Raw genomic sequence first — 57,671 nt, forward strand, 5'->3', positions numbered from 1 at the left:
TCCCAACACATACCCCACCAACCCCATTAAACTGCCCCAAAAGAAGCGACGCCGCTGCCGAAAACTGCCCGATAGCGTTAACCCGATCGCAGTTCCCGCACCCGCCAGGGCAAACAGCAAAAAGCCTGACCCAATTTCTAACGGCGCATCGGGCGCTAGCTCCGCCCAATATTGCGATAGGTGAGTAGTAATACGACCGCCAAAGGGCAACGAATAGGCCAGGATAAAGCCAATGGTGGCACCCACCCCACCTCCAATTCCAGCCAGGACAGTGCCCCAGGCAGTGTCGATCGCCGCTTTGACCGTCCAAACCACTATCCGAGCCACGATCGTTGTCAGCGCTGCGGCACCTTGTCTAAAACGAGCCACTTCCTGCTTAAACGCATCCATGAGCTGACGCTGAGCCAGCCTGAGTTGGGTTGCAACTCGCTGGGTCGGGCTGAGCGCCGCCGGGAGCGGGGCAAACTGTTGCAGGCGCGATCGCACTTCTGCCGCCGTTGCAGGGCGCTTAGCCAGGTCTGCTCGCGTTAAGTCATCTAACAAATCAGCCAGAGCCGGATTCACAGAGACCACCGATCGCCATTTCAACTCGCCCGTCAACGGATCTTCTAAATCGGCTGGATATCGCCCGGTGAGCAAATGAATCATCGTGCGCCCCAGCGCATAAAAATCGGAAGCGGGTTGAACCGCACTGCCCGACCGTTGCTCTGGGGGGCTATAACCGGGAGAGACCAAACGAGTGGAACTGGCGCTAGGCGATCGCTGAGGCTGCATTTGTTTCGCGCCGCCAAAGTCAATCATCACCAATTGCCCTAACCCCTGCCGCTGCATTAAGTTAGCAGGCTTCAGGTCGCGGTGAACAATCTGTCGCTGATGCAGGGTTTGTAAAATCTCAACCGATTGATACAGCCAATTAACAACATCGGCTTCGGGGCACCCTTGCGGGTGTTTCTCCAAAACATCTTCTAGCGTTTCCCCATCAATTTTTTCCATCACCAGGCAGGGCAATGTCTGCTTCACCGGATTTCCCACCGGCACGCGGAAAAAGCTGTGCGGTTCTACGGTTGGCACACCCGGATGATTGAGGCTGGCTAGCACCTGCGCCTCTTGCTCAAATAGCTCCACCGCTTTGGGCGCTTGATCGACCAACACCTTCAACACACGCTCGATGTTGGACTGCACATCATACACGGTGTAGGTCACAGCAAACCCACCCGAACCAATGCGTCTCAGCGGCAGGTAGCGTTTTTGCAGCAGTAAAGGCGACCCACAACTTTGGCAGAACTTGTTGCCCCAACTCTGTGGATATGGGTCGGAACACTCCGGGTTAATGCAGTGAACTGCGGGATGGGTTACCACAGCACGAGTAGGGGACGAAAGAATGATGATGACCTGAGGACTGTTCAGATCTTAGCAGCGGCATCCTGAGCGTGGGCGATCGCGTGTTCGTTCGATCGCTAAATACAAATAGTGGCAACCGATCGGTTGACAACGGTATCAAAACAGGAGTCAAACTCAACCCAATCACTCAATCAATCTCTCAACCCAATAGTGAGACGCTAGCCATTGTTCAGAAAAGTCACTCATGCAACCGCTCTTTTAGCTCAATCATCCGTTCAAATAAACCCTGGAGGCATCAACCGCCAGCGCGTCACATTTATTAATATCGTTGGCGGCAGTTTTTGCAAAGTGATGAAACACAATTACTGGCGAGAACGAACCAGGTTTCTATCACAAAAAAATCGAGTAGCTGAACTCGCTTCAGGCCAGAAGCAGCAAACTAAGGCAAATTGAGACGATTGTTGCCGCTTTTCCACACCTTCAAGTGTGCCTACTCCAATTTCTAAGTTTTTATATATTAAAGTGCGAATTAAATCAACAGAATCGTAATACATCACATAAAGCGTTACATTTTGTTGAAAAGATAAACCCTAGTTATAGAGACGCTAAGAACTTTGAAAGTTGTACTTATAGAAATCCTGATAATATTTTGTGTGAACCCATCGATCAGGGCAGACGCTTCAAAAATGAAATCGAATTTTGCCTAAAACATTGTTCAATTTAGTCATGCCCTGATAGCGATCGATATTCGTCGTTAGCATGAGTTGCCTCTAAAGCAAGTTTCTAGCCGCCTAGCCCATAGATTGGGTTGAGCAGGGCAGGGTTCTATCATCGTTCGGCTCTAGTGATTCACAGGAAGGGAAAACATGTCTTACTCGCAAACGAGAACCCAGAGCAAATCTGGGTATGAAGCTGGGGTTAAAGAGTACAAGTTAACGTATTACACCCCGGACTATACACCCAAAGACACCGACATTCTGGCCGCGTTTCGGGTGACGCCTCAGCCTGGTGTTCCTTTTGAAGAGGCAGGAGCTGCCGTAGCCGCAGAATCATCTACCGGAACCTGGACGACCGTCTGGACAGACCTGTTAACCGACCTGGATCGTTACAAAGGTCGCTGCTATGATATCGAGCCAGTTCGGGGTGAAGATAACCAATTCATTGCCTACATTGCTTATCCGCTCGATCTGTTCGAGGAAGGCTCTGTTACCAACATGTTCACCTCTATTGTGGGGAACGTATTTGGATTCAAGGCTCTAAAGGCGTTGCGTCTGGAAGATTTGCGGATTCCAGTGGCTTACCTGAAAACCTTCCAGGGGCCGCCCCACGGAATTCAGGTTGAGCGTGACAAAATCAACAAATATGGTCGTCCCCTGCTGGGTTGCACCATTAAGCCGAAGCTCGGCCTATCTGCGAAGAACTATGGTCGTGCGGTGTATGAGTGTCTGCGCGGCGGTCTAGACTTCACCAAAGACGATGAAAACATCAACTCTGCACCGTTCCAGCGTTGGCGCGATCGCTTCACCTTTGTGGCCGAAGCAATCTACAAAGCTCAGGCTGAAACGGGTGAAATTAAAGGCCACTACCTCAACGTGACGGCTCCGACCTGTGAGGAAATGCTGAAGCGGGCAGAGTATGCCAAAGAGCTGGGCATGCCCATCGTTATGCATGACTATCTCACGGCAGGCTTCACCGCCAACACCACTCTGGCTCACTGGTGCCGCGATAACGGAGTACTGCTCCACATTCACCGCGCTATGCACGCTGTAATCGATCGCCAAAAGAACCACGGAATTCACTTCCGCGTGTTGGCAAAAGCGCTGCGGATGTCCGGTGGTGACCACATTCACACAGGAACCGTTGTGGGTAAGTTGGAAGGAGACAAAGCCATTACGATGGGATTTGTTGACCTTCTGCGCGAAAACTACGTCGAGAAGGACATGTCTCGCGGTATCTACTTCACCCAGGATTGGGCATCCATGCCCGGCGTAATGGCCGTAGCCTCTGGTGGTATTCACGTATGGCACATGCCAGCGCTGGTTGAAATCTTTGGCGATGACTCTGTGCTTCAGTTTGGTGGTGGTACCTTGGGTCACCCCTGGGGGAATGCGCCGGGTGCAACCGCTAATCGTGTTGCGCTAGAAGCGTGCGTTCAAGCTCGTAACGAAGGCCGTGACATGATGCGTGAAGGTGGCGACATCATCCGCGAAGCATGTAAGTGGTCTCCTGAACTGGCAGCCGCTTGCGAGCTATGGAAAGAAATCAAGTTTGAATTTGAAGCCGTCGATACCATCTGATCACTCTAAATGTTGGGATTTTGGGTTTTGGATTTTGGATCACTCTAAAATCCAAAATCTGAAATCTAAAATCCTCTCAGGCTGGTGTCGGAATGGATCTGAAGAAAATTGCAAAAGACACAGCCAATACGCTGGTTAGCTACCTAACGTATCAAGCTGTGCGGGTAGTTTTGGGTCAGCTTAGCGAAACCGATCCGCCCAAGGCATTCTGGCTGAACCGCTTTTCTAGCACTGGCAAAATCCAGAACGGAGAGGCTTACATTCAAGAACTGCTGCGGGAAAATCAGGAATTAGCGTTTCGCATTATGACGGTGAGGGCGCATCTGGCGGAGGAGGTTACGGATTTTCTGCCCGAAATGGTTCGCACTGGAATTCAGCAAGCGAACATGGAGTACCGCCGCCAGTATCTAGAGCGCATTACCCAACTCAACCCGGCGAATCCGCCAGCAACCGTTGAGCCATCCCCCGCAACCGAGCCAGAACCGGATTCAGATAGCCTCCCTGGCTAACGTTCAATCATTCAACCTCAACAAAGACCAAGCGATTAGGACATTATGCAGACTCTACGCAAAGAACGTCGTTACGAAACTCTTTCTTATTTGCCACCGTTGAGCGATCAGCAAATTGCTCGCCAAATTCAGTACATCATCGACCAGGGCTACATTCCTGCCGTTGAGTTTAACGAAAACTCGGAGCCAACCACCTACTACTGGACGCTGTGGAAGCTGCCTTTGTTTGGTGCAAAGAACGTTCAAGAAGTACTGGCTGAAATCAACGAGTGCCGCAACGAGTACCGCGATTGCTTCGTTCGGGTTGTCGGCTTTGACAACATCAAGCAGTGCCAGGTACTCAGCTTTATCGTGCACAAGCCCGGTAGCAGCGGCAGTTCTTACCGCTATTAATCTGGGGCTGGGTTCACCATCGGCTGAACTCATGCTGGTTTAGGTCGGTTTAGCGATCGCGGGAGGGGTGGGTGATCCTGCCTCTCCTGCTGTCGTAAGGAATTGGTTCATGTCACATCCTGACATCCGAATATGCTTTGTTGGCGATTCGTTCGTCAATGGTACGGGTGATCCAGACTGTTTGGGCTGGACGGGGCGAGTGTGTGCCGTTGCCGCAGGTGGTAGCGATCGCGCCGTATCCCAAGCCAGGGATCTCACGTATTACAATTTAGGCGTGCGTCGTGAGACCACTGCCGACATTAGCCGTCGCTGGCAATCAGAAGTTGCTTGCCGTTTGCCCAAAGGGTGTGATGGGCGGGTTGCCTTTTCGTTTGGTGTAAACGATACAACGGCGGAAGAGAATAAAACACGAATTGCGCTTTCAGATTCGATTCGAAATGCCGATGCCATTTTATCGGTGGCGCAGCGACACTACAATGTGTTGATGGTTGGGCCATTGCCGATCGCCGATGCAGAGCAAAATCGTCGAACGTCTGAGTTATCAGACCGCTTTGCATCGTTGTGTAATGCTCTAAAGATTCCTTATCTCAATGTTTTTACCCCCTTAAGCCACTCCGAACAGTGGATGCAACAGGTACAGGCCAGAGATGGTGCCCATCCAGGTGCGGCTGGATACGCCGAACTTGCTGATTTGGTGCAGGGTTGGGATGCCTGGTTGCGCTGGTTCGATCATTAGAAACATCGTTTGCTGCTTGCTTTGAGTTTTAGGACAGGTCATGAGCTATTACATTGCGCCTCAATTTTTAGACAAACTCTCGATTCATATCACCAAAAACTACCTGGATTTGCCGGGAGTCCGCGTCCCGTTGATTTTGGGAATTCACGGGCGCAAAGGGGAAGGAAAGTCGTTTCAATGTGACCTGGCATTCCAGCGGATGGGTGTGGAGGCCGTACACATGTCTGCGGGCGAGATGGAAAGCCCGGATGCAGGCGACCCAGCGCGGTTGATTCGTCTGCGCTATCGAGAAGCGGCTGAACTGTGCCGGGTGCGTGGTCGAATGACGGTGCTGATGATCAATGACCTCGATGCTGGAGCGGGGCGGGTGGATCAGTTCACCCAATACACGGTGAACACGCAGTTGGTAAACGGCACGTTGATGAATATTGCCGATAACCCTACCAATGTGCAGCTTCCCGGGAGTTACGAAATTGAACCGATTCAGCGGGTTCCGATTGTGGTAACGGGAAACGACTTCTCCACGCTGTACGCTCCCCTGATTCGAGACGGACGGATGGAGAAGTTTTTCTGGGAACCGAATCGGGATGACCGCATTGGTATTGTGGGCGGCATATTTGAACAGGATGCGATCGCCCGCGATGACATTACGAAACTGGTAGACACGTTTCCCAATCAGGCGATCGACTTTTACAGTGCGCTGCGTTCCAGGCTGTATGACGAGCTGGTGCGTCAGTTCATTGCCGATGTGGGAATTGAAAAGGTGTCGGCGCGAGTGGTGAACAGTCCCGATCGCCTGCCAGACTTCCGCAAACCCGATTTTGGCCTGTCCCACCTGATTGAGCTGGGTAAAAAGATGGTGGCCGAGCAAGATCGGGTACGGGAAATGCGGTTGTCGCAGGAATATAACGAAGTGCTGCACCGCAGCAACAGACGTTTGGGAGAGGTGAATTTAGCGGCGCAGCAAATGGCTCGTGAGGAATCGGCTCCTGCTAATCCTGCGGTGGCAGGGAATGGGCAAACTCGCCATGCCACCCAGGAGAATCGCCCCTATTCCACTCAACCAGCAAACGACGAGCGCAACCGCAACGGGCAACCAACGGACTTGAACCAGGAGACTGCAAAAACGTTGAAAGACCTGCTCAATCAGGGCTATCGAGTGGGGCTAGAGTACGTCAACGAGCGGCGGTTCCGCACCAACTCGTGGCAAAGTTATGCGGTGGTGCAGGGCAATCCGCGTGAGGCGATCGCCACCTTGGAGGCGTGCTTGGCCGACCATGACAATGATTATGTTCGTTTGGTGGGAATTGAACCCAATGCCAGACGGCGTGTGGTTGAGACGATCGTTCACCGTCCCACCGTGAAGCGCTAACCAAGATTGAACACGGCTCACGGCTACCTGTAGTATTTGTAGTATATGCCTGGTAGCTGATAACCATGCCCATCACCCGCCGTAAATAACCTTTGCATCATAACCAATCAACTCTCAACGGTCGGTGTGCATGGGCATGTTAGCGTGCGTCGCTAATTTCAACTAAAGCTTCACCAGATTGTAAAAGCTCTAGTGCCTGTGGCAAAGTAGCACGCAAAATTTCTCGCAACTGAACATTTGAGGTATTACCGCAAGTCAACCAGATAATCTGCGGTGGCGAACCAAGACGATCAACTAGATCAACAAAGTCACTGTCTTTAGTCATGAATATAACGCCTTGAGCCTTTGCTGCCTCAAAAATCTCAGGATCTTCAGCGTCTCTCAAACCAACATCTCGTAAAGCTAATGCTGTCACTTCAAAAGTGCTGCTAATCCAAGTTGCGATCGCAGGAGTCAACTGTGCATCAATCCAAATTGTCATGCCACCAATATTGGATGGTTGAGCTTACGCGATGCGTATACAAGTGCCGCCGTCAGATCATCTGCCTCAAGATCGGGCATCTCTTCCAAAATCTCTTCCGCACTCAGTCCAGCCGCAAACAAATCTAAAACATCTGACACCCGAATTCTCATACCTCGAATGCAGGGACGACCGCCACACTGTTTAGGGTTAATCGTGATTCTTTCGAGTAGTTCTGTCATAATGCTGCACTTCTGAGCAAACCTACAACTTAATGTAGCAATTACATAGCCGTTTCTAGCAGGCTACTACTAATCAAACGAGGCCGCTATCTGGATTAGAGGTTTCATTTCTTGAAAGGGAAACAACATTGGCATCCAAGTGATAAATATTCAATCGCCCATGTGTTGAATTTCCAGGCTTATCCTACGCAGACTATTGAGCACGCCAACAAACGTTAGCAGCTACTTTTGCTGCTATTGGGTCAGCGTTGAGACGATGATCTCAGTATCATTGTCTTTTACCTTGGCTTGTAACCGTGAATCAGGCGCAGAAAAATATTGGTTTGCTCGCCGCATGTCAGGCGCTAGCAATGACGGGCAGTATTGTTTTGTTTACAACAGCGGCGTTAATCGGGGCGACGTTAGCGGCAGATCCATCGTTGGCGACGTTGCCGCTAGCCGTGCAGCAGTTGGCGACGATGCTAGCCACCATTCCAGCGGCGTTAATTTTGAGACGGTTGGGACGGAAGCTAGGCTTTATCAGCGGTGCGTTAATTGGGCTGGCTGGCGCTAGTTTGGGAGCGATCGCCGTCTTAAACAGCAATTTCGTTTTGTTTTGCATCGCGACGCTGCTGTATGGCACGTTCAACGGTTTTGTGGGCTATTACCGCTTTGCCGCTGCCGATGTCGCCAGTGAGTCGTTTCGCAGTCGAGCCATTTCTTTTGTTGTAGCGGGTGGAATTGTAGCGGCCATTGTGGGGCCAGGGTTAGCCATCTGGACAAAGGACTGGTTAAGCGTTGCGTTTGCGGGTGGCTTGCTGGCGATCGCCGGGTTGCAACTGCTGGCGATCGCGCTATTAACAATGGTGCAAATGCCATCGCTAACTCACCACACCCAGTCAGACTCTGGGCGACGATTAACGGCGATCGCCCAACAGCCCGTCTTCATCGTTGCGGTATTGGGCAGCATGATTGGCTATGGCGTGATGGCGCTGTTGATGACGGCAACGCCGCTGGCGATGGTAACAGTCCACCATTCCTTTGGCACAGCAGCCTCTGTGATTCAGTGGCATGTGTTGGGAATGTTTGTCCCGTCTCTATTTACTGGATTTTTGATTGCCCGGTTTGGGGTCTTGACCATTATTCTGGTCGGTATTGGGCTGAATGGAGCCTGCATTGCGGTGAACTTAGCTGGCACCGACGCGACGAATTTTTACGTGGCGTTGCTGCTGCTTGGGGTGGGCTGGAACTTTATGTTCATTGGGTCTACCACTCTACTCACGGAAGCCTACGCTCCAGTAGAGCGGGCAAAAACGCAGGCAACGCACGACTTTTTGATGTTTAGCTTTGTGGCATTTGCAACATTTCTTTCTGGACAGGTATTAACCAGCCTGGGGTGGAAAGCGGTTAACTATACCGGGTTGGGCATGATTAGCGTGGTGTTGGTGGCAGTGCTTTGGTTGAGACAACAGCGGTCGCCTGTTCGGCTCAAGAGCGCAGACAGATAAACGAATTGCACTCTACAGGATCAATCCGCTTATGTTCGAGTCAACACGGGTCAAGATGCATGGGTCAACGAATCCGGTCTTGCCTGAAATCCGGCCTTCACCAGGGCATCAACCGCCGACAGTTGATTTAACACACGAAATTGTGCCCCCAGTCTCACGATCTGCCGCTGCTGCTGGTTGGAAATCACTGCAATCACTGGCACTTTGCCCGACTCTTCATCGCCCCGCTGCTCTAGCAACACGGTTCTAAGATGGTGCTGCTGAGTAATATCGCTGGCAATGTGGGGGTCGAGTTCGACCATCACCATCCGCACGTCCTCAATGGGTTCGGCATCTTCAATGATTAGCTGGTTGCGATCGTCCCGTTTATCTACCTTGCCCCACACCATCAGCCGCGCATCTACTTGAATATAGTGACCAAACCGTTCAAACGCCTTGGGAAACACCACCGCCTCTGCATGTCCGGTGAGGTCTTCGATCTGCAATATTGCCATGCGATCGCCCTTTTTAGTCGTCACAGGTTTAACCGTACTCAACATCACAATTGCGCTCAGCGTCACGTTGTCGGGCTTGTCGGCCAGGTCAGATAAATTAATGGGGGCGAGTAACTGCGCCGCCTGCTGCACCGATTTCAGCGGATGGTCGGAAATGTAGAACCCCAACAGTTCTTTTTCCAGTTTGAGCTTTTCTTGCGGCGGATAATCATCCACCGGAGAGGATTTGGGCGCACTCTCAAACCCAGTGGTGCTGGCTGCTCCAGCGGTGGCACTGCCGCCCAATATATCAAACAGATTGCCCTGACCGATCGCCCGATCTTTGGCACGAGACTGTGCCCACTCCAGCACCGGATCGAGATCCTGCATTAGCTGATTGCGGTTAGGGTTAATGCAGTCCAGGGCACCGCACTGAATCAACGCTTCCATTGCACGACGGTTGAGGGTGCGGGGATCGACGCGATCGCACAAATCGGGTAACGAGGTAAAATTGCCGCCTTCTTCACGGGCTTGCAGCAGATGCTCGATCGCACCTAGCCCCACATGGCGCACTGCCGACAGCCCAAACAGAATGCTTTTTTCGAGCGGCGTAAAGTCTACCCTGGAGCGGTTGATGTCGGGCGGTTCAACCTGAATGCCCATGCTAATGCAAGTGGCAAGGTATTTCTGAACTTTGTCCTGGTCGCCGCTGTTAGCCGTTAACAGCGCCGCCATGTATTCAACTGGATAATTGGCCTTGAGATAGGCCGTCTGATACGTCACATACCCATAGGCCGTTGAGTGAGACTTGTTGAAGCAATACTCGGCAAACATCACCATTTGTTCAAACAGAGCCGCTGCCACCTGGGGCTTCACCTTATTCTTTTCAGCCCCTTTAACAAACAGCTCTTGATGCTTCTCCATCTCCGACTTTTTCTTTTTACCCATTGCCCGCCGCAACAGGTCGGCTTGCCCCAGCGAATAGCCTGCCATGTCCTGAGCAATCTTCATGATTTGCTCCTGGTAGACCATAATGCCGTAGGTTTCGTTAAGAATGGGTTCTAAGATTTCATGTTCATATTCAATTTTTTCCCGCCCATGCTTGCGGTTAATAAACCTGGGAATGAGTCCGGCATCCAGCGGCCCCGGTCGATAGAGCGCCAGCACCGACGAGATATCTTCTAAACCAGACGGCTTGAGGTCGCGCACGATTTGCCGCATTCCAGACGATTCCACCTGGAAGATGCCCTCCAACTCGCCTCTGGCGAGCAGTTTGTACGTTTCAGGGTCATCCAGGGTGAGATTGTCCAGATCCAGCGTTACCTGACGGGTTTGCTGCACCAGATCCACGGTTTTCTGGATCATCGTCAGGTTTTTCAGCCCCAGGAAGTCCATCTTCAGCAATCCGAGCGATTCAATATCTTCCATGAAGTACTGAGTAAACACCGCTCCGTCGGCATTTCGCTGAAGCGGCACCACTTCATCCAGCGGTTGTGCCGAAATCACTACTCCTGCGGCGTGAATGCCAATGCTTTTGTTGGTGCCTTCAATTCGCAGCGCCATATCTAACCAATGGCGCACCTTGGGATCATTCTCGTATTTCTCTTTAAATTCGGGGGCGGGTGTGTCATCCGAAATCATCACCTTCAGCTTGGTTGGCTTGCCGCGCACCACCGGAATCATTTTCGCCATCCGATCGGCATCACCATACGGAATATCTAACACACGGGCGACATCTTTTAGCACGGCCTTGGAGGTCATGCGGTTGTAGGTAATAATTTGCGCCACCCGTTCGGTGCCGTATTTGTGGGTAACGTATTGAATCACCTCGTCTCGTCGTTCAATGCAGAAGTCGGTATCAATATCCGGCATCGACTTCCGTTCTGGATTGAGAAATCGCTCGAATAGCAGCCCGTGGTGCACCGGATCAATGTTGGTGATACCCAGGGCGTAGGCCACCAGGGAACCAGCGGCAGACCCGCGCCCTGGCCCCACCGGGATGTTGTTGTCTCGCGCAAATTTAATGTAGTCCCAGACGACGAGGAAGTAGCCGTCGAACCCCATTGTGTGCATCATCTGAAGTTCGTACTCCAGACGTTCTTGATAATGGGGTTCAACTTCGCCATAGGACTGGCATTTGCGGCGATCGGCCAACCCCTGCCGCGTCACTTCTTCTAGATAGGTAGACCCGGTATAGCCTTCGGGAACGGGATAGTCTGGGATGCGCGGTTCGCCGAGAATACCGTAGTCGTCTGTGATTTTTTCAGCTACTTCTAGCGTATTGGCGATCGCCTCTTCAATCACATCAGTGGGCAGATGATCGCGGAACAGCAAGCGCATCTCGTCGGCAGATTTCAAATATTCTGTGCCGCTGTAGCGCAGCCGTTTTTCTTCGGTAATCAGCTTGCCCGTTTGAATGCAGAGCAGGGCATCGTGCGCTTCAACGTCGTAGCAGGAAATATAGTGAGAATCGTTCGTAGCAATGAGTTTAATATCTAACTCACGGGCAATTTTGACCACCTCAACATTCACGATTCGATCTTCTTGCGATCCGTGATCTTGAAGCTCTAAATAATAGTCTTCGCCAAACAAATCTTTATACCACTGCGCCACGCGGCGAGCAATTTCGGGTCTGCCCTGCAAAATAGCCTGGGGCACTTCTCCACCCAAACAGGCACTGGTAACAATTAACCCCTCTTTGTACTGCTCCAGTAGCTCTTTGTTGATGCAGGGACGCGAGAAAATGCCTTTGCCCTGCACGCCCTGAAGCTGAGATAGCGTGGTTAGCTTCACCAGGTTTTTATAGCCCTGCCTGGTTTTGGCTAACACTACCTGGTGGTAGCGGGGGCGACGCTCTTGTTTGGTGATGTCGCCGTTGATCAAATACATCTCGTTGCCGATGATTGGCTTGATGCCGCCTTTGTTTTTGCAGACTTTGATTAGCTCGATCGCCCCATACATCACCCCATGATCAGTAAGGGCGATCGCTGGCATTCCTAAATCGACGGCACGATCGATCAGTTCGGGCAACTGACTGGCACCATCTAGCAGGCTATAGTCGCTGTGGATGTGTAGACCAACAAAGGACATAATGGCTCAAACCACAATTAGGGCTGAAGATAGCGTAGCGGATTGCGATCGCTATATCTAGACCTCAAGTATATTCTTTTTTTTATTTGACTCTATCTATAGCGTTGAGTATTCAATTGTGCTGGCACGGTTATCCCTGGCTCAGCCCGGTCAGGCGAGCCGTTGCCATCGATTTAGTACTAATGTATCAACTAAGAGGATAATTTAAACGTCTAATTTTGTAGGCCGATACATGTGTGCAGGAGCGTAGCATCCGAGCCATACATCTGAGTCTATCTTCAAGCGCTATTTGCCCAGTGCTACGCTCCAAGAGGTATTTACAGCAGTTCTCAATCGAGTCAGCCACAGTCTCGCCAGGATGGCTGTGGGGTGTAGGGTTTGAGGCGTGGTGAATGAAAATGGCTGTAAACCCATTCAACACATAGCCGCTTGGCCGATGGCTGAGTTGGACGAATACCATGGAAAAGCCGTGTTCTATTTTCCTGGTCGCAATGCCTAACAAAACATTGAATTTAGACGATCGCCTTTACCAGTATTTTCTTTCAGTTTCCCTGCGGGAGCCGCAGATCTTGCAACAATTACGGCAAGAGACAGCATCCCATCCCAGCAGTGGAATGCAGATCGCGCCAGAGCAAGGGCAGTTTATGGCACTCCTGATTCAGCTACTTGGAGCCAGGAAAACGCTGGAAGTTGGAGTGTTTACAGGATACAGTTCGCTCTCGGTCGCGCTGGCACTGCCGCCCGATGGCAAAATTGTGGCCTGTGATGTGAGCGAAGAGTACACGGCGATCGCCCGTCGCTACTGGCAGCAAGCAGGCGTTGCCGACAAAGTGGAGCTGCACGTTGCGCCAGCCTTAACCACGCTCGATCGCCTTCTGGCAGCAGGCCAGGCCAACACCTTTGATTTTGCCTTCATTGATGCCGACAAAGGAAACTATTGGAACTATTACGAACGCGCTCTGCAACTCGTCCGTTCGGGTGGGCTAATTGTGGTGGATAACGTGCTGTGGTCGGGGCAGGTGGCCGACCCGCAAGTGCAGGACAGCACAACGATCGCCATTCGCACCTTTAACGAGAAGTTGCATCAGGACGATCGCGTGACGCTGAGCATGGTGGCGATCGCCGATGGGTTAACCCTGGCATTGAAGCGGTAACACACGAATGTTGTCTCAACGCAGTTCTGCTTTGCCAACCTGCGTGGCGGCAGGGGTAATTGTTCGTCGCGTAATCGGTGAAGACAGCACAATTAGCGTCGTCACCTGGCTATGGTCAAACTGATCAATTAATAATTCCAGGTGCCCCACCGACGACACCGCGACCTTAACAATATAGTCATCACTGCCAGTGACTCGATGGCACTCCAGCACTTCTGGAAATTTGAGAAACGAAGTGCTAATGCTGGCGCATTGCCCTGGCGGTGAGGCCACCCGCATAAAGGCCATAATGGGTAGACCTAACTTCTCAAGATTGACCTCTGCCCGATAGCCCACAATAATTCCGGCTTCTTCCATGCGGCGAACCCGCTCCACTACGGCTGGAGACGATAGCCCAACTCGTCGCCCCAACTCACTGTAAGACAAACGAGCATCTTCCTGTAGCGCTTGTAAAATCTGCCAACTGATACCGTCTACTTCCACTTGCGATTCTAAAGCCATATCCGTTTTTTAACTTTTACATTAAAGGCAACAAACCCAATATAGCTTTAAAAGGCTCTTCCCAAAGGCGATAAATACCTTTAATATAAAAAGTATAGAAAAGCGGTTTCTAGATCAGCTCATTCCCGCTTCTATCTCGATCGCCATTTCCGATGTGCGATCGCCACTCCGAGTTGAAGGTTAAGAACCCAAAGACCTTGATTCTGAATTGAGCGTTAGAGCCACACGGGTCGTGTTGCTCTAAATTACCTTGAGTTCTTTTAGTTCTACATGGAGGGGTGCTACGATGAAAGCCCTTAATCTTTCTATACAGCTCATGCACGCCTATGAGACTGTATTTCTTCCCAGGCGAGAAGCCAGCCCATCGCAACGGCCTAACCGCTGGATGCCGCTCTGGCATCGATTCATTGCTGGCATGAGCGGCACTGCTGAGCCGCATGTTTGGCAAGAAACCGATCGGTATGGGCAACTGCTATGGCGAGCGTATGACCCTCGCAACGGTCGTTCATTTACATCCGATAACGAGTCTGAAATGCGAAGCTGGATCGAGCAACGCTATTACGCTTAGGAGCATGTTACGCTCAGGAGTCATTGATGGCGCTATCAATGAAGGGATCGTGTGAGAGGTGCGATCGCCCACTGTTGCTAAACAGTATGGCTTACATTTGTTCGTATGAGTGTACATTTTGTGACCACTGCACCACCGCAATGAATGCCATCTGTCCAAACTGTTCGGGTGAGCTGGTGCGTCGCCCACGTCGCCAGCCATCCGGCGAGTAATGGTGGTAGAGGTTAGCACCGTTACTCGGTGCTAACCCCGTCCTTCTCAGTTGAAACCAGCCCATGACCACCTACACCCTTGGACTCGATCGCCATCTCAATCACTATCTCCAATCCGTTTCCCTACGAGAGCCAGCGTGTCTGGCTCTGTTGCGGCATGAGACGGCACATCATCCCCAGTGTCGAATGCAAATTGCGCCAGAGCAAGGGCAGTTGATGGCGTTGCTGGTGCAATTGATTGGGGCAACGAAAACCCTGGACGTGGGCGTGTTTACCGGGTACAGCGCCTTGGCGATCGCCCTGGCTCTTCCGGCTGATGGCAGGGTGGTAGCCTGTGATATCAATGAAACCGATACGGCGATCGCCCGTCATCATTGGCAGTTGGCAGGCGTTGCCCACAAAATTGAATTACGCATTGCGCCAGCGCTGGATACCTTAGATCAATTGCTGGCGGCAGGGGAAGCCGAGACATTTGATTTTGCCTTCATTGATGCAGACAAGCGCAACTATGATGGCTATTACGAACAGGCACTACAACTCGTTCGTCCGGGTGGATTAATCGCCATTGACAATGTGCTGTGGTCGGGGCGAGTGGCCGACCCGCAGGTGCAAGATCGCCGCACGCAACGAATGCGATTGTTTAACCAAAAACTGCATCACGATCGGCGGATTGCATTAAGCTTAGTTCCTGTGGCAGACGGGCTAACGCTGGCAATGAAGCAGCGGTAGCAACCAGAGCTAACTTCAACTCGCTTGTAGTGATTTGTAGTAACGGTGAGCGCTTTGGCCAGCGTTGCCCAAATTCCACAAAAATTATCTTGACTTCATTGCCATTCCCCCTTACAAGGAGAAGCAATCTAGAAATTGCATCCTCACTCGAAAGAGTGGGGAACACTCGTTTTGCTGGCATCGCATCTAACCTCATCGGGTGAGTGCGGGGCACTGCTGGTGAATGATGCAACTCCTCTGCGGACTGGAATAATTAGCATGTTCAAGTGGCAAGATAAATCGTTCAAAACCGGAGCGCAATGGCTGGTTTTGTCAGGAGTTTTAACGGTCATTAGCATTGGCAGCAGCTTGGTTTACATGCAGATGCGTCATCGAGCAGCAGCGCCAGTTACAGTGCCAACATTAACGGTTGAACGAGGGACGGTTGAAACCACCATCAATGTTAGCGGTACGTTACAACTGGGTGGACAGCAAACATTGCGATCGCCTGCGGAAGGAGCGGTCGATCAAGTCCTGGTAGAACCGGGCGATCGGGTTGACTCAGGGCAAGTGGTCGTTGTGCTACGCAATCCCGAACGCCAAACCGCGCTAGCGAATCAGCAGGTCAAAATTGAGCAACAGGCGGTGCTGTTAGCCCGACGACGGCAGGAAATTGCGATCGCCAGCCAGCAGCTAAGCGATGAACGAGCCTTTTTGCAAAACCTGGCAACGCTGGCTGCCGATGGCGCGGTGGCGCGTACTGCCGTGCGCGATCAAGAGGAGCGGGTGCGAACCGTTGAGGCCACCATGCTCACGGCAGCAGCAGAAGCGCAAACGGTTTTGCTGGAACTAGAAGGGCTGAAGTTAGAGCAACAGCGCATTCAGCAACAGTTGCAAGACTCGGTGGTGACGGCTCCGGTGAGCGGCATTGTGTTGGGAGTGGAGGTCAAAGACGGGGATGGCATCGATCGCCGTACGGAACTACTGACGTTGGGTAATCCTTCGCAAGAGCTGGTTCAGCTTCAGCTATCAACCCTGGATGCGGCTCAGGTGCGGCTGAATCACCAGGCTCGTGTTAGCGTCATTGGGCCGAGCGCTCAAGTCTTTGCAGGACGGGTACGCCAGATCTATCCACAAGCGGTGAGCAGCAGTTCAGAAGCCGATCGCTCATCCGGGCGATCAGAATCGGCAGGTCAACCGACGGTGCCAACAACGGTGAGTCTTGATCAACCTACCCGTACCTTAATTCCGGGAAGCCCGGTCAATGTTGAAATTGTGTTAGAGCAGCGATCGAATGTGATTGCACTGGATATTGAAGCGGTGCAGCAAACCGGGGCTGAACCGTTTGTGTGGCGGCTGGATGAAGCTGGCAAAGCTCAATCTCAACCCATTGCTTTGGGCTTAGAGGGGTTAACCACCGTTGAAGTAACATCGGGATTGCGGGCGGGCGATCGCGTCCTGCTTCCCTCACCCGATATCACCCTGCAACCGGGAACGACCGTTATACCGCAAGCCGATATCCCATCGGTTGAGTTGCCATGAGCCTTACCCTGGTTGACTTGTTCAAACTCACCTGCCATTCGTTAAACAGCAACCGCCTGCGGTCTGCACTCACCACACTGGGGGTATTCATGGGTGTAACGGCGGTCAGCGCTACGCTTCAGGTGGGCAGCATTAGCCGAGCGGTGATCGAGCAACGGCTGGCCGAACGGGAGGCACCACACGTTACCCTGTTTCCCATGTGGGTATCAGATAGGAGCCGTCAGATCCAATTTCAATTAGACGATCTAGAGTATTTGCAGCGACGGTTACCAGGATTACAGGCCAGCAGCGCCTCGGCGTGGGCAGGGTTTTCGCAGGTGGTGTATCAAACTCGTAAAGCCGATTCTCAACAGGTCGCTGTTTCCGAAGACTTTTTGCTAACCACTGGACAACGATTAGTCTCAGGCCGTTTCTTTACAGTGGGTGATTTTGCCAGCTATCGACCCGTTGTGGTGATCGATCAACTGCTGGCGACTCAACTGTTTCAAGAGGATGACCCCATAGGACAAAGACTCTATGCCGATCGCCAGCCCTATGTGGTGGTAGGAGTCATCCCCACGTTGCCCAATGAGTTTTCGCCTCCAGAAGGACAAATGCTGGTGCCGATCTCGTTTTACAATGCCTTGCAGGGCACTAAGGAAATTGGTGCAATTAACTTGCGCCCCACTAGTCTGGATGAATTAGAGGCGTTGGGCGATCGCGCCAAACAGTTGCTCCAACAACGGTTTCCGGGGGCAGATTTTTACTCGTGGAACAATGTTGAAGATATTTTGGAACAGCGCAAAATCCTGACATTGGCTTCAAATGCGCTGGCGGCAGTCGGTGCCATTTCCTTACTGGTGGGCGGCATTGGTATTGCTAACATTATGATTGCCTCTGTAACCGAACGAACGTCAGAGATTGGCTTGCGGCGAGCGATCGGGGCAACTCGTCCTGAAATTATGGGTCAATTCATTTTAGAAGCGACTGTATTAAGTGTGGTGGGAGGACTGGTGGCGATCGCCACAGTACACGGCATCACGGTAATTGTCGCGGATCGGTTTGCCTTACCCTACGAGTTTGAAATGAATACAGCCGCGTTTGCGCTGGGGGCAGCGCTGGCTGTGGGAATTGGGGCGAGTTTACCCCCTGCTATTCGTGCCAGTCGGCTCGATCCGGTGAAAGCGCTACGGTCAGATTGATGGCAAGGGATGGATGAGTTGTAGTTGATATGCGATCGCCCCTCACGGATCTTCATCGATCGCCTCATCTGGGACATATTCAATCAAATCAGATGGCGTACACTCCAGAAACTTGCAGAGTGCATCAAGGGTTTCTGCTCCAATACGCGGCATGATGTCTTGATTTTTGAGATGTGAAACCGCATTGGGGTGAACGCCCATTTGTTCGGCCAAACGCTTATTGGTCATGCGTTGCCGAGCCATAATCTCTCTCAATCGCCAACGAACCGTCAAATTAATCCCTTATCAATACATCTAGTAGGCTCAGGCAGAAATCCACTGCGATCGCCTTGATAAAAATGCGATCGCCCCTCACGGCTCTTCATCGATCGCCTTGTCTGGGACATATTCAATCAAATCAGATGGCGTACACTCCAGAAACTTGCAGAGGGTATTCAGGGTTTCTCCACCAATTTGCGGTAGAGTATCTTGATTCTTGATCCGAGAAATTGCATTGGGATGAACGCCCATCAAGTCGGCCAAACGCTTATTGGTCATGCGTTGCCGAGCCATAATCTCTCTCAATCGCCAACGAATCGTCAAATCAATCCCTTAAAGTGTTGAAACAAACACCCGGAGTGTGCGATATTATTCACACAGGTACAAGCCAGTGCGTCCCCTGCGAAGTTCTGCACTGGCTCAAGCTCCCTTTGTTTATTTAGGAGACAATCTATTATGACGTACGGTGATCGCCTGCGAAAGCGATGGGCTGTCGTTCGCCTATTGCCCAACATGCAACGAGTGGATGTGGGATGGTTTTACCAATACTCGGATGCAGACGGATACGCCAAAACGCTGCGCCGATTAGACCCAGAATTTCAGTTTGAGGTGGTGTTTGATGTCGGGCTAGTCGAGAGGCAAGGCTTACAGATTTAGGGATTGAGTGGGCGATTGATGAACAAAGCAGACTTACAGCAGTTCTCAATCGAGTCAGCCACAGTCTCGCCAGGATGGGGGTGGAGTGTTTGGTGTGTGGTGAATGCAAATGAGAATGGCTGTAAAGCTGCACCAGTCGCAGTGCTGGTTGAAGCCCCTCGACTCTCAATTCGACCCAAAGGTCAAAGACATCTGTTCCGCTAAATCCATTTGGTTGATCTTCACCTCCCTTCTTGCTGGATGGTCAGGCACCTGACACTAACACTTTGGAAAGATAGCAGAACATTAGCAAATCGTTAATGTAGAAATACAAGTAGTTATCTAATTCAACAGTAGATAACTAGGATGCGTTAAATTAACTCTTCCAAATCAATATCTGGGTTAGCCTTCAACGGCGTTTTACTGGATCAAAAAAGGTTTGAGAGGATGTTTTAGAAGTAGCAAATGTACTGCATGTGCCCCCTAAATCCCCCAAGGTTGGGGGACTTCCGCGCCAGTTCTATTTCAAAGTCCCCGTTCGGCTGAGCGCTCACGTCGAAGCCAGAATTGGAGGATTTAGGAGGCGGTTCGGGCGACACTCAGCACCTTTAAAACATTCTCCAAGTCCTGGTTCTGGAGGCAATTTAATTGCTTTAGTTAGGTCGCATTGCTGAGCGGTTGTCTGAAAAATAGAAACTGTTCTGCAAGCCCCCTGAATCCTCCAACGTTGGAGGACTTCTGAACCTTTCTCCGTTTAAGTTTCTCCAGAGTTGGGGACTCAGCACTTGCAGCAAGCAAGAAAAGCGGGCGGCTTGAACTGCGATTAGCACTTCCAAGACATCCTCTGAGGAAGGGCGATCGCAGAGCCATACAAGGTTTGGTCACACTGGTTGCAGTCTGTAGAGCTATTAACCCGGCCATAAAAGATTTGGCATAAGGGATTGGGGTTCGACTCCGCTCACCCCACACGGGAGCGAGTGCTGAGCGGAGTCCAAACACGGTTTGCCCTAAGAACAATGGCTGCCAGGTTAATAAACAAATCGGCTTTTAACGTATCCCTTGATTCTTCGATAAGAGGAACAACCACAGGAGGAAAGTGTATGCATTGGTTCTATTTTTTGGTGGCCTGGTCATTTGTTGCACTCATTGCTTGGAACATTTGGGCAATGATTCGGGACAGCTTGAGATCTGCCAGGAAACTGCATCAAGTTCCCTGCGCTAAGTGCCAATTTTTTACAGGGAGTCATTATCTCAAGTGTCCAATCCATCCTTCGAGCGCACTAACCGAAGATGCCATCGGTTGCTCTGACTTTTGGCCGTATAATCAGTAGCTTCTAGCCATTGAAGACGATCGCCCCAAAATTACTCTACCCGGCGTAAAAGACCTCGAAGCGCTACAACACCGAGGCCAAGAGTTTTATAGCCCACCTTTTCAAACAGCACTACAATTTTGTCGCCTTCATATCGCATCACTGTCCCTTTTCCCCAGGATCTGTGAACCACCTGGCTATTGATTGGGAACGGTTGGCGATCGGTTTCTTCAACGGTGACTCCAGCCTTGCAGTTGTCGCAGAAGCCGCACGGTTCATCTTGCTCTTCTCCGAAGTAGTTGAGTAAATACTCACGGCGGCAATCTTTAACTTCGGCATAGCCTCGCATCATTTCCAGACGCGATCGCTCGAACTGCGCCCATTGTTCCTGAGCATCCAGAGCGGCAGCAGTGACCGTTTCAGGATCGTTGAGTGTCTCTTTAGCAGTGATTTCTCCGGTTGGTAATGTCTCAATCGCCTCGATCTCCGCTAGCCAGTTCAACGCTGTCTTCAATTTTGCTTTAGAAAAATCAATTTCATCCTCTAACTGTTTAGGATCAACAGCGTCCGGCTGTTTCTGTAGGGCTTTAGCAATGTGTTCAATATGCTCTGCATCAATTTGCCCACCGCTCGCAAAAAAGCGCCGCAGGTTTAAATCCTTTGGGTTATAAAACAGGATAGCTTCAGCCCGTTCCCCATCCCGCCCCGCACGCCCAATTTCCTGATAATAGGAATCGACAGAATCGCTGATATCAGCATGGAACACAAAACGAACATTGGGTTTATCGACTCCCATACCAAATGCAGTCGTTGCCACTAAAACCTCAATTTCATCAGCCATAAAAGCCGCTTCAACGGCTTCTCGATCGCCCTTTTTCATACCTGCATGATAGAAACTTGCAGTCAGATTTTCCCCTTTTAGCAATTGAGCTAACTCTTCAGTGCGTTTGCGTGTAGCCGCGTAAACGATACCTGGTTTTTCAGCTCGCACGACCTGCTTTAACAAAGCGCTTTGTTTTTCCACCTCATCTTCAAAGCGCTCAACGGCTAGCCAGATATTAGGGCGATCGAACCCGCGTACAATCGTGGACGCTTTCTGCATTCCCAAACGTTCTACAATCTCTTTTCGGACAGGCGGTGCCGCCGTTGCCGTCAGTGCCAAAATCCTGGGATGATTGAGTGCGTCAACAACGGATTTCAATTGCAAATAATCGGGTCGAAAGTCGTGCCCCCACGAACTAATGCAATGAGCTTCGTCAACTACAAATAAACTCGGTTTAGCCGATTTAAGATGATTCAATGTTTCAGGATTTTTGAATTGTTCAGGTGCTAAAAATAGAAACTCTACTTCTCCTTCTTCTAAGTCTTCAAATGCCTCATCTCGCTCCGATTTAAGGATTGCTGAATTAACAACTGCTGCCTCTCCTACCTCTTGTTGAGCGATCGCCTGCGCTTGATCTCGCTGAAGCGCAATTAACGGAGAAACAACTACTGTAGGCCCCGGAATCAAGAATGCCGCCATTTGATAAATGGCCGATTTTCCGCCACCTGTCGGCATTACCACAAGCGTATCGCGTTCCCCAAGAATAGATTTTAGTGCTAGCAACTGTCCTGGATGAAGTTCTTCAAATCCAAAGCGTTCCCGAGCAGTTTTTTGTAATTTCTTATCCTGCGCCTTCATATTTAATCTCTACTGGGAACTAATCTTTTGATTATTTTTTAAGAGGATGTCTTAAAAGTGTTAAGCTCCAACTCGAACCGCCCCCTAATCCCCCAAAATTGGGGGACTTCCGAATCAATTCTGTTTCAAAGTCCCCCAATTTTGGGGGATTTAGGGGGCTGATTTAGAATGTTGAGCCATTCTCAGATACCCTCTAACGTTGTAATCACGAGGATAGCGAATTGAAAAACTGGTTAGATCTTCAAATAGATGGAGAAAAACTAGCTGATGTGTCTCAAAATTTTTCTCTGGCAATCGATACTTCAATCATGATTAATTAACTCAATTAAAAGAATTAAGAGAGATTAATAAGCATCAATTTCTGGTGTAGATGTTGGAGCAGCCTCTGTTTACGGGGCTACATGAGGAAGAAATCTCATTGACTGACAAACGCACTCGAACCTTCATCCTGCTGTAGATATCGGTCTTAGCCAGGTGTGAACTCGAAGCCGATCGCGGATTGGCTAAACCTGCCCTTGCCGAGATTTATCCGGCAAACAAAGGAGAAAAGGTCGCTTTTGATTCAGTTTCTTTTTGAACTTTATCAATGAAGAAAACTTAATTCTCCCTTGTGTTTGCAGTTACAACTGCATTCAAAGCGGGTCGCTCTTTAGTCAGAAATGTGGCGAAGCCGTACCCGGTAAAGTAGTGAGCTAATCGACCCACAATTTGCAGGATGCAAAACACTGTAATTGCCTGTAGCTGAGACTAAATGTATTCATTCTGTTGGGTTCATTTTTTCAAAGCGTGACTTGATGTTGGAGCCGAGCAATCCCGAAAGCCCTCATTTGCGTGACCACGATCGCCGAAGATTAAACCAATTTTCCAGGCAATCTCGCCAAAAGGGATGGCGATCGCGCCGCTGCTGCTGCCAGTCTGCCGCTGCATGGCTTAGCACCTCTGAAAAGCTAGGCGATACCGTTTGCAGGTTGGCGATCGCGTCCATTGACAGGGTGTGCTGCATGGCAAGGGCGATCGTGCCAATGAATTCACTCATGTCTCCTCCCACCAAATGGGCACCCAAAATCTCACCTGTGGGTTTAACAATGAGCTTACACAGGCCAGTGGTTTCATCACGAAGTTGCGCCTTGGCCAGCGCTTTAAAGGGATAGCGTAACACCATGATTTCATCGCCGTAGTTGCGCCGCGCCTGCGCTTCGGTGAGTCCTACCCTGGCTAGCTCTGGATCGGTCAACACAGCCCAGGGCACCGTTGCATAATTCACCGAGCGAGTAGGAAGAAACAGCGCATTTCTAAGCGCCACATCAACCTCATGCCGAGCCAGTTGTGGAAAGCCATAGCCGCCCAGCACCGCACCGCAGGCGTAAATTCGAGGGTGAACGGTTTGCAGTTGTCGGTTTACCTGAATGCCTCGACGATGCCACTTGACCCCAACTCCTTCTAAGTTGAGCGATTCAACCCAGGGACGATGCCCCGTTGCTAGCACGATCGCATCTGCTTCTAAGGCTTGATTCCCTGCCTGAACCCAGGTTTTATGCCCCAGCCGTTTCGTTTGAATGACTGCCGTTTGGGTTAAAACACGGATACCCTCTGCTTCAAGCTGAGCCTGAATCAGGTAAGCCGCTTCGGCATCTTCGCAGGGTAAAAGCTGCGAGTGGTTGATAATGAGAGTGACCTGAGAACCCAATCGGGCAAAGGCTTGAGCCAGTTCCACCCCTGCGGGTTCTGCGCCAATGATAATCAGCTTTTCTGGCAGTGTTTGCCAGTTGGCGGTAGATAGGGATGCCAGGGTCAGATAGTTAACCGCCGCCAACCCTTCGATCGCCGGAATAGCCGGACGGCTACCCGTTGCAATCAGGTAAGACCGGGCATGGAGCGATCGCCCATTGGCCTCCACGGTCAGACTGGGACGTGGGCTAAACTCCCCCTGCCCCAAAACGACATCGACTCCCTGTGCGGCTAACAACGGCAGCGATCGGGCTTCGGCCTGCACCTCTGCCGCCAGTTGTGTCCAGGTTTGTCCCTGCGGCCACTGCATCGATAGGGATGATTGGCTGGGATCAACGCCATCCCATTGGATGCCCCGCTCGTTGGCTCGTCGCAGGTGTTGAGCCATCCGTCCCATTTGATTAACCGAATGGGCATAGAACGCGTCTGTATCCAGAGCAGATACCATCTCCGGATCGGGTTCAACCAGAGCGACACGGGCTTTGAACTGTACGGCTTTTGCTGCCGCATATCGAGCGATCGCACTGCCGCCAAGAATCACGAGGTCGTAGTCAACCGCCATACATTAGCTAGATGGAAAGAACAGGGTGCCTCACGCCAACGAGGAAATGGCCTACGGTTGATAAACCGTCCCATTCGGCATGATTGTGTATTCCAGGGTAGCGCCTGAAAAGTCTGCTGGGGGATTAATCACCGCGCCATATAAACTAGCGTCGTTCAAATTTGCGCCCCGAAAATCAGCACCGCTCAAGTTTGCAGCATTCAAAATGGCACCCCGCAATCTGGCTCGACGCAGATCGGCATTGGATAGGTCTGCCCCGACCAAAATCGCCCCGGTTAGATCGACCTCCGACAGGTTCATACCGCTGAGGTTGGCGTTGCTGAGATCACACACCCGACAGGCACCCGTTTCAATTAACCGAGTCACAGCATCGGGGGTTTGGGCGATCGCCGGGATGCCTCCCATCAACACGACCAGCGGCAGCCACCCGGACAAAGCATGAGGACATTTCATACCGTTTCACAAACAGTGATCAGTGGTTGGATATCCTCCCCACTTTACCCTTCTCTTTGCTCCTGCTTCACGGCAGTTCTGCCGTGTTCTGTCCTCTCTCTAACCCATCGATCGCCCACGTCTTCCCATCCTTAACCAGTTCCACGTATAGCGGAACCTGTTCACCCGATGTCAACTCAACGGTGAGATCCAGCGGACACCAATCGCCCTCGACGTTAAACAAAGGCAACTGTACTCGTTTGTGATGCTTGAGGCGGTTCGCTTTAACGAATTTAGTGAACTGTTTTTTGGAGGTGCGCTTTTGGAAGTTGGGGGTGGTCATGGCGTAGGCGGCATCCAGGTTTCCGGTAACAATGGCGGCAAAGAAGTGGTTAATCGCCTTTGGTAGCCCTTTAGTTACCAGCAGAATACTACCTGCGATCAAAAGCCAGATCAGCACGACAATACCCAGAATGCTGATGATACCAATACCAAAATAAGGCAGAATGTCGCTGAAGCTCATACCAGCATTTTCAAGTCTGTCGCCTGCAATGGTCTAATGAGTCGGTCGTGTTCATATCTCTATTTGGCAACGCCATTCATGCTTCAGAGATGGACATTCATATTTGTACAGAACCAAAATGGAGGCATGGAGAGTAGGAGATTCGAACTCCTGGCCTCTGCGGTGCGATCGCAGCGCGCTACCAACTGCGCTAACTCCCCATAATGCCTCAATATTTTAGCAATATAAGGGTCGCGGCGGTGAGGTAGAGAGAAGGAACAGAACCGTTAGATCTCCAAAAATGTGAGTCTCTATAACAAACAGCCAACTCACATCACAGGTTGCCGGGACGTGCGGTTGGCAAACACCTCTCGCACCCGATCGAGTTCTATTTCAGAAAGATAGTCTACGGCCCAATTGGCATGACGCTGCATCATGTGAAAAGGGTATGTGTTAGCGACACCGACAACCGAAATGCCAGCCCGTTTGGCGGCTTGTAGCCCTGCAAACGTATCTTCGATCGCCAAACATTCGGTTGGTTGCAGTTGCAGTTCGGGAAATGCCTCATTCAGGCGTTTAATCGCTAACAAGTAGCCTTCTGGATCAGGCTTGCTGGCTGTAATTTCGTCCCCTGCAACAATAATGGAAAAATTCTTGGCGAGTTCCGTGCGCTCCAGCACTAATTCAATTTCCGATCGCACCGCTCCACTTACCACCGCCATTACCACCCGTGCGGACTTCAGTTGAAACATCAGGTCGGGTAAGCCGGGATACATTGGCAGGTTTTCTAAGACCGCTAATTGCTGCTGGTAGGCTCTCGATTTACGGGTAATCAGCTCATTCAAATAGGTTTCGCTCACCACTCGTCCTCGCATCGCCAGCAAGTCTGCTAAACAGGCGCGATCGCTACGACCCACGCAAACCTGCCAGAATTCGTCTGGGTTGGGACGAAGGTTTTCTTCAATTAAGAGCTGAGCAATCAGTTTTTGATGAAGCGGCTCGTCGTTAATGATAACGCCGTTGAAGTCAAACAAAACAGCTTTCAAAGTCATAGGGTTGAGCGGCTAGCAGTGACGAATGGGAGTAACTCAGTAGTGGCGAGGGGGTAAGGATGACAGTCGTAATGCGGTACCAGCAATTGCTGAACCGTTCCAAGCGTAATCGATCTAGGTTCCCTGCTGCACCGGATTGGATGCCAGGAAAGCGAAGGTCAACCCTCAGCAGATGCTTCATCCCATTGCCCATTGGCGATCGCCCACCCTGGCGTTGTTGATATAGTCCACAGCACGGTATGGCAGCGGTTTAACGCCATGAGTGACCTGATGCACCCACCACACATCGTGCGTTTGCACCTTACCAAACCCAGCTCGCTCCATCCAATCGTCAACGCTACCAGCAGCATAGGCGTTGATGTAGGGTTCCTCAAAGATTTCTGTTAGCCAGGTCGTTTGGCGCAAGGTCGCCTGACTGCCATCCAAAATTGCCACTTCGCCGCCTACCTTAAGTAAGCGGAAACACTCGCGCAAGATGGCACGGGATACATCTGGTGGGGTCTCGTGAAACAGCAGCGATGCGGTTACTAAATCAAAACTGGCATCGGCAAATGGGGTCTGTTCAGCGTTAGCCTGCTGAAACTGAATTGTGCATCCTGCCTGTCGCGCCTTTTCGTCAGCAACTACCAACATATAAGGAGAAAGGTCTACTCCCACCACCTCCGCATTCGGAAACGCTTGTTTCAATAACAGTGTGGTGGAACCCGTACCGCAACCCAAGTCTAAAATTCGCTGAGGCTGGCCGCGAAGTTTGTCAATCAGGCTTTGCCGAATCCATGCCTCGTTTGGGGGCAGAGCATATTGAGTAATGGGGTCGTAGGTTACGGCGGCATCTACCGTGAGATACCCACCCGTAATGCCGTGAAAATTTTGGCTATGGTAATACTCTGGATACTCAACGTTGGATTGCCGAAAGCGATCGCTCTCTCGCTGCCAGTCTCGGCTTTTGTAGTGCCGTGTCATAGCGTCTCGGTCGATCAAAAGGTTGGCAATAGGAGCCAAAAACTGCTCAAAAATCGTATCTTTTCGAGTTGCCATAGCTATTCTAAGTACAGAGACACTACCTTTACAAAGTGTAATGAATCCGTGGGCGATCGCGATAGGTCGTTTCGTGTTCTTTCCCATAAACGCATTGCCTATTCACTATTGACCCCATTGGCTCATTGTATTACATTGTAGTATGTTGTCGTAATCCGCTCGCCAGGAACAATGTTGCCTGCGACCGCGATCGGCCAACACGGTTCACATCCAACCCTTTGCAAGATAAACAGGAGGCTCTATGGCTGAGTCGGTGACCATTGCATCCGCAACCACTATCCATTCATGCAGGGTCACAGAGCGATCGACTTAAGCAATGGGTTAACCCGTCTTGAGCCTTCGCCCTCTGTGAACCTTGCTAACGCAGGTTTCACATGGGGAATAGAAATGAACTTAAATCAATTGGGCTGGAACTATAGTTTGGGATGCCAGTTTCAGCCGTATGCCAACGCGGGATTTTCGGCAGGTCGAGTTGCCGTAGAGCATCGAGGCGCATACATTCTCTACACCGAACGGGGTGAAGTAACGGCTGAAGTGGCTGGAAAGCTACGCTATCAGGCGAACCAGGCAGACGCGTTTCCAGTCGTTGGCGATTGGGTTGTGATTCAACCCAATGAAACCGAACAACGCGCCACGATCCATCAAATACTGCCGAGAACCAGCAAGTTCTCTCGCAAGGCCGCAGGGACAAAAACAGAGGAGCAAGTGGTTGCGGCTAACATTGATACTGCCTTTCTGGTATCTGGTTTAGATCAAGACTTTAACCCCAGACGCATTGAGCGCTATCTTCTCCTGGCCTGGGAGAGCGGCGTTACTCCAGTGATTGTTTTGAACAAGGTTGATTTATGCGAAGACGTTGATGCGGCGTTGGTGGCAGTTGGGGCGATCGCACCCGGCATTCCAACAGTGGTGTTAAGTGCGGTGCAGCAATCTGGCCTGGAGCAGCTAGCAGCCTATCTTCAACCTGGTAAAACTGTGGCTCTCCTCGGTTCATCCGGTGTGGGTAAATCGACCATTACCAATCAACTGCTGGGAACGGCAGTTCAGAAAGTACGGGCTGTTCGTCAAGCGGATCACCGGGGGCAGCACACCACAACCCGGCGAGAGCTGCTCTTGTTGCCGTCTGGAAGCTTGATTATGGATACGCCGGGAATGCGAGAAATCCAGGTTTGGGCAACCGAAAGCAGCCTGGATGAAACCTTTGCGGATGTGCAAGCTCTGGCGGCTCAGTGTCGCTTTCGCGATTGTCGGCACGATCGCGAACCGGGATGCGCTATTCAAGCGGCGATCGCCTCTAATCTGTTAGATGAATCGCGGTTCTACAGCTATCAAAAACTTGGCAAGGAGTTAAATTATCTGGCTAGAAAACAAGATCAACGTGCCCACCTGGATGAGAAAGCCCGGTGGAAAAAAATAACCAAATCTCTGCGCCAACACTACAAGAAATAAAGGGACTCTAACCCTCAACTAAACTCGTTCTTTAACAACGACATCTCATGCTGATGCCTTGTGAAGAACGAGTTTATCTATTATGTAGGATCTCTGCCCTATCAAGATGAAAGTGGGATAACAATAGATATGAATAGGATTGCCGAGCCGATCGCGCTGGACTAATTATTTGGAAAAATGACATCTTCGGGTCTAAAAATATAATCATGATCAAAGATCAAAGAATTAGCATGACGAATAATTGAAAATCCAAAGTTGCTGGTGATATCGGTAGTAAAGGTAGCGATTACCAATTCAATTAATTTCTTGTCTGAAATTTCAGGTTCCTGCACAAAATAGTTGCGCTTTGCAAAGAATAGCCCTTCATCTCTTGGAACAATAATTCCATTAACACGATGGGTATGTTGTATCGGTTTGATATAAGTTGTAATGAATTCATCCTGGTTGCGCTGAAGACGGTACAACCGTTCATGTTGCAACCAGCTCATACGAAACATCATTTTTAACAGTTCAAACCCCAAAATATAGTTAAAAACGTTATTTCTTTCTTCGGTGCTAAATACCAGTTTAAGCGCTGACTCTAAATACAAATCAGGCTGTCTGCGAGCATCTTGAGCCGAATGCACATAAAACTGCCGAATGTAGCTCCTTAACACCGCTTCTGTTAATTCGGTCTTCAGTTTAAATTCCTTCAGGTGTTTTTTAACTCGCTGTTTGGTATCTCGATCCTCCAACTTTCTAGACACTAATCCATCAGCGGTATAGTCATCCAAAAATTCGGCCTGGATCTCCGGTGGAGCAGCACACATGAGATAGCATAGCGACAACACATAACGGCGTTGATGCCACGGCAGGCTTTCAAACCAAATTTGCGCTTCTGGAGGCAATTTACCCAGAATGCTCTCCAGTTGGGCGGCAACAGCGATCGCCAGTCGTTTTTGTTTACGTGCTTTGGGTTGATCGGGGGGAGAAACCATCTGCGTTCCGTTCAGTGTGATCACACTTACAGAGGCTAGTTCTGCGGAGGCTTGCTAGAACTCAGCATCCTACGTTCAGAATGCCCACTTTGTGTCCGCCTTGATGAATGTCGCTGCAATTATTCTGTTGCTTAACCGGACCTTGCCGGAACGTTATTAGCAGTCGCAGGTGGCCTGGTTGCTTAAGCCTGGCGTTGCGCCCACCGTTGCTGGATGTCTTGAATTGAAAACACGGTTTCAAACTGTAACCCCTGCTGCTGGTAAAGCTCAGCCCCACCCTGCTGGCGATCGACCAGGGCAATGATCTGGTTCACCCGGTATCCCGCTTGCCGTAGACGTTCCACCGCTTTCAAGGCCGACTGTCCGGTGGTAACCACATCTTCCAACACCACAACCGAACTGTCTGCCCCCAGGGTTGGGCCTTCAATGTAGGCTTGGGTACCGTGCCCTTTCGCTTCCTTTCGCACAATCAAGGCTGCGATCGGTTGCCCTGCCATTGCAGCCACCACGCTAGTAGCCGTTACCATTGGGTCGGCTCCTAAGGTCAAGCCTGCTACGGCTGCCGTGTCGGATGGCAACATCGATCGCAACACTCGCCCAACCGCTAACCCACCGTAGGGATGTAGCGTCACCTGTTTGCCGTTGATGTAGTAAGTGCTGCTCTGTCCAGATGACAGCACAAAATCGCCCTCTCGGTAGGCCACCTCGCAAAATAAATCGAGCAACAATTGGCGTACGGTTGGTAGATCACCAGTGGCGATCGCGGCAAGGGTTTCTGTTGGTAATGTTGGCTGGGTCATAAATAGCGATCGGAAATTACGGACTAATCCAAGCAAAACTCTACCAGAAGAGAGGAGTTTAATCTTCGTCTAGTGATTTATAACTAATTTCTGATCTTAAGCGGCCAAGATGAGTTAGCATGGAGCGCAAAATTGAGGATATTTTTATGGTTGTGGGGATGAAAGGTCTACCGGGTTCGTTAGCCATTGCGGTATCCATTGTGATGGCTGGCGGCAGTATGGCGATCGCTCAAGATGCCGACCAGGTTCAGTCTATTCCAGAGGCATTTGAGAGTGAATTCTTTGGGGGCAGTGGCACCTTTTTTGAAAACCGCCGTCCTCCTAACAACATCACCTGGTTTATTGGCCCTTTTCCTGAAAACCAAATCGCTTCAGATGCAGAAGACGTACACCAACTGTATAGAGAGCTGTTGCAACAGCAAGTTTCCAGCTCGCCGCTAATTCGCACCCCCGACCTGGACAATCCGTTTAACTCATCATTGCTAGTGTCGCCCACCTTCCAAACCGAGCGAATTACGGGTAGCGAGTTTGTACCCCAGGTGCCGATCGCCCCGGCTGCACCGCCTCAAACTCCTCCTACACCTAGCTCGGTTCCAGCTCTCTACTAATCCCTGATCAAACATAAGCCCTGATCAAACACAGGTTGCTTTGAACAGCGTCTAGAAGAAGTTCTGAGTTCAAGCCCACGATTAATATCGCCCCATGCAGTCTGTGCAACTCAACCTGCGGTTTCTCTGTCAACCAGCTAGAAACCGCAGGTTTGCTGCTCTCTCAACCCATTTCGATTAACCTGTGTCGGTATGATTGTGGGACACACGGGTTCCCCAAATCCGGTTCCTCAAATCCAGGGTGCAGGAGTTGAACCCGCCTAACGCGAATTATGAGTTCGCTGCCTATACCGCTCGGCCAACCCTGGCTGTGAAGCATTCCTTCACTAAACACCTATTGTATCCTGCTGTGTCCGGGGGAAGGCAAGAGCCAGATGCCGTTCGAAATGTGAAATCTTTTGACGACAGGTGGTTGCGCCCTGCACCATTTCTTAGACTTAGCGCATAAAATTCTAGTTCAACCGGGCATGGCGCGATCGCCCGAAACTAAACCAGATAGTTTGCCTTCTTCTATAATCAACCGCACAAATAATTAACCGCACAAACAGCATCCCGTATGAGCAGCAACCGCATCAATCCCACCGTCGTCCTAACCCTGGGACTCCTGTTCCTTATGATTGTGGCTGGAATTGTGAGCGCATCCTGGGGCTACAGCTTAGGGCGACAGGCACTCAAAGGCATCACCCAGCCAGACGTTCGCCCCAATAGCGGTGTCGATACTTCATCTGATGGCAGTACGGCTCGCCGAGAAGAATTTACGCTGCTGCGTGAAGACGACATCTTGACCGATGTAGAAGCCCGGATGAAGGGCAATGCTCAGTCGGCTGCGCCCAAGTCCGAGGTTCAAAGCAGTGTGCAAACGAAAGCGGCGACTGAAGTGTCTGTCGTGAATGTCTCCCATCAAACCGAGTCGTTAGCCAGCTCTTCTCAAGCCGGATTTCCGATCGCCAGTACCGATCAGGGTGTCACCATGTCCGTTCGTTCTGCTTATGAGCATGATGGAGAACTCGTATTGGAGGTAAGCTTACAGAATAGCGGTTCCCAAACCGTGCAATTCCTGTACAGCTTTATGGACGTGACGGATAACCAGGGTCGAATGATGAGTGCTAATACTCAAGGTTTGCCAGCAGAACTGCCCCCAAACAATGAAAAATACTCTGGTGTGGTCAGCATTCCATCCGCTGTACTGGATGGGGTAGATAGTGTCGCTTTATCGCTGCCGGACTACCCCGACCAACAGCTTACATTGCGACTGTCTGGTATTCCCGTTGAGAGATAACCTGCTAGATGACTGAAACGTTCTGGTCTCGCCAGTACGATCGCGCCCCACTGTGATCTTGTTTTTGCCCTCACGGATGATTCTTTTTGCTTCCAGCCCAGTGGCAATTAGCACTGTCTCTCAGTTGACTGGAACAGATGTGTTTCTGCGGTTGCTGTCGGTGTTCTTGTTAATTGCCATCAACGCGTTCTTTGTGACGGCTGAATTTTCTATTGTTTCAGTTCGCCGATCGCGGATCAATCAACTCGCCTCTGCTGGCGATATCCAGGCAAAGACCGTTCAAGATCTGCAACGGGGGTTGGATCGGCTACTTTCGACAACGCAGCTTGGTATTACCCTGTCTAGCTTGGCCTTGGGGTGGATTGGCGAAAGCACGATGGCTGTCCTCCTGGCTGTCCTCCTGGCTCGGTTGCCGTTGCCACTGGATACGACTCAGACTTTGTCCCATTCTGTAGCGATTCCGCTGGCCTTTTTTCTGATTGCCTATTTGCAAATTGTCTTAGGCGAACTCTGTCCCAAATCAATGGCGTTACTATATCCAGAGCAGTTGGCACGGGTACTGGGGCCTCCTAGCCTGGCGATCGCCCGGTTCTTTAATCCCTTCATTTGGGGGTTGAATCAGTCAACACGGTGGTTGCTGCGGCTGGTGGGTGTGCAATACGCGGGGCAAGCCTGGTCTAACCGCATTTCTCCGGAAGAATTGCAGCTGATCATCAGCACGTCTGCTGAATCACCAGATTTGGAGGAAGAAGAGCGAGAATTGCTCACCAATGTCTTCGAGTTTGCAGAAGTCACGGCGGGTGAAGTGATGGTGCCTCGGATTAGCGTGGTTGCAGTTCCCCATACTGCGACCTTTCAAGATTTGCTGCACGAAGTATCGGTGTCTGGGCACTCTCGCTATCCGGTCATGGGAGAATCGCTAGACGATATCCTGGGCATCATCTACTTTAAGGAACTAGCCGCACCGCTAGTTGAGGGCGTGTTGCAGTTGGATACCCCCATTCAGGCGTGGGTTCGTCCTGCTCAGTTTGTGCCCGAATACCTGCCCCTGCATGAACTGTTGCACTCGATGCAGCGGTTGGGACAGGCAATGGTGATGGTAATGGATGAATTTGGCGGAACGGCGGGTCTGGTCACCATTGAGGATATCGCGGCCGAAATTATTGGGCACAACGAGCCTGAAAGCTCTGAAGAATTGAACGTTCAAGTGCTGAACGAACAGAGTTTCTTGGTTCAAGCCCAGCTCGACATAGAAGAAGTAAACGATCTGCTCAACCTGGATTTGCCGCTATCGGAGGAATATCAAACGTTGGGTGGGTTTATGATCTACCAACTGCAAAAAATTCCGGTTGAGGGAGAGCTATTGCAATACAACCAGTGGGAGTTTCGCGTGGCGGTGGTAGACGGCCCACGACTGCAAAAAATCCAAGTGCAACGCCTGGACTCTAGCGACGACAGCGATAGTTTTAATCACCTTGAGGTCAATGATGCCCTAGATGCCTCAGATGCCTCAGATGCCTCAGAACCAGCGGCGATCGCTGATCCCTGGGAGTTGTCGTCTACCCAACCCGATGCATTGGCTCCCAGCGCTGAGGCTCGCTCTCAAAACGACATCTCCCTGCCTGCCGACTCATCGCCCCATTCCGATTCGTCTTCAATTCATCACAGTTAAAACTCATGCTATAAAAGCGGCTCTGAATCAGTATGCTGTTGAGAGCTAAATGGTTGTGCCCTTGTCGGCCATTCACTCTTGTGCAACTGATGCCCCTTGAAGCAGCGATTCATCTATGCGTTATTGGTTGATGAAGTCTGAGCCTGAGGTTTATGGAATTGCCGATCTGGAACGCGATCGCAAAACGATTTGGGATGGCATCCGCAATTACCAGGCGCGAAACTTCTTGCGCGAAATGCAGGTCGGCGATCTGGCTTTCTTTTATCACTCCCAGTCTAGCCCGCCTGGTATTGCCGGACTGATGCGCGTCGCTCAGCCTGGAATCGACGACCCGACTCAGTTTGATGCCCAAAGCCAGTATTACGATCCCAAATCGTCACTCGACTCGCCCCGCTGGCAAACGGTCAGGGTTGAATTTGTGCGATCGTTCCCTGCGCTCATTCCGCTGGAGCAGTTACGGCAAACCTTTAGTGCCGAGGAACTGTTGCTGGTGCGGCGGGGCAACCGGTTGTCAGTAATGCCCGTGCCAGAGGACGTGGCCGAGAAAATCCTGGCAATGGTTGGGCAGTAGTATTCGTCAGGTGCATCAGCGCTCAATTGGCTGAAGGCAGGGCTGGAATCAGATTGTCCTGCAATCCAACTAAACCGTCACCGTAGATGACCGTAACGGGATGCTCTCGCGGTTGTCCGTTCTGGGAACCGATGATGACGTAGTTGAAGCCGTTTCTGTTTTCTGCTGAGCCTGCAAACCGATAATCCAGCGTATCAACATCAAACTGAGCGCCGTAGCGATCGATCGCTGTTTCGGCCTGGTCAACCGGATAGGGCAAATCATCGGCAGTGAGCGCCCTGGCAAGCTGCTCTGCATCACTGGCTTGAATGGAAGCGATCACTTCATCCAGCATGGCCTTAGCCCAATGCGAATAGAGGAAAAACTCGTCAACCAGGCGAATGGATTGATCCTGGTAAAGTGTAATCGGCTTGCTGATGCCGTTGCTGCCATATAGCCGGTATTCGAAGCGTTGGCTTGAGGCTCCGAGTTGCTCTACTCGCTCTCGTTGCACCCGCTCAATCGGTGCGCCAGCAAAATAAGTCTGATAGTCTGCGATCGCTGCTTCAACATTAGCCTGATACCGATCGCGCTCCAGCATGTAGGGCATTAGATACAGCACATCTTCAGTGTTGATGGCGTTGATAACATCCGCCATGAGGGCATCGGCCTCTGTTGCCGTCAGCAGGGTGTCTCTTTCGCTGTTGGGGCTGGATACGACCTGGGGAGAGGGGACAATCTCAGCAGTAGGGGAACGATCGCTGACCGTGCTACAACCAAGCAGCACAGCACTGCTAAGCAGGGGCAGCATCCATCGAAATAGTGTCATGAAAACAGTCCTGGTCTGCATCTATCAAAATGGACTTCCATCCTACCGAAGCAATCTGGCTTCGAGTAGAACGGTATACCAGATAACAAACTGGACGATGAGAAGCCCTTAACCCGATGCTGGACGCAACCAGTGGGCAAACTCAACCGTAAAGCGATCGTGCAGAATGGCCTCCCGGATGCGCTGTGTAAACCGCACCAACTCTGTAATGTTGTGGATTGAGATCAGGGTGAAGGCTAACAGTTCCTGGGCGCGTAACAGATGGCTAATGTAAGCACGGGTAAACCGCTGGCAGGTGTAACAGGGGCACTCCTGATCCAGGGGGGTAAAATCCTCCCGAAATCGGGCGTTTTTCAAATTCCAGCGATCGCCTTGCACCAGGGCGCTACCGTGACGGGCTAAACGGGTGGGAATCACACAATCAAACAAATCGATTCCGGCAGCGATCGCCTGTGCCATTTCGCGATAGGTGCCTACTCCCATCAGATAGCGCGGCTTGTGTTCGGGCATAAACGGGGTCGTACCACGCACAATCGTTTCGATCAATTCGGCGGGTTCGCCAACGCTAACGCCCCCGATGGCATATCCCGGTAAATCGATCGCGGTGATGGCTTTGGCGGCCTGTTGCCTTAAGTCGGGATACACGCCCCCCTGGATAATGCCAAACAGCGCCTGATCGGGGCGTTGGTGGGCAACTACACAGCGCTCTAGCCAGCGATAGGTGCGCTCGGTTGCAGCGGCCACGGCATCCCAGCTAGCCGGATAAGGGGGGCATTCGTCAAACGCCATGATCACATCAGCACCCAGCGCATTTTGAATTTGGATCGATCGCTCTGGTGTCAGGTGAATCATTTGCCCATCGCGCGGCGAACGAAAGGTCACGCCCTCTTCGGCGATCGCCCGAATTTCGCTCAGGCTAAAAACCTGAAACCCACCGGAATCGGTCAGCATGGGGCCATCCCAACCCATAAACCGATGGACTCCCCCGGCCTTCTCCACAATCTCTTCACCCGGCTGAAGATGCAAGTGATACGTGTTGGCTAATACCATCTGCGCCCCGGTTGCTTGCAGTTGCTCCGGAGTCACCGTTTTGACATTTGCTAACGTCCCAACGGGCATAAAGCGCGGTGTTTCAACCAGTCCGTGAGGTGTCGAAAAAATCCCCGCGCGGGCTTGAGTGTGCCGACAGCCCGCCTGACAGTGAAATGAAAAATTCAATCCCTGAACCTAATTGCTTAAATTGATGCTCTATAGAGTGTATAGAATTTACAGAGAAAAATTCTCTTCATCGTCGATTCGCACATCCCAACTGGCAGACAGCACCTCAGCCACTACGGCTTCCAGTGCGGCTGCGTTCAGGCTTCGAGTTGCCTGCTCTTGCAGCGGGTTGGAGAGCGGAATCAGCCGCAACTGCCGATTTTCTTGCGCCAGGTCGAAGCAGGGCTGCCCCTCACCGCTGCGCTTCAGTTCGAGATAGTCAAAACTATGAACGTTGAGATAGAGGGTATGGTTGGCTACAAGGGTCGATCGCTGCGGGTCGGCGAACACCTCCAGCACATAGCCTTCCTCAGATTCGACGAGCGGTTCACCGTCTTGAGTGTAGCTGTAGCGAACTCGGCTCAAGTCGCTGAGTAACCGCTGCATATCTTGCTTATTGACCACAATTCCGGCATCAACAATGCAAGGGGCAGGCAGTTTCATGTTTCCAGGAAGTTGATCGTGATTCATACAATAGAAGCCCTTGGTCTAAATGGGACCTTAGGTTGCGTTACGACTAGCGAAACAAAGAATAGCGTCATAGCAATCGATAGACTCCTCAGATCATAGGATGAATGAACTTACCAAGGGAACCGATAACTACTTCTGCCGGGATGGGTACACTAGGTCAGGAAAAAGCGTTGAACTGCCAAGCAAAGTTTGAGAAACTTGGCGGGGGCGGGCAGGTTTGGCAACTCAGTTTCCTGTTCAGGGGAGTACTTGGAACAATCTTATCTCAGGACTTCAAAGTCGCCCTTAATGAAATATACGGAAATCCCCGTCTAAAATGAGCTACGGTCGATTTTTCCACAATTCAAGCCTTAATTATGACGGCAACGTTGAATCAGTGATTCAGCCAGAATGCTGATTCTTGGAGCAAATGCTGTGTGATAAGAGTTACCGTCAGTTCCGCTGTTTGGATCAGCGTCAAAACTGAGCAGTTGATTCAAACAAGCCGACAGTAACCGTTACAGCGATCGCCCTTGAATGACGCTACTCCAGTTTTAAAGGTTCAATTCTCAAACGGTATACCCCTGGTTGGGATGCATGGCAGATCCACAGCATGATGATCCGGCTAGACAGCCCTTGTCGTGGTTGAAGGCAAAGGTTCAGTTAGCGTTGGCTCGTTTGGCAGCAGCGGTTGTGTTTTACACCTGTATTCCTTTGCCTGCCACCTGGGTTCTGGAGTTTCAAACCGTTGCTCGTCTGGCACCAGTGGTTGGACTGCTGCTGGGTGGGGGGCTGGGGCTGCTGGATTTTGGCTTGCAGCAGTTGGGGATGCCTGTACTGACCCGCAGTACGGTTGTTGTGATGGTGTGGGTGGCAGTTACCGGAGGGCTGCACCTGGATGGCGTGATGGATACGGCGGATGGGCTGGCTGTAACCCAACCGCAACGTCGATTGCAGGTGATGACCGATAGTGCTACGGGCGCATTTGGAGCGATGGCCGCGATCGCCCTGCTGCTGCTTAAAACCGCTGCCCTTAGCGATTTGCCGACCCTGCGCTGGGGAGTGTTAGCCGTTGCGGCAGGCTGGGGACGATGGGGGCAGCAGGTGGCGATCGCCTGCTATCCGTATCTGAAGCCGACGGGAAAGGGGGCTTTTCATAAAGCGGCACTGCCGTCAGCCTGGGACATCATTCCTGGATTGCTGTTGATGCTAGGAGTCTGTTTGCTGCTGGGACTGGGGCAGAGCGCTCAGTGGCGGTTGGTGGTTGGGCTAGTGGCGGGCGGCGCGATCGCCTTCGGGATGGCAGCCTGGTTTAGCTGGCAGTTGGGCGGCCACACGGGCGATACCTATGGTGCTGTGGTTGAATGGGCTGAGGCTGGGGTGCTGGTTTTGGGTACGCTCTTACTGTGACGGAATCCTTTTTGGCGACGGAACCAAAGCAAGATGGATGGGCAGTTGTGGCGATCGCTTCCGGGAATCTCAGGTCACAAAATCAGTCAGAATTAATTGAGTGCAAACGTCGAGTGCAGCATACCGAGCGCAATATAAATGAATGCTGAGGCGCTTGCCTGATGGGCTGCGAATGCCTGGTGGCCCACAGTAGGTATAGTTGAGTAGGTGAAATCTCCTTGATGTGATTATGTCTCCTGATTGTGATGCTTTAGCACTGGAGTCGTTGGCCGCCTGTTCTCAAGCGCTGGGGTTGTCTCAAATTCAGCGGCATATATTTATCTGCGCCGACCAAACTAATCCCAAATGCTGCGACAAGGCTGATAGCCTGGTGGCCTGGGACTACCTCAAGAAACGTCTTAAGCAGCTAAAGTTAGATATCTCGACCCCAGAGCGCCCTTCCTGTGTGTTTCGTACCAAGGCTAACTGTTTGCGGGTGTGCCAGCGGGGGCCCATTCTGGTGGTGTATCCGGATGGAGTGTGGTATCACAGTACAACCCCAGAGGTCATTGAGCGCATTATTCAAGAGCATTTGATGGGCAATCAAATCGTAGAAGAGTACGCATTTTTGGTTCATCCTTTACCGGAATTGAACAAACAGGAGTCAAACGATTAAGATTTCTTTCACAACCCTGTAAATGGATGCGATCGCCTTCATTTGACGGAAGAATCAAATAGGGCTGAGCCAACCAAATGCCACAAAACTGGTACTCAGACTTTTTCTATAGCGCGTAAATTTAACCCATCAAAAGAAAGGCAATATATAATATCGCGGTGAGTGGGGTGTAAACATCTGCGATTTTACTAAATTTTCGCAGGTAGGTTCGTTAGCTATCCTTTAATCAGGGAAAGACATGACTGGGAACTAGACCGACTGCAACCGTTTTGTCTATCCAACACCTTATCGAGGCTTGAAAGGATGCAGAACCTATCAAGGCTGCTATCAAGGCTAACTGAGGAGACAGAAAAGGGCACCTTAAACGAGTGTTGATAGACCTATTGTTGACCTAGGCGTGGTGAGTAACAAAGCATGAAGGAAAATAGTGTGGGAGATCACAAACGACTTTTATTGATCGATGATGATCCGAATTTGATCTTGTTAGTGAAAGACTATTTAGAATTTCGGGGATACGAAGTAGTCACTGCCGAAAACGGTCAAGAAGCGCTAGAGGTCTTGCAAAAAGATACGCCGGACATGATCATCTGTGATGTGATGATGCCGCAAATGGATGGCTATTCACTGGTAGAGCATGTTCGTAAAGATCCGCGCACAAGCTGGATTCCAGTCTTGTTTTTGTCTGCCAAAGGTCAGAGCCAAGACCGGGTGAAAGGGTTGAATACCGGTGCAGATGTCTACATGGTGAAGCCGTTTGAGCCAGAAGAACTCGTCGCTCAGGTTGAGTCTTCTCTCAAGCAAGCGTCTCGGTTGATTCAGCGGCAGGAGAAGGGATCGGATTCGGCTCCCAAGATCCAGGTGCCGTTTGATGTTGAGCTAACGCCTACTGAACTGCGAGTGGTTCAATATGTAGCACGGGGCATGGCAAACCGCGAAATTGCAGAAGAACTCAATGTGAGTCAACGCACGATTGAAAGCCACGTGAGTAATATGCTCGGCAAAACGGGGCTGCACAATCGGACTGAACTGGCGCGTTGGGCGATTGAAAACAGCATGGCATAGTTGCCGTTTCGCGTTACCTGGTTGACAAAGGCTATGAGTTGGGTGTGCTACACGTTCCCTAATCTAACGATTCTCTTGGTGCTTTGATTCGAGTTCTGCGCTCTACGATTTCTTTTAAGATCAAGGTGATGACGGCCAACAGCCCTAGCAAAATGGCTGCGGAGAAAGCAGCCTGCGTTTGATACTGCTTATACGCTTCCTCTACAAACAGCGGCAGGGTTTGCGTTTTACCGATGATGTTGCCAGAAACCACCGCAACTGCACCAAATTCTCCCATTGCTCTGGCACTGGTTAGAATTAACCCGTACAGTAAGCCCCAGCGAATGTTGGGCAGAGTGACCCGCCAAAAGGTTTGCCAATCTCCAGACCCTAGCGTTTTGGCGGCCTCTTCTTGATCGCGACCGATTTCTTCTAATACCGGAATCACTTCACGCGCCACAAAGGGCAAGGTGACAAAGGCGGTAGCAAAGACCATTCCCGGCAAGGCAAAAATGACTTTGAGGTTCATGCTTTCGAGCAGGGGGCCGAACCAGCCGCGCTGACCGTATAGCAGGACAATCATCAGTCCGGCGACGACGGGGGATATAGAAAAAGGCAAATCGATGAGGCTAATGAGCAAGGTGCGCCCCGGAAACTGGTTACGCGCGATCGCCCAGGCGGCACATAGCCCAAAGACCGTATTGATCGGCACCACAATTAGAGTGATGATCAGCGTTAGCCGAACAGCGTTGATAAAGTCTGGGTCGGTCAGGTTACTTAAAAATGGCCCCACCCCTTCACTAAAGGCTTGGACAAACACATTGAGAGCCGGAACGAACAGAATTAGCGCCAGGTAGGCGATCGCGGTTCCCACCAGCACCCACTTCACCCAGCGAGGTTGAGGGGTTGCCGGAACCTTCGCTGCCCCTTCAGAGGCAGCGGAGAACGGTTCAATGGGTTTCACTCTAGAATTCATAACGCCGCCCCCACGCTTGTAAAAGATTGATGCCTAAGAGCAACAGCAAAGACACAACGAGCATGACGGTGCCAATTACCGTTGCGCCCACATAGTCGAACTGCTCCAGTCGTTGAAACACCAGCACGGGTGCAATTAAATCTTGAAACGGGATGTTGCCTGCCACAATCACAATGGAGCCATATTCGCCCACGGCTCTGGAGAAGCCAAGGGCAACCCCCGTCAGCATGGCGGGAACAAGCGGCGGCAATAAAACTCGCCAAAAGGTTTGCCATTGCGATGCACCCAAACTCCAGGCCGCTTCTTCAATTTCTCGTTCCATCTCTTGCAGCACGGGTTGCAACGTTCGCACAACGAACGGCAGCGAGATAAACAGCATGGCAACCGCTACTCCCAACCGCGTAAAGGACACTCTGATACCCAGAGGTGCCAGTAATGACCCAATCCAACCGTTGGGGCTATAAACCGTTGCCAGGGTTAAGCCTGCAACAGCAGTGGGTAACGCAAACGGTAGATCGATCACCGCATCCATAATTCTGCGACCGGGAAACTCGTAGCGCACCAGCACCCAGGCGATTAGCAGCCCAAACACGCCGTTAATCAACGCTGTCACTAAGGCAGTGACGAAGGTGACATTATAGGCAGATAGGGCAATGTCGCTGGTAGCAATTTCCCAAAACCGGGCGGGGCCGGTAGTGCTGGCTCGCAGCAACAGGGCGATCGTTGGCAGAAACAGCATGATACTGAGATAAATCCAGGTGACGCGCCACGGTAGGGAAATGTGGCTGATGCGATCGCGCAACCGCTGCCAGGAGGAGGGATCGGATGTCTGGGAAAAAGTCATAGATCGAGCAAAGTAGAAGACAACGCGGCTAAACGGTTCTATCAGTAGAGGTTACTGAGTAGAGGTTATGGCATTAGCCTCTGCCAATCGTGGCTTGAATTTGGTCAAAAAGAGCGCCATCGGCAAAGAACTTAGCTTGAACGGTATCCCATCCTCCCAGATCTTGAACCGTAAACAGCGTTTGAATGGGGGGATACTGCTCAGCAAATTCGGCAGTGACGGTTGGCTCTATGGGGCGAAACCCAACTTTGGCAAACTCTCGCTGGGCTTCTGGCGTAAATAGATATTGCACAAACGCTTCTGCGACAGCGCGAGTGCCGTGCCGATCGACATTTCTATCAATCACGGCGACTGGATTTTCAATTGAAATATTAATGTCGGGGACAACATAGGGCAAATCTTGACCGTTTAACCGTGCCAGAATCACTTCATTTTCGTAGTTAATTAACACGTCCCCCTGCGCTTGTTTGAAGAAAACATCGGTTGATTCGCGGGCATCTCGCGGTAAAACGGGCGCATTTTGAAACACTTTGGTGGTGTAGTCCAGGGCGGTGGCATCTGTTCCGGCGGCTTGCGCCACTGAACCCCACAATGCCAAAAAATTCCAGCGGGCACCGCCCGATGTTTTGGGATTGGCCGTGATGACGCTAACATCAGCCTTAGCCAGGTCTGCCCAATTTGTGATGTTTTTGGGGTTGCCTGTGCGAGGTACTAATGCGGCAACGGACGTGTGGGCGATCGCACCATTGGGAAGTTCCTGTTCCCATCCCGGCTGAATTAAACCAGACTGCTCTAGCTTTTCCACATCGAGCGCCAGGGCTAACGCCACCACATCAGCATCTAAGCCATCTATCACCGCTCGCGTTTGGGAGCCAGAACCACCATAGCTCTGGTTGATGACCACAGTTTGTCCATGCTCCTGCTGCCATTGGGCGGCAAACTGAGGGATGATTTCTTTATAGGCGGCTCGCGTTACCGCAAAGGACACCAGGGTTAACTCGACGCGATCGCCACTCACAGTTGATGTTGAGCAGGCCGTTAGCCCAACCAAAGACAGAATTACAGCCAGGGTTGTGCTGAATCCGACAAGCAATAGAGACAACAATCTCTTCCACTGACGACGCTTCTGTTGACCAACCATCATCCTGTCCTCGGCAAAATACAGTTACCCGGTCGGATTATGCGACTTAGGGTACAGCGATACATGATACACCGAAATTCGGGATCAGGGGCAGGCGCTGAATCTGGATCGGGGGCTGTAGGGCTTCACCTCGGTATGCTTCACGCTTTCTTATGCAATTATGCTTAAGAAGGGGCAGAGATTTGCTATATTAGCCCTAGTCGCTGGTGTAGCTCAGTTGGTAGAGCAGCTGATTTGTAATCAGCCGGTCGCAAGTTCGAGTCTTGTCACCAGCTTTCACCCCCCTACGCAGGGCTAATTTGTTGCCGTCAGAGACAATCCAAACGCCCTGAATTCTCGTTTTACAGAGATAAAACAGGTCATAGAAGGATTGAAACGGGTTCTTTGTCATGCGAAGCGCCCACTTTTCTGGTTTTCCGCAGGTGCTAATCCCTCACCCCCCTCCGATTAGGTTTCCGGTGAAGTGGCATCGATCGCTTCGCATTGCTGCTGAGTTAGAGAAAATCGGGACAGCGATTTAGAAGTGGTGAGAAGGCAACCGCAACGCCCCCTTGCCGCTCAACCGATGCGAAGCGCGCTGCAATGACTCAACAACCATCCCTTGCGGAGGGGGTGTGGGGGACGAGCTCGTCCCCTGCTGGGGGTTTGGGGGCAATGCCCCCAAGTCTGCCAAAAATAGTGCCCACCGCCCTTCGGGACGGGGTAGGACTTCCTGGCTAAAAGCTAAAAAGTCTGAGCCGTTGCCCCGCAAATAGTTTAGAAAAACGGTATCATAATCATTCCTGACGGCGTTGCTTCAGCTTGGTATCTAACCGTTGCTCGGCTGCTAATCGTTCTAACCCATAGTTATTCAGATCAACAAAAGTCAGGTTGGCAACTAGAGTAGGGTGAACGGCGCGAATGTGGTGGTACATGCCTTGGGCGATCGCCCGATACGTGGAATGCCCTTGCCGCGAACTCCGCAATTCCACAAAATGGTATACCTCGCGCAGATTTAGCGTCATGCGCCATCGCACTCGATAGGCAAACGGCACCACATATTGCGCCGCGTCGGGTAAGTCAGTGTGAATCAGTTCAGCCGTTTCAGCCGCGTCATCCAATGCCTTGCGATACGGTTCTGCTAAATTCGCGGCCTCCAATTCCGGTGGAACAACATACCCATGACGAACCGAATACCGCTGACGTTCTTGAGTTAGCACCCGATGCCGATGCAAGTCACGGTATGCCCCCAGATCCGCCAGCACATCAAAGGTGTAGTAGGTTTCTTCAAAGGCGCGTCCCGGACGATGGAAGCGTGTCGATCGCTCCCCTACATAGGTGTTAATAATTTCGGCCTTCTCAGATGTTGATAATCCTCTGACATATTCTTTGATTCGCTCCAGCGTTAAATCTGAATGCGGATAAAGGATCGAAGCAACGATTTTAATTTCGGCATCGGCATCGTACTCCACCAACTGCACAAAGGATGTTGCGGTTGGTTCAATGGGTTTTAGCTGTTGATGGGTGAGCTGAGCAGTGCGATCGCGGTTGGCAGACAAATACTGCGCGTATTGTTGCCCCCGTTCCGTTTTGGCGCGTTTCACAAACGACGGAATCAGTTGGTCTAGCTCTTGCTGCATTGCCAATCCCAAACTGCGAACTTCTTCATGGGGAGATGCCGCCAGCTTAACCAACATGTACTCAAAGGCGCGTCCATTGCCAAACAACCCCACATTGGTCAGCGTTGCCATTGGTAACAGCCCACGCAAGAGATCAAACGTCTTTGCCCGTGTAGCGCTGTTGTATGCCCGTTCCGACGTATCTGTATCTCTAGGAGTGCAGGTTCGCACCCAACTCAGCAGAGGGGCGGTTAACGCTGTGTAGGTATCGAATAAGTGATCCAGGGTTGCTTCATATCGCAGTGCGTGGCTGGATGCCATGATAAACGGTTCGCGATAGTAGCGGTAGCGACCATTGATTTTCTGGTTAAACGGAACGTATCGGGTAGATTTCTCTAATGGCGAAATGCCCAAACGGCTATCTTCTAGCGCTTTGGCGGCAATATTGCTAATTCCCTCACAGGCAATGTGGGCACCTCCCAATTCGGCGACAGAATCATCGCCATAGCCAATCAAAACGCGATCGTAAAACGCTTCGGCTTGTTGAATTGCCACCAACTGATCCGAATTGCCGCCCGCCACGTTACCCACGATCCGTGTAAAATCGGCCTCGGGTGCCTGGATGAACTCATCTAGCAGGATACGACGTAACCCCTTCGTGCTACGGCTGTAGCGTGAGAACAGTGCCCCTTTGACCACCTCCGGCAAGTTTCGCAACCCAAATACCGATCGCTCCAAATTGGTGACAAAAGGCTGGAGCAACCGCCCCTCTTGCTCAGTCAGCAACTCGTCTGAACCAACTGTCATCTTTCTTCTCCCTCCTGGTTAGTGCTGCGGGCGATCGCCATCTACTTCACTATAGGCAATGCCCGTAGACCCAAAACCGCCGCTGCCCCGTTGTGATGCCGCCAACTCATCAACCTCTTCAAACTGTCCATACATCACTGGAGCAACCACAAGCTGAGCAATTCTCTGGCCTTTACTAATTGGGAAAGGAGTACTGCTCAAATTGAGCAAGATCACTTTAATTTCGCCTCTGTAGCCTGCGTCAACCGTTCCCGGAGTGTTGAGAACCGTTATGCCATGCCTGAGCGCTAAACCGCTTCTGGGTCGCACCTGAAGTTCAAACCCTGCTGGCACTTCTGCCGCTAGTCCCGTAGGGACGGCGACCCACTGCATAGGTTGCACGGTGCAATCTTCAACAGAAACCAGATCGGCTCCTGCATCGCCAGGATGCTCATATCCAGGCAACTTTGCTTCAGCAGTCAGGCGCTTAATCTTGACAAGCACGGGGCGATCGGTCGTCATGCAACTCTCTATTCAACCATCGAGGCTCCAAATCATACCATTTCGGTTGGCCTGGAACACATCAATTACTGGTTTAACTGAGTCTGCTGGATTGCACCCCTTCAAACGCGAGCCAGAGTAACCACTTCAGGCTGATCTTGATACTTGCCGCGCCGCGCATCATAACTCACGGCACACGGCTCTCCTTCTAAAAACAGAAGTTGCACAATGCCTTCATTGGCATATACCCGGCAATCGGCACTGGAAGAATTGGAAAACTCTAACGTCAAGTGTCCCCGCCATGCCGCCTCAGCAGGCGTCAGGTTGGCAATGATGCCACAACGGGCATAGGTGCTTTTGCCAATGCAAATCACAGTGATGTTATCGGGAAGCTGTAACCGCTCCAGGGCAACTCCCAATCCATAGGAATGGGCTGGCAGGATAAAGAAATCGCCGTTCTGATCGTGATGAAGCGGTGTTGGCTCCAGGTTAGCGGAATTAAAATGCTTCGGATCAACCACCGTACCGGGAATGTGGCGGAAGATGCGAAATTCGGTGGGCGACAAACGGATATCGTATCCGTAGGATGATAAGCCAAAGCTAATCACTGGACGCAGAGGAGAGCTAGGTTCCACATTCACATTGCGAATCAAACTTGGTTCGAAGGGGGCAATCATCCCCTTCATTGCCATTTGTGCAATCCACGTGTCGTTTTTAATCATGCTGTCCTCAAGTGATAGCTGCGACGAAGTTCGGTAACTTGATCAGCAATGTCTAGAAGCGATTGCGGCATATCTGGCCCGGTCAAGATGACATCAACCTCAATCGGGCGATTTTGCAAAAAGTCCAGCACCTCTGCTTCTGAAATTAGCCCAAAATTGATCGCTAAACTGAGTTCGTCTAAAACGACCAATGAATAATGGCCTTGAGACACTACAGACGTTGTATGATGCCACAAATCTAACAGAGCATTGGCTTCCGATTCGTCTAGATGAGGGGTATCAATGCAGCGAGGTAAGTTACACCGGAGCCACTCTAAACTGCTGCCCAACCTGACCGGATAGTTGTGCCCCTGCCCAATGCCGCCTTTAAGAAACTGAACCACCAGCACAGGATGTCCTTGTCCAGCCATTCGCAAAGCGTGAGCCATGACGTTGGTAAAAAAGCTGCGGTGAGGACAGGTAAAGACTTGAACTAATCCTTCGATCGCATGAGGCGATCGCGCATTGGAACCACGGGTTGAGGCTTCGAGCTGGGAAACCATACAGCAGTAAGACTACAAGTGAGCAGGCGGAGCAGTCGTCTATATAGAAGCAATACTAACTCTATTAGTACATCTATATTAAGCCAGAAACCAGGCCGATAGAACAACAAAATATAGCGTAATCGGTCGGTTTCACCCTCAGTCAAACACCATATGCATGTATCCGTCAATAGAACATTGTAAAGATATGCGTGCAAATTAAGGGGATGACAGGGAGGTTGGGTAAGCTGGATCGATCGCCCCTTAAGCGATCTGCCCAAATTTGCACTCAATTTTGGCACCGTCATGCAATTCAAAACTCATTCCTAAATCTTCGCCTATCCGGCTCTTTCCCCTAGTATCCTGAGTGAGGACTTGTGAGGATTGACAATGGTTTGGCAACGTCCCGACGGTCGGCATTTCGATCAGCTTCGTCCTATTCGTTTCGAGCGGCAGTTTACCCGCTTTGCCGCAGGGTCGGTTTTAACCTGCTGTGGCAACACCCAGGTATTGTGTACGGCAACGATTCAGCCAGGGGTTCCTCGGTTTCTGGAAGGCTCCGGCAAAGGCTGGTTAACGGCAGAATATCGCATGTTGCCATCGGCTACGCCGCAACGCCAGAACCGAGAGTTTATGAAGCTCTCAGGCCGGACGCAGGAAATTCAGCGCTTGATTGGACGGAGTCTTCGAGCCGCACTGGATATGAAGGCATTGGGAGAATGGACGCTGACGATCGACGCTGATGTGCTGCAAGCGGATGCTGGAACCCGTACCACCTCCATTACAGGCGGGTATGTGGCGTTGTGTGATGCGATCGACCAGCTTCTAACCAGCGGCGAATTACAGCAGTCTCCCATTCGCCATCAAATCGCGGCTGTCTCGGTAGGGTTGCTTGAAGGCGAACCGTTTTTAGATTTGGACTACACCGAAGATGTAGCTGCCGATCTGGATTGTAACGTTGTGCTAAACGACCAACTCGAACTGATCGAGATCCAGGGCACGGCTGAACACGGCAGCTTCACTCGTACGCAACTCAATCAAATTCTGGATGTGGCCGAACGAGGAGTTAAAGCATTGTTCGACTTACAGCAACAAGCGCTGCGAACCCAGCTCCCGTAAGAACTGCCCGTTTAAACCAGCGTGGGTACACCCTCTTAATCACGTAGCCCTGTTGCTTCACCTGGCGTTTCATTGGGGTTGATGGGCAGTTGAACGGTAAACGTAGTCCAGCCCCCTGTGCTTTCAACGTCGATCGTTCCCCGTAGACGCTCAACCAGTTTCTGAATCAGTGCCAGTCCTAATCCGGTGCCGCTCTGTTGCCGCAGTTGGGCGTTTTGAGCACGATAAAACTTTTCAAACACGCGGGATAAATCAGCCGTTGGAATGTCTGCTTCATTGCTCACTCTAAAAATAGCGCTCGGAGCAGATGAGCGGTTATTAGCTGATAAATCGGTGCTACATTGCACATCAACGATAATTTGACCACCAGCGGCTGTGTACTTACAGGCATTGTTGAGCAGTTCGGCCACCACGCGCGTTAAGCTGGCACGATCTGAAATTAGCAATGGCATATCCGCAGGGAGATGAACCTGTAGAGTTTGCTGCTGTTCCTGAATGCGCGCATGAAATGACTCTGTTACCGTTGGTAGCCAATCCTGGAGAGCGATCGCCTCATCCAGCACAGCAGAGCCTATTTCGGTTTGCAGCCGCTGTAAATCTAACAGATCATTGATCAGCTCAATTTCTCTAGAACACTCCGTTTGCAAGATACCCACATACCGCTGGTATCGGTCATCCAGGGATGCAAGCTGTAGCATCCGAATGGCTAATTTCATATTGGTTACGGGTGTCCGCAATTCGTGAGAAACCGTATTCAAAAAATCGTCCTTAAGGTGGTTGAGTTGCTCCAGGGACTGCACCTGTGCCTGCACCGCTTGATACAATCGCGCCTGCCGAATGGCGATCGCACATTGATTGGCTACCTGTTGGACTAAGCGCAGTTCTAGATCTTTAAAGGCGACGTTTTGCTCCGTCACTAACCACAAGTCACCCAACACTTCCTGGTCATTGGCAATGGGACAGGCCAGCATTGCCACTTGCTCCTGGCTGGGGCGAGGATGAATAGAGCAAAACTGAAAATAGTATCCCTGCCGCAACTGAGCATAAAGCTCAGGAAAATCGACCATTTGAGCGACATGGCTCGGCCGCGCAACCGTAGTCGGCCTGTACTCATAACATACCGTAGAGGGTTCTGCATCCAGGTCATATAAGGCAGCCGTGCAACTCACCCCTAACCCCATTGCTAATTCCTGTACAGCAGTTTGCAAGATTTGGCTTTCATCCAGGTTGTCTCGCACTTTATCTGTTATGCGTTTCAGCCGAGACTCAAAATCTAAAGCTTGCTGCAACTGGGTTGTATATCGGCGTAGCACATTTTCTGCATGTCGGTGTTCGGCAGTCACACACGTCAGCGTCATTACATTGCGGCGCAGTTCCATTTGCGACACAACCTGGCGGCTCAATGCCTGTAGCGCTTCTAACTGCTCCTGGCTCAGGGTTCGAGGCACATGATCCACCACGCAGAGCGACCCTAACGCATATCCATTAGGGGACAGAAGAGGCGCACCCGCATAAAACCGAATGTAAGGATCGCCCGTTACAAAAGGGTTCCGAACGAATCGTTCATCAGTAAAGGTATCAGCAACAACCAGGATGTCGGGTTGAAGAATGGTGTAGCTACAAAACGCCGTTTCACGACAGGTTTCTGCTGCGTCTATCCCCACTTTAGACTTAAACCACTGACGCTCTTCATCAATAAAGCTGACTAACGCAATTGGGGTACCGCAGATATTTGCAGCTAGATGAGTCAAGTCATCAAAGGAATCTTCAGAAAGAGTATCGAGGATTTTATACTCTTGAAGCACTGCAAGTCTTGCAGCTTCGTTTTCTGGTCGTGGAACTTTCATAGCATGACTTACTCTTTCACTAGAGCGCAGCATTCGTCTCAGAGAATCGATCGTTCGGGCTGTCTTAGTTTGCCCAAATGTGGTTAAAAGGCCACATTCAAACCGTCTGAACACGTAGGATAATGGCTTTACTGGTCTTCCGTCCTTGATAAACGTGCTAGAAACTCCATTCCAAGATAAGAGGGGACTTTAAGAGGGTGTCTGAGAAGGCTCAACATTCTAAACTAGCCCACTAAATCCCCAGGTTGAGAAACTTAGGATCGAATGCAGCACGTTTGATCCGTTTAAAGCTACCTCAGCGACAGTTCATTGTTTTCTCGTCTTGGTGAAGAGACGATAGAAAATTTCCTAATTCTGTGTAGTTTGGGAAGGATGATCATAAATTAGAGAATCATGCTACCCCCAAATAACGCTTATCATGAATTGGGTTAATTCCATTCAACCTCTATGGGAATGTCAGGTTATCTGTGCTTTAGGAGATAACTAATGGCATTTAAGAATGAGCAGAGTTGAGCGATCAGCAATTCCCTGATACCGAAATTGAAGTGGTGGACTACGGTCGGTTAGCCCCAAAACCCTTCCAGACGCGTAACCAGAAGACGTATCGCCCAACAAAACGCTAGTGAGGTCTATTGTGAACCTTGAAGACAAGGAGCTAAAGGAGTTATTTAAACTAGCCGATCAGATTGGCAAAAAACGGTATCACAAGCTGACTCGGCAGGATCTGGAGGATTACAAGCAATTTGATCACTGGCGATACGTCAATGGTGATAGTGAGTGTGGCACAACCCAGGAGAGTCAGGATTGGGTAAAAGAGCATTCAGATTGGCATCCCATTTGTGAAACGAGATTTTCTGAATGTGGGGGTAGAACCATTGACCACAAACTGCCGCGATCGCAATATCCCTGGCTATCAATGAACCTTCAGAATTTCTGGGTGATTTGCAGAGCATGTAACCAGGAAAAGGGTGAGAAGCATTGGTTCGAATATGAACACTATATGCTCACTCGTTATCCGGATCGTTTACCCGCCATTCAAACGGTGCGTCCGATTCACTTGTTAAGGTCGTTGAAGGAATAGGGCGATTTCCCTTAACGTATCATCGAGCCGTTTACCCCAGAGGTTCGGGATAGACCAAACAATGCGCCAGCCCATCCAGCAATTGCTGATTTTCGGCTTCGGTTCGCACCGCCACACGAAAATACCGATCGCCCAATTCTGGAAAGCTAATGCAATCTCGAATCAAGATACAGCGCTGCTTGAGCAGTTGATGCTGCAACTGCGTGGTGGACTGTTGAGACTGAACCAGTAAAAAATTAGCCGCACTGGGTAAGGGATGTAAACCTGGGATGGCAGACAACCCCGCAAAGAGCTGCGATCGCGCCTGTTGTACCCATGTCCAGGTTTGGTGTTGAAACGCAGTATCCTGAACCACGATCGCCCCGGCTGCTGCCGCCAGGGAATTCACTGACCACGGATCGCGCCACTGCTGCCAGCGCTGTAGCCGATCGGGATGGGCGATCGCATAACCTAACCGCAGACCCGCCAAACTGTAAAACTTGGTGAGCGATCGCAGCACGACCAGGTTGGGATGATCTGAAACGCGATCGATCAGGCTCTGCTGCTGATCGGGTGGCAAAAAGTCCATAAAGGCTTCATCCACCACCACCAGGGCAAACTGCTCAAGATAGGGCAAAATCGCCGACGTTGAAAATAACTGCCCGGTGGGGTTGTGCGGGTTATTCAGAAGTAGCCCAACCGATTGCCGACGCAGAGAAGTGAACGGTGCCGAGATAGAAAAATCGGCACCCTCACTACCGATTTCACTCGATGCGTCAAACTGTGGTAAGGGTTGAGCCACGACATTGGCAGAGAAAGCCGCTAAAGCTCGTCGATAGTCGCTAAAGGAAGGTGTGAGGAGGTAAACCGCGTCTAGTTCCGCTAGCTCTCTAGCCGCCCAGGTCAGCAACTCTGCCGAGCCGTTTCCCGGCAAAATCCAGTCCATCGGAACCTGATGGAACTGACTGAGGGCATGGCGCAGATCCCCATAGTTGGGGTCGGGGTAATGAGGCAGGCGGTTGAGATGCGTGTGAATGGTGGCGATCGCCGCCTGCGGTGGCCCTAACGGATTGATGCTAGCGGAAAAGTCAAGAATATCAGAGGGGGAACAGCCTGATAGCGCCGCCGCCCAGGCTAAGTTCCCCCCATGTGTAGGTCGCGTCGAAGACAAATCTTGCACAGGTCAAGACTACATTATTTGGAAGCGACTTTCTCCTTAAACAGTTTCCCAGCTGAAAAGGCTGGAACCTTCGTTGCAGGAATCTGCATGGCTTCTCCGGTTTTGGGGTTCCGTCCCTCACGCTCTTTGCGCTCGCGGGATTCAAACGAACCAAAGCCAACGAGCGTCACCTTTTCGCCCGTAGACACCGCTTCCATGATGGAGTCAATGGCAGCCGTTAAGACGGCATCGGCCTGCTTCTTTGTGACGCTGGCCTTTTCGGCCACCTTATCTACTAATTCGCCTTTGTTCATACAAGTCTCCTTTGATGATTTGTTACGCCAATCGTTCTCCCAAGATCTCTCTTGAGATCGGGGCACAGATATTCGAGAAGAGTTTCAAACCAAAATGCGGTACAAAATGGCTGAAACTACCGTGTACTCGAATTTTCAATGCTTTATTCTAATGGCTGACTGGCAAATCTGTAACGTTGAAACCTTTAATTTATGTTCTTTTGCGGCTTTTAAAGAGGATTTTGCCACATTTTGCGTTCCAAATCATAAATAACTGTCTATTGAAAGGGGCGATCGTGATAGAAAATACCCTATTCATGCGGGGTGCCGTAGCCGCCGCCGCCTGGGGTTTCAATCACCACGACATCCCCCGGCTGTACGGCAACTTCCGCCTTGCCAGCCAGGGTTTCAATCTGACCGTCCTGGCGCTCAACCCAGTTGTGGCCGACTGTTCCGGGTTTGCCACCCGCCAAACCAAAAGGAGGCACGATGCGATGCCCCGACAGAATAGCCGCCGTCATTGGTTCCCGAAATTGCAGGCGACGGATGACACCATTACCGCCCCGATGCTGCCCTGCCCCGCCGCTGTTGGCGCGAATGGCAAAGTTTTCTAACAAAACGGGAAACCGCCACTCCAACACTTCAGGATCGGTGAGGCGAGAGTTGGTCATGTGGGTTTGTACCGCGTCGGTACCGTCAAACTCGGCTCCTGCCCCTGAACCACCGCAAATGGTTTCGTAATATTGGTGGCGATCGCTGCCAAATGTAAAGTTATTCATGGTTCCTTGCGCTGCCGCCATCACGCCTAGCGCTCCATACAGGGCGTTGGCGATCGCCTGCGAGGTTTCCACATTCCCCGCCACCACTGCCGCTGGATAGCGCGGATGCAGCATACAGCCTTCTGGCACGATGATATCTAGCGGTTTGAGACAGCCTGCATTTAAGGGGATATCGTCATTGACCAACGTGCGAAACACATAGAGTACCACCGCTTTGCAGATGGCAAGCGGGGCATTAACGTTACTCGGCTGTTGGGGGGAGGTGCCTGTGAAATCAATGACAGCGGTGCGATCGGTGCGATCGATCGTAATGTTGACCTGAATCTGGCTCCCGTCATCGGTAGGATAGGTAAACTGCCCGTCCTTTAGCACGCCAATCACCCGGCGTACCGATGCTTCAGCATTATCTTGAACATGCTGCATGTACGCTTGCACCGTTGCCAAGCCATAATGCACCACCATTCGCTGCAACTCTTGCGCTCCCCGTTCATTGGCTGCAATTTGGGCTTGCAGGTCAGCAATGTTTTGTGTGGGGTTACGAACTGGATAACGCCCAGCGGTCAACAACTCTAAAAAGGCCGACTCACGAAACTGACCTTGCTCAACGATCGGAAACTGATCGATTAATACCCCCTCTTGCTCGATCGTGGTGCTGTGCGGCGGCATGGAGCCAGGAGTGATGCCACCAATATCGGCATGATGACCGCGAGCTGCCACATAAAACAAAGGCCGTTGCTGTGGAGTTAAATCCGTTAAATCCGTCAAATCCGTTGCATCCGGGGCATCTGGGGGAGCGATCGCCACAAACACAGGAGTAATCACCGTGATATCGGGCAGGTGGGTGCCGCCGTTGTAGGGATTGTTCAGCACATACACATCACCGGGTTTCAGCGTATCCCCTTTGGCCGTCATTAAACTTTGAACGCTTTCGCTCATGGAGCCTAAATGCACGGGAATGTGCGGTGCATTCGCAACAAGCTGTCCGTTTTGGTCAAACACAGCGCAGGAAAAATCGAGCCGCTCTTTGATGTTGACGGAGTAGCTGGTGTTTTGCAGGGTAATCCCCATTTCTTCTGCGATCGCCCGAAACAGATTGTTGAAGATCTCCAGCAACACCGGATCGGGAGTTGCCACGCCACGCATGGAGGACTCGCCCACCCGACGGGATCGCTCCTCTGAAGGAACAGCAACCTTGCTCAAAACCAGATGACCGTGCGGCGTTAGCTCGGCCTGCCAGCCCGGTTCCACAATGTTGGTACTGGTGGGTTCCAGCAAAATGGCAGGGCCAACAATGCGATCGCCACGGCACAGATCGTCGCGTTGAAAGACCGGAGTATCATGCCATGCCGTTTGGGTATACATGGGGACAGTGGCGATCGGCTCTAATGGCGTGGTGCGATCGGCTTCTAAGCGCGATTCTGCCGGAGAAGCCGTTTTGCCAATCACTTCCACCGAAACCGCTTCAACCAAAAGCGCCTTGTTCTGAAAGGTGAAGCCATAGCGCTGCTGGTACGCCTGCTCGAACTGAGACACCATTCCATCAAGCGTGCCAAAGTCTACAATGAGGGCGGAATCGGTGCCCTCGTAGCGCAAATGCACTTTGGGCAAGATGGTAAGCGAGTGTTCAGACTGAAGCGGCGAGTCCTGGTTGGTGGTGGTGATGCCCTGCGCCTGCATCTCGGCTCTGCCATCAACGGCCAGACTCGTTAGAATTTGCTCCAGCTCTGCCATTCGTTCAGCGGTGAGTCTGGCTTCGATCGCCCGTTCTCGGATGGTGCTGAGGTCAGCCAATCCCATGCCATAGGCAGATAGCACACCAGCATAAGGATGAAGAAACACCTGTTTCATCCCCAGGGCATCGGCAATCATACAGGCGTGCTGGCCGCCTGCTCCACCAAAACAGCAAAGGGTATAGTCGGTGATGTCGTAGCCCCGCTGCACCGAGATTTTTTTGATGGCGCTAGCCATGCGGTCAATGGCGATCGCCAAAAATCCTTCAGCCACCTCTGGTACAGCTAATTCCTGCCCCTGGGTTTTGGCCTGAATCTCTGCGGCCAGTTCAGCGAATTTGTGGCGCACCACCTCTGCATCCAGCGGCAAGTTACCCTCTACACCAAACACCGCCGGAAAAAACGCAGGCTGAATCTTACCGAGCATGACGTTGCAGTCCGTTACCGTCAGCGGCCCTGCTTTGCGATAACAGGCTGGCCCCGGATTGGCTCCCGCCGATTCTGGCCCAACGCGATAGCGGGCACCGTCAAACCTCAGAATTGATCCACCTCCCGCTGCGACGGTATGAATGGACATCATGGGTGCCCGGAGGCGAACGCCCGCCACTTCGGTTTCAAAGGTGCGCTCATACTCGCCGTTGTAATGCGAGACATCCGTAGACGTGCCGCCCATGTCAAAGCCAATGATCCGAGTGAATCCCGCCATTTTGCTGGTTTGTACAGCTCCAACAATGCCTCCGGCAGGGCCTGAAAGAATACTGTCTTTGCCCTGAAACAAATCAGCATCCGTTAGTCCACCGTTGGATTGCATAAACATCAGTTTTGCAGCGGGGGCATTCGCCGCGCGATCGCCCTGTAACTCGGCGGCAATGCGCTCGACATAGCGCCGCAGAATCGGTGACAGATACGCATCAACGACAGTGGTATCGCCCCGGCTTACCAGTTTCATTAATGGGCTAACTTGATGAGAGATCGACACTTGCGTAAAGCCGATCGCTTTTACCACATCAGCCAGTTGTCGCTCATGCTCAGGGTAACGATACCCATGCAGAAGAACGATCGCACAGGCGCGAATGCCGTCTGCATACGCCGCTTGCAGCGGTGCCAGCAATGGCTCAACCTGTACCGGACGCAGTTCCTCCCCCTGAGCGCTATAGCGTTCATCCACTTCAATCACTTGCTCGTACAGCAGTTCGGGCAGCACAATCTGACGGGCAAAAATATCGGGACGGTTTTGGTACGCAATCCGCAGGGCATCCCGAAACCCTTTGGTGATTAATAAGAGAGTGCGATCGCCTTTGCGCTCTAATAGGGCATTGGTAGCAACCGTTGTTCCCATCTTGATGACGGCAATCTGCTCCGATGGAATGGGAGCATTGGCAGCAATACCCAACACCTCTCGAATTCCTTGCAGCGGCGCATCGGCATACCGTTCTGGATTCTCGGACAGCAGCTTATGTACCACCAGGCTGCCGTCTGGTCGCTGAGCAACAAGATCCGTAAACGTACCGCCGCGATCGATCCAGAATTGCCAGCGGTCTGGCCGAGTTGCTTCAGAAAAATCACCAGACTCAACAGCCGTCATGCCAAACTCCCTAATGTCAGTTCTGTCTGATTCCGCGTCTACTGACTACGGTAAATCTATTCTGGCAAGGGTGGCGGTGCGCGATCGCCATCCGATTGGCAAACCTTGGGGAAACTATGGTGGTAATCCTACTGACTGCCCAATTCACCCGCAGAGAACTTCCGTGATTCTGCACAGTTATCCCGTTGGGAAGATTTCTAGTATGAACCCATTCAATGCGATGGGGCATGGCAATGACGACTTACCAACCTCTGCTTGTAGCGATCGGCCATTACTCTCACCTTAAATTGCGCTGGAAATGGCTACTGGCCGAGTTGGTTCTGGAATCGCTCATGCTAATTGCTCCCGTGAATTTAGATTTTTTAGGAGCCGTGAGTGAGTACCTGGTGGATGAGGGACGCGGCAAGGTTGAACTTGCCATCGGTCAGAGGCTTGCGACGGCTTAGACGACCATCACAACGTCTGTCCTTCGTTTCGCTCTAGTCTCTGTCAGACGAACTAGTCACTATTGCCTAGTGGGGTTTACCCAGAAGGATGGGTAGATCTCCGACTATACACTGACGAGAAA

53 protein-coding genes and 3 tRNA genes are annotated in these 57,671 nt (G+C 51.3%); 25 read left to right on the forward strand and 31 right to left on the reverse strand.

Features of this window, described 5'->3' with window-relative positions:
• Positions 1-1,359 (reverse strand): serine/threonine-protein kinase (locus IQ268_RS18950; protein WP_193882562.1); only part of this gene is annotated, 1,359 nt, incomplete at its 3' end.
• Between the two features lie 848 nt (positions 1,360-2,207).
• Here IQ268_RS18950 and IQ268_RS18955 point away from each other — a divergent pair.
• The 5 genes from IQ268_RS18955 to IQ268_RS18975 all read left to right on the forward strand — a co-directional run bounded on the left by IQ268_RS18955 (position 2,208) and on the right by IQ268_RS18975 (position 6,648).
• Positions 2,208-3,638: a form I ribulose bisphosphate carboxylase large subunit gene (locus IQ268_RS18955; protein WP_193882565.1), complete on the forward strand. Its 1,431-nt coding sequence runs from the start codon at positions 2,208-2,210 to the stop codon at positions 3,636-3,638.
• Positions 3,639-3,730: 92 nt separating this feature from the next.
• The gene (locus IQ268_RS18960; RefSeq protein WP_193882568.1) at positions 3,731-4,147 is read left to right on the forward strand and encodes a chaperonin family protein RbcX; all 417 of its coding nucleotides are present in this window, start codon (positions 3,731-3,733) and stop codon (positions 4,145-4,147) included.
• A 45-nt stretch (positions 4,148-4,192) separates the two neighbouring features.
• Positions 4,193-4,540, forward strand: a complete 348-nt coding sequence (locus tag IQ268_RS18965) for a ribulose bisphosphate carboxylase small subunit (RefSeq protein ID WP_193882571.1) — start codon at positions 4,193-4,195, stop codon at positions 4,538-4,540.
• 109 nt (positions 4,541-4,649) lie between these two features.
• Positions 4,650-5,276, forward strand: a complete 627-nt coding sequence (locus tag IQ268_RS18970) for a GDSL-type esterase/lipase family protein (protein ID WP_193882574.1) — start codon at positions 4,650-4,652, stop codon at positions 5,274-5,276.
• Positions 5,277-5,316: 40 nt separating this feature from the next.
• The gene (locus IQ268_RS18975) at positions 5,317-6,648 is read left to right on the forward strand and encodes a ribulose bisphosphate carboxylase small subunit (RefSeq protein WP_193882576.1); all 1,332 of its coding nucleotides are present in this window, start codon (positions 5,317-5,319) and stop codon (positions 6,646-6,648) included.
• A 139-nt stretch (positions 6,649-6,787) separates the two neighbouring features.
• Here IQ268_RS18975 and IQ268_RS18980 read toward each other — a convergent pair whose 3' ends face one another.
• Positions 6,788-7,129 (reverse strand): DUF5615 family PIN-like protein, encoded by a 342-nt coding sequence (locus IQ268_RS18980; RefSeq protein ID WP_193882579.1) that lies wholly within the window; start codon positions 7,127-7,129, stop codon positions 6,788-6,790.
• The gene (locus IQ268_RS18985; protein WP_193882583.1) at positions 7,126-7,350 is read right to left on the reverse strand and encodes a DUF433 domain-containing protein; all 225 of its coding nucleotides are present in this window, start codon (positions 7,348-7,350) and stop codon (positions 7,126-7,128) included. The genes IQ268_RS18980 and IQ268_RS18985 overlap by 4 nt, the downstream gene beginning before the upstream one ends.
• Before the next feature lie 296 nt (positions 7,351-7,646).
• On the opposite strand from IQ268_RS18985, the gene IQ268_RS18990 reads away from it, so the two are divergent.
• Positions 7,647-8,837: an MFS transporter gene (locus tag IQ268_RS18990; RefSeq protein WP_193882586.1), complete on the forward strand. Its 1,191-nt coding sequence runs from the start codon at positions 7,647-7,649 to the stop codon at positions 8,835-8,837.
• A 50-nt stretch (positions 8,838-8,887) separates the two neighbouring features.
• On the opposite strand, the gene IQ268_RS18995 is transcribed toward IQ268_RS18990, so the two are convergent.
• Positions 8,888-12,400, reverse strand: a complete 3,513-nt coding sequence (locus IQ268_RS18995) for a DNA polymerase III subunit alpha (protein WP_193882589.1) — start codon at positions 12,398-12,400, stop codon at positions 8,888-8,890.
• Positions 12,401-12,891: 491 nt separating this feature from the next.
• Here IQ268_RS18995 and IQ268_RS19000 point away from each other — a divergent pair, with 491 nt between their 5' ends.
• Complete coding sequence (locus IQ268_RS19000) at positions 12,892-13,554, forward strand: class I SAM-dependent methyltransferase (protein WP_193882592.1); 663 nt, start codon at positions 12,892-12,894, stop codon at positions 13,552-13,554.
• A 15-nt stretch (positions 13,555-13,569) separates the two neighbouring features.
• On the opposite strand, the gene IQ268_RS19005 is transcribed toward IQ268_RS19000, so the two are convergent.
• Complete coding sequence (locus tag IQ268_RS19005; protein ID WP_193882595.1) at positions 13,570-14,055, reverse strand: Lrp/AsnC family transcriptional regulator; 486 nt, start codon at positions 14,053-14,055, stop codon at positions 13,570-13,572.
• Between the two features lie 286 nt (positions 14,056-14,341).
• Here IQ268_RS19005 and IQ268_RS19010 point away from each other — a divergent pair, with 286 nt between their 5' ends.
• The 5 genes from IQ268_RS19010 (at position 14,342) to IQ268_RS19030 (ending at position 18,266) form a co-directional block, all read left to right on the forward strand.
• Entirely contained in the window at positions 14,342-14,623 is a 282-nt protein-coding gene (locus IQ268_RS19010; RefSeq protein ID WP_193882598.1) for a hypothetical protein, read from the forward strand.
• Between the two features lie 86 nt (positions 14,624-14,709).
• Positions 14,710-14,835 (forward strand): DUF1272 domain-containing protein, encoded by a 126-nt coding sequence (locus IQ268_RS33510; RefSeq protein ID WP_370584686.1) that lies wholly within the window; start codon positions 14,710-14,712, stop codon positions 14,833-14,835.
• A gap of 63 nt (positions 14,836-14,898) precedes the next feature.
• Entirely contained in the window at positions 14,899-15,564 is a 666-nt protein-coding gene (locus IQ268_RS19020) for a class I SAM-dependent methyltransferase (RefSeq protein WP_193882604.1), read from the forward strand.
• A gap of 135 nt (positions 15,565-15,699) precedes the next feature.
• Entirely contained in the window at positions 15,700-17,085 is a 1,386-nt protein-coding gene (locus tag IQ268_RS19025; RefSeq protein ID WP_228035513.1) for an efflux RND transporter periplasmic adaptor subunit, read from the forward strand.
• Entirely contained in the window at positions 17,082-18,266 is a 1,185-nt protein-coding gene (locus IQ268_RS19030) for an ABC transporter permease (protein ID WP_193882607.1), read from the forward strand. Before IQ268_RS19025 ends, IQ268_RS19030 begins: the two co-directional genes overlap by 4 nt.
• Before the next feature lie 42 nt (positions 18,267-18,308).
• Here IQ268_RS19030 and IQ268_RS19035 read toward each other — a convergent pair whose 3' ends face one another.
• Positions 18,309-18,539, reverse strand: a complete 231-nt coding sequence (locus tag IQ268_RS19035; protein WP_339383408.1) for a helix-turn-helix domain-containing protein — start codon at positions 18,537-18,539, stop codon at positions 18,309-18,311.
• Between the two features lie 78 nt (positions 18,540-18,617).
• The gene (locus IQ268_RS19040) at positions 18,618-18,848 is read right to left on the reverse strand and encodes a helix-turn-helix domain-containing protein (protein WP_339383409.1); all 231 of its coding nucleotides are present in this window, start codon (positions 18,846-18,848) and stop codon (positions 18,618-18,620) included.
• A 132-nt stretch (positions 18,849-18,980) separates the two neighbouring features.
• On the opposite strand from IQ268_RS19040, the gene IQ268_RS19045 reads away from it, so the two are divergent.
• On the forward strand, positions 18,981-19,181 hold the full coding sequence (locus tag IQ268_RS19045) for a hypothetical protein (RefSeq protein WP_193882615.1): 201 nt from the start codon (positions 18,981-18,983) through the stop codon (positions 19,179-19,181).
• A gap of 1,341 nt (positions 19,182-20,522) precedes the next feature.
• Here the strand turns inward: IQ268_RS19045 and IQ268_RS19050 are convergent.
• From IQ268_RS19050 to IQ268_RS19080, 7 genes are all read right to left on the reverse strand, one after another.
• Complete coding sequence (locus IQ268_RS19050; protein WP_193882617.1) at positions 20,523-22,151, reverse strand: ATP-dependent DNA helicase RecQ; 1,629 nt, start codon at positions 22,149-22,151, stop codon at positions 20,523-20,525.
• An 823-nt stretch (positions 22,152-22,974) separates the two neighbouring features.
• On the reverse strand, positions 22,975-24,441 hold the full coding sequence (locus IQ268_RS19055; RefSeq protein ID WP_193882619.1) for an NAD(P)/FAD-dependent oxidoreductase: 1,467 nt from the start codon (positions 24,439-24,441) through the stop codon (positions 22,975-22,977).
• Positions 24,442-24,492: 51 nt separating this feature from the next.
• The gene (locus IQ268_RS19060; protein ID WP_228035514.1) at positions 24,493-24,894 is read right to left on the reverse strand and encodes a pentapeptide repeat-containing protein; all 402 of its coding nucleotides are present in this window, start codon (positions 24,892-24,894) and stop codon (positions 24,493-24,495) included.
• A 67-nt stretch (positions 24,895-24,961) separates the two neighbouring features.
• A complete protein-coding gene (locus tag IQ268_RS19065) occupies positions 24,962-25,396 on the reverse strand; it encodes a hypothetical protein (protein WP_193882621.1) in 435 nt (144 codons plus the stop codon).
• A 127-nt stretch (positions 25,397-25,523) separates the two neighbouring features.
• Positions 25,524-25,596, reverse strand: a tRNA-Ala gene (locus tag IQ268_RS19070).
• A gap of 108 nt (positions 25,597-25,704) precedes the next feature.
• Entirely contained in the window at positions 25,705-26,427 is a 723-nt protein-coding gene (locus IQ268_RS19075; RefSeq protein WP_193882623.1) for an HAD family phosphatase, read from the reverse strand.
• Between the two features lie 177 nt (positions 26,428-26,604).
• Positions 26,605-27,465 (reverse strand): class I SAM-dependent methyltransferase, encoded by an 861-nt coding sequence (locus IQ268_RS19080; RefSeq protein ID WP_193882625.1) that lies wholly within the window; start codon positions 27,463-27,465, stop codon positions 26,605-26,607.
• A gap of 387 nt (positions 27,466-27,852) precedes the next feature.
• On the opposite strand from IQ268_RS19080, the gene rsgA reads away from it, so the two are divergent.
• A complete protein-coding gene (gene rsgA, locus IQ268_RS19085) occupies positions 27,853-28,914 on the forward strand; it encodes a ribosome small subunit-dependent GTPase A (RefSeq protein WP_193882752.1) in 1,062 nt (353 codons plus the stop codon).
• 161 nt (positions 28,915-29,075) lie between these two features.
• Here rsgA and IQ268_RS19090 read toward each other — a convergent pair whose 3' ends face one another.
• Both IQ268_RS19090 and pyrE read right to left on the reverse strand, forming a co-directional pair.
• Positions 29,076-29,891 carry a cobyrinic acid a,c-diamide synthase gene (locus IQ268_RS19090; RefSeq protein ID WP_228035516.1) on the reverse strand — a complete coding sequence of 272 codons (816 nt, stop codon included), beginning with the start codon at positions 29,889-29,891 and terminating at the stop codon, positions 29,076-29,078.
• Between the two features lie 182 nt (positions 29,892-30,073).
• Positions 30,074-30,691: an orotate phosphoribosyltransferase gene (pyrE, locus tag IQ268_RS19095; protein WP_193882627.1), complete on the reverse strand. Its 618-nt coding sequence runs from the start codon at positions 30,689-30,691 to the stop codon at positions 30,074-30,076.
• A gap of 119 nt (positions 30,692-30,810) precedes the next feature.
• Here pyrE and IQ268_RS19100 point away from each other — a divergent pair, with 119 nt between their 5' ends.
• The gene (locus IQ268_RS19100; protein ID WP_193882630.1) at positions 30,811-31,299 is read left to right on the forward strand and encodes a hypothetical protein; all 489 of its coding nucleotides are present in this window, start codon (positions 30,811-30,813) and stop codon (positions 31,297-31,299) included.
• A gap of 235 nt (positions 31,300-31,534) precedes the next feature.
• Here IQ268_RS19100 and IQ268_RS19105 read toward each other — a convergent pair.
• Positions 31,535-31,607, reverse strand: a tRNA-Ile gene (locus IQ268_RS19105).
• A gap of 248 nt (positions 31,608-31,855) precedes the next feature.
• On the opposite strand from IQ268_RS19105, the gene IQ268_RS19110 reads away from it, so the two are divergent.
• The 3 genes from IQ268_RS19110 (at position 31,856) to IQ268_RS19120 (ending at position 34,821) form a co-directional block, all read left to right on the forward strand.
• Complete coding sequence (locus IQ268_RS19110; protein WP_193882633.1) at positions 31,856-32,578, forward strand: hypothetical protein; 723 nt, start codon at positions 31,856-31,858, stop codon at positions 32,576-32,578.
• A 76-nt stretch (positions 32,579-32,654) separates the two neighbouring features.
• Complete coding sequence (locus IQ268_RS19115) at positions 32,655-34,250, forward strand: hemolysin family protein (RefSeq protein ID WP_193882636.1); 1,596 nt, start codon at positions 32,655-32,657, stop codon at positions 34,248-34,250.
• Positions 34,251-34,365: 115 nt separating this feature from the next.
• Positions 34,366-34,821 carry an EVE domain-containing protein gene (locus IQ268_RS19120; RefSeq protein WP_193882639.1) on the forward strand — a complete coding sequence of 152 codons (456 nt, stop codon included), beginning with the start codon at positions 34,366-34,368 and terminating at the stop codon, positions 34,819-34,821.
• A gap of 22 nt (positions 34,822-34,843) precedes the next feature.
• Here the strand turns inward: IQ268_RS19120 and IQ268_RS19125 are convergent, their stop codons facing one another.
• The 3 genes from IQ268_RS19125 to IQ268_RS19135 form a co-directional block, all read right to left on the reverse strand.
• The gene (locus IQ268_RS19125; protein WP_193882642.1) at positions 34,844-35,629 is read right to left on the reverse strand and encodes a hypothetical protein; all 786 of its coding nucleotides are present in this window, start codon (positions 35,627-35,629) and stop codon (positions 34,844-34,846) included.
• A 108-nt stretch (positions 35,630-35,737) separates the two neighbouring features.
• Positions 35,738-36,847, reverse strand: coding sequence for a tRNA guanosine(34) transglycosylase Tgt (tgt, locus tag IQ268_RS19130; RefSeq protein WP_193882645.1), 1,110 nt, complete (start codon positions 36,845-36,847; stop codon positions 35,738-35,740).
• A gap of 48 nt (positions 36,848-36,895) precedes the next feature.
• Positions 36,896-37,357, reverse strand: a complete 462-nt coding sequence (locus tag IQ268_RS19135; protein WP_193882647.1) for a hypothetical protein — start codon at positions 37,355-37,357, stop codon at positions 36,896-36,898.
• 576 nt (positions 37,358-37,933) lie between these two features.
• On the opposite strand from IQ268_RS19135, the gene cobS reads away from it, so the two are divergent.
• From cobS to IQ268_RS19150, 3 genes are all read left to right on the forward strand, one after another.
• On the forward strand, positions 37,934-38,746 hold the full coding sequence (gene cobS, locus IQ268_RS19140) for an adenosylcobinamide-GDP ribazoletransferase (RefSeq protein WP_193882649.1): 813 nt from the start codon (positions 37,934-37,936) through the stop codon (positions 38,744-38,746).
• Between the two features lie 229 nt (positions 38,747-38,975).
• Positions 38,976-39,401, forward strand: a complete 426-nt coding sequence (locus tag IQ268_RS19145; protein WP_193882652.1) for a ferredoxin — start codon at positions 38,976-38,978, stop codon at positions 39,399-39,401.
• A gap of 414 nt (positions 39,402-39,815) precedes the next feature.
• Positions 39,816-40,463: a response regulator transcription factor gene (locus IQ268_RS19150; protein ID WP_193882654.1), complete on the forward strand. Its 648-nt coding sequence runs from the start codon at positions 39,816-39,818 to the stop codon at positions 40,461-40,463.
• Positions 40,464-40,521: 58 nt separating this feature from the next.
• On the opposite strand, the gene cysW is transcribed toward IQ268_RS19150, so the two are convergent.
• The 3 genes from cysW to IQ268_RS19165 all read right to left on the reverse strand — a co-directional run bounded on the left by cysW (position 40,522) and on the right by IQ268_RS19165 (position 43,406).
• Positions 40,522-41,418, reverse strand: coding sequence for a sulfate ABC transporter permease subunit CysW (gene cysW / locus IQ268_RS19155; protein ID WP_193882656.1), 897 nt, complete (start codon positions 41,416-41,418; stop codon positions 40,522-40,524).
• Positions 41,408-42,262 (reverse strand): sulfate ABC transporter permease subunit CysT, encoded by an 855-nt coding sequence (cysT, locus tag IQ268_RS19160; protein ID WP_193882658.1) that lies wholly within the window; start codon positions 42,260-42,262, stop codon positions 41,408-41,410. The genes cysW and cysT overlap by 11 nt, the downstream gene beginning before the upstream one ends.
• 73 nt (positions 42,263-42,335) lie before the next feature.
• Entirely contained in the window at positions 42,336-43,406 is a 1,071-nt protein-coding gene (locus IQ268_RS19165) for a sulfate ABC transporter substrate-binding protein (RefSeq protein ID WP_193882661.1), read from the reverse strand.
• A gap of 199 nt (positions 43,407-43,605) precedes the next feature.
• On the opposite strand from IQ268_RS19165, the gene IQ268_RS19170 reads away from it, so the two are divergent.
• A tRNA-Thr gene (locus IQ268_RS19170) sits at positions 43,606-43,678 on the forward strand.
• A gap of 501 nt (positions 43,679-44,179) precedes the next feature.
• Here IQ268_RS19170 and IQ268_RS19175 read toward each other — a convergent pair.
• The 4 genes from IQ268_RS19175 to IQ268_RS19190 form a co-directional block, all read right to left on the reverse strand.
• Positions 44,180-45,808: an FAD-dependent thymidylate synthase gene (locus IQ268_RS19175; RefSeq protein WP_193882664.1), complete on the reverse strand. Its 1,629-nt coding sequence runs from the start codon at positions 45,806-45,808 to the stop codon at positions 44,180-44,182.
• Between the two features lie 18 nt (positions 45,809-45,826).
• Complete coding sequence (gene dut, locus IQ268_RS19180; RefSeq protein WP_193882756.1) at positions 45,827-46,291, reverse strand: dUTP diphosphatase; 465 nt, start codon at positions 46,289-46,291, stop codon at positions 45,827-45,829.
• Positions 46,292-46,410: 119 nt separating this feature from the next.
• Positions 46,411-47,010, reverse strand: a complete 600-nt coding sequence (gene dcd / locus IQ268_RS19185; protein WP_193882667.1) for a dCTP deaminase — start codon at positions 47,008-47,010, stop codon at positions 46,411-46,413.
• A complete protein-coding gene (locus IQ268_RS19190; RefSeq protein ID WP_193882670.1) occupies positions 47,007-47,552 on the reverse strand; it encodes a P-loop NTPase family protein in 546 nt (181 codons plus the stop codon). Before IQ268_RS19190 ends, dcd begins: the two co-directional genes overlap by 4 nt.
• Positions 47,553-47,921: 369 nt before the next feature.
• Here IQ268_RS19190 and rph point away from each other — a divergent pair, with 369 nt between their 5' ends.
• Positions 47,922-48,650, forward strand: coding sequence for a ribonuclease PH (gene rph, locus IQ268_RS19195; RefSeq protein WP_193882673.1), 729 nt, complete (start codon positions 47,922-47,924; stop codon positions 48,648-48,650).
• Positions 48,651-48,685: 35 nt separating this feature from the next.
• Here rph and IQ268_RS19200 read toward each other — a convergent pair whose 3' ends face one another.
• Entirely contained in the window at positions 48,686-50,497 is a 1,812-nt protein-coding gene (locus IQ268_RS19200; protein WP_193882676.1) for a GAF domain-containing protein, read from the reverse strand.
• A 634-nt stretch (positions 50,498-51,131) separates the two neighbouring features.
• Between IQ268_RS19200 and IQ268_RS19205 the strand changes: the two genes are divergently transcribed.
• Complete coding sequence (locus IQ268_RS19205) at positions 51,132-51,578, forward strand: HNH endonuclease (RefSeq protein ID WP_193882679.1); 447 nt, start codon at positions 51,132-51,134, stop codon at positions 51,576-51,578.
• A gap of 31 nt (positions 51,579-51,609) precedes the next feature.
• On the opposite strand, the gene cobD is transcribed toward IQ268_RS19205, so the two are convergent.
• The 3 genes from cobD to IQ268_RS19220 form a co-directional block, all read right to left on the reverse strand.
• The gene (cobD, locus tag IQ268_RS19210; protein ID WP_193882758.1) at positions 51,610-52,728 is read right to left on the reverse strand and encodes a threonine-phosphate decarboxylase CobD; all 1,119 of its coding nucleotides are present in this window, start codon (positions 52,726-52,728) and stop codon (positions 51,610-51,612) included.
• Positions 52,729-52,751: 23 nt separating this feature from the next.
• Positions 52,752-53,096 carry an HU family DNA-binding protein gene (locus IQ268_RS19215; protein ID WP_339383414.1) on the reverse strand — a complete coding sequence of 115 codons (345 nt, stop codon included), beginning with the start codon at positions 53,094-53,096 and terminating at the stop codon, positions 52,752-52,754.
• 224 nt (positions 53,097-53,320) lie between these two features.
• Positions 53,321-57,103, reverse strand: coding sequence for a hydantoinase B/oxoprolinase family protein (locus tag IQ268_RS19220; protein WP_193882684.1), 3,783 nt, complete (start codon positions 57,101-57,103; stop codon positions 53,321-53,323).
• Between IQ268_RS19220 and IQ268_RS19225 the strand changes: the two genes are divergently transcribed.
• Complete coding sequence (locus IQ268_RS19225) at positions 57,102-57,389, forward strand: hypothetical protein (protein WP_193882687.1); 288 nt, start codon at positions 57,102-57,104, stop codon at positions 57,387-57,389. The genes IQ268_RS19220 and IQ268_RS19225 overlap by 2 nt on opposite strands.
• Positions 57,390-57,671 lie beyond the last annotated feature (282 nt).

The sequence above is a fragment of the Oculatella sp. LEGE 06141 genome (genome assembly GCF_015207605.1).
Taxonomy (GTDB): domain Bacteria; phylum Cyanobacteriota; class Cyanobacteriia; order Elainellales; family Elainellaceae; genus Oculatella.

What these genes read in the sequence shown, in the direction of transcription:
- IQ268_RS18955 (WP_193882565.1), top strand. Translation starts at nt 2,208, where the DNA reads ATGTCTTACTCGCAAACGAGAACCCAGAGCAAATCTGGGTATGAAGCT.
- IQ268_RS18960 (WP_193882568.1), top strand. Translation starts at nt 3,731, where the DNA reads ATGGATCTGAAGAAAATTGCAAAAGACACAGCCAATACGCTGGTTAGC.
- IQ268_RS18965 (WP_193882571.1), top strand. Translation starts at nt 4,193, where the DNA reads ATGCAGACTCTACGCAAAGAACGTCGTTACGAAACTCTTTCTTATTTG.
- IQ268_RS18970 (WP_193882574.1), top strand. Translation starts at nt 4,650, where the DNA reads ATGTCACATCCTGACATCCGAATATGCTTTGTTGGCGATTCGTTCGTC.
- IQ268_RS18975 (WP_193882576.1), top strand. Translation starts at nt 5,317, where the DNA reads ATGAGCTATTACATTGCGCCTCAATTTTTAGACAAACTCTCGATTCAT.
- IQ268_RS18980 (WP_193882579.1), bottom strand. Translation starts at nt 7,129, where the DNA reads ATGACAATTTGGATTGATGCACAGTTGACTCCTGCGATCGCAACTTGG.
- IQ268_RS18985 (WP_193882583.1), bottom strand. Translation starts at nt 7,350, where the DNA reads ATGACAGAACTACTCGAAAGAATCACGATTAACCCTAAACAGTGTGGC.
- IQ268_RS18995 (WP_193882589.1), bottom strand. Translation starts at nt 12,400, where the DNA reads ATGTCCTTTGTTGGTCTACACATCCACAGCGACTATAGCCTGCTAGAT.
- IQ268_RS19000 (WP_193882592.1), top strand. Translation starts at nt 12,892, where the DNA reads ATGCCTAACAAAACATTGAATTTAGACGATCGCCTTTACCAGTATTTT.
- IQ268_RS19005 (WP_193882595.1), bottom strand. Translation starts at nt 14,055, where the DNA reads ATGGCTTTAGAATCGCAAGTGGAAGTAGACGGTATCAGTTGGCAGATT.
- IQ268_RS19010 (WP_193882598.1), top strand. Translation starts at nt 14,342, where the DNA reads ATGAAAGCCCTTAATCTTTCTATACAGCTCATGCACGCCTATGAGACT.
- IQ268_RS33510 (WP_370584686.1), top strand. Translation starts at nt 14,710, where the DNA reads ATGGCTTACATTTGTTCGTATGAGTGTACATTTTGTGACCACTGCACC.
- IQ268_RS19020 (WP_193882604.1), top strand. Translation starts at nt 14,899, where the DNA reads ATGACCACCTACACCCTTGGACTCGATCGCCATCTCAATCACTATCTC.
- IQ268_RS19030 (WP_193882607.1), top strand. Translation starts at nt 17,082, where the DNA reads ATGAGCCTTACCCTGGTTGACTTGTTCAAACTCACCTGCCATTCGTTA.
- IQ268_RS19045 (WP_193882615.1), top strand. Translation starts at nt 18,981, where the DNA reads ATGACGTACGGTGATCGCCTGCGAAAGCGATGGGCTGTCGTTCGCCTA.
- IQ268_RS19050 (WP_193882617.1), bottom strand. Translation starts at nt 22,151, where the DNA reads ATGAAGGCGCAGGATAAGAAATTACAAAAAACTGCTCGGGAACGCTTT.
- IQ268_RS19055 (WP_193882619.1), bottom strand. Translation starts at nt 24,441, where the DNA reads ATGGCGGTTGACTACGACCTCGTGATTCTTGGCGGCAGTGCGATCGCT.
- IQ268_RS19060 (WP_228035514.1), bottom strand. Translation starts at nt 24,894, where the DNA reads ATGAAATGTCCTCATGCTTTGTCCGGGTGGCTGCCGCTGGTCGTGTTG.
- IQ268_RS19065 (WP_193882621.1), bottom strand. Translation starts at nt 25,396, where the DNA reads ATGAGCTTCAGCGACATTCTGCCTTATTTTGGTATTGGTATCATCAGC.
- IQ268_RS19075 (WP_193882623.1), bottom strand. Translation starts at nt 26,427, where the DNA reads ATGACTTTGAAAGCTGTTTTGTTTGACTTCAACGGCGTTATCATTAAC.
- IQ268_RS19080 (WP_193882625.1), bottom strand. Translation starts at nt 27,465, where the DNA reads ATGGCAACTCGAAAAGATACGATTTTTGAGCAGTTTTTGGCTCCTATT.
- rsgA (WP_193882752.1), top strand. Translation starts at nt 27,853, where the DNA reads ATGAACTTAAATCAATTGGGCTGGAACTATAGTTTGGGATGCCAGTTT.
- IQ268_RS19090 (WP_228035516.1), bottom strand. Translation starts at nt 29,891, where the DNA reads ATGGTTTCTCCCCCCGATCAACCCAAAGCACGTAAACAAAAACGACTG.
- pyrE (WP_193882627.1), bottom strand. Translation starts at nt 30,691, where the DNA reads ATGACCCAGCCAACATTACCAACAGAAACCCTTGCCGCGATCGCCACT.
- IQ268_RS19100 (WP_193882630.1), top strand. Translation starts at nt 30,811, where the DNA reads ATGGAGCGCAAAATTGAGGATATTTTTATGGTTGTGGGGATGAAAGGT.
- IQ268_RS19110 (WP_193882633.1), top strand. Translation starts at nt 31,856, where the DNA reads ATGAGCAGCAACCGCATCAATCCCACCGTCGTCCTAACCCTGGGACTC.
- IQ268_RS19115 (WP_193882636.1), top strand. Translation starts at nt 32,655, where the DNA reads ATGATTCTTTTTGCTTCCAGCCCAGTGGCAATTAGCACTGTCTCTCAG.
- IQ268_RS19120 (WP_193882639.1), top strand. Translation starts at nt 34,366, where the DNA reads ATGCGTTATTGGTTGATGAAGTCTGAGCCTGAGGTTTATGGAATTGCC.
- IQ268_RS19125 (WP_193882642.1), bottom strand. Translation starts at nt 35,629, where the DNA reads ATGACACTATTTCGATGGATGCTGCCCCTGCTTAGCAGTGCTGTGCTG.
- IQ268_RS19135 (WP_193882647.1), bottom strand. Translation starts at nt 37,357, where the DNA reads ATGAATCACGATCAACTTCCTGGAAACATGAAACTGCCTGCCCCTTGC.
- cobS (WP_193882649.1), top strand. Translation starts at nt 37,934, where the DNA reads ATGGCAGATCCACAGCATGATGATCCGGCTAGACAGCCCTTGTCGTGG.
- IQ268_RS19145 (WP_193882652.1), top strand. Translation starts at nt 38,976, where the DNA reads ATGTCTCCTGATTGTGATGCTTTAGCACTGGAGTCGTTGGCCGCCTGT.
- IQ268_RS19150 (WP_193882654.1), top strand. Translation starts at nt 39,816, where the DNA reads ATGAAGGAAAATAGTGTGGGAGATCACAAACGACTTTTATTGATCGAT.
- cysW (WP_193882656.1), bottom strand. Translation starts at nt 41,418, where the DNA reads ATGAATTCTAGAGTGAAACCCATTGAACCGTTCTCCGCTGCCTCTGAA.
- cysT (WP_193882658.1), bottom strand. Translation starts at nt 42,262, where the DNA reads ATGACTTTTTCCCAGACATCCGATCCCTCCTCCTGGCAGCGGTTGCGC.
- IQ268_RS19165 (WP_193882661.1), bottom strand. Translation starts at nt 43,406, where the DNA reads ATGATGGTTGGTCAACAGAAGCGTCGTCAGTGGAAGAGATTGTTGTCT.
- IQ268_RS19175 (WP_193882664.1), bottom strand. Translation starts at nt 45,808, where the DNA reads ATGACAGTTGGTTCAGACGAGTTGCTGACTGAGCAAGAGGGGCGGTTG.
- dcd (WP_193882667.1), bottom strand. Translation starts at nt 47,010, where the DNA reads ATGATTAAAAACGACACGTGGATTGCACAAATGGCAATGAAGGGGATG.
- IQ268_RS19190 (WP_193882670.1), bottom strand. Translation starts at nt 47,552, where the DNA reads ATGGTTTCCCAGCTCGAAGCCTCAACCCGTGGTTCCAATGCGCGATCG.
- rph (WP_193882673.1), top strand. Translation starts at nt 47,922, where the DNA reads ATGGTTTGGCAACGTCCCGACGGTCGGCATTTCGATCAGCTTCGTCCT.
- IQ268_RS19200 (WP_193882676.1), bottom strand. Translation starts at nt 50,497, where the DNA reads ATGAAAGTTCCACGACCAGAAAACGAAGCTGCAAGACTTGCAGTGCTT.
- IQ268_RS19225 (WP_193882687.1), top strand. Translation starts at nt 57,102, where the DNA reads ATGCCAAACTCCCTAATGTCAGTTCTGTCTGATTCCGCGTCTACTGAC.
- IQ268_RS19220 (WP_193882684.1), bottom strand. Translation starts at nt 57,103, where the DNA reads ATGACGGCTGTTGAGTCTGGTGATTTTTCTGAAGCAACTCGGCCAGAC.